Here is a 57,671-nt window from a genome sequence, read left to right on the forward strand (position 1 = left end):
CGCCGATTCCCGCGCCGCCGCCACCGCCGCCGCCGCCGCCGTAAAGGGTGTTCCCCTGGCCGCCTCTGCCACCGCTGATGATTGAGCCGGCCGGATTGGTGAAGGCGACAGGCTGGTTGACATTGCCGCCCGGGCTTCCCGTTGACTGAAATGCCGCGCTGCTGCCGCCGCCGCCACCGGTGAAGCCAGAGCCGCCGCCGCCACCTCCGCCGCCGCCGAAGGTGCCACCGGCAGGCAGACCGCCGGTATCATCAGCGCCAGCGCCACCACCAGCGGATGTGCCGCCCGTACCGCCAAAGCCGGTATTGGTGCCCGCTGTGCCACCGGCGGCCATTGCGACAGATCCAACTATTGCATCTGTCGCACCGGTCAGGATCACGAGAGCGAGTGCTGTGGTTTCGAGCAACAGCGCGCGGCGCAGGCGGGCCTTAGCCATGATGACGGGGGACGAGAGGCTCACCTCCGCAAGCGTCGGGCTCGCGTGCGGCAGCTGGCCGACACGCCGGCGACGGGACATCGCTCGCGTCACCGGCAAGACTTCGCGAGAATCAGATCGACCCCGCGAATCAGAACGAAACAGATCGGATCGAAGCCTCATGGCATCGGCCTCAGCCACTACGGAGCCCCTCCGTGAAGCCTCGCAATTCCTACATTGGTGAACGCTCGCTGCTAGTGCAAACTTGCCACAATACAAGCTTTTCGCGAACTCAAAATCACGGCCGGATTGAATTCAAAATTTACACGTGGCTATCTGAAGTGCGTCTGTAATTGAGAGATATGTCTGGATGAGGCGTTGACTCAAGAACCCCTGCAGCGCCGTTTTCACTTCATTTCCGGCCTTCCACGGTCCGGCTCGACATTGCTGTCTGCCATTTTGAGCCAGAACCCGCGGTTTCATGCCAGCATGAGCGGCCCGCTGGCAGGCATGTTTGATGCCATGCTGAGCGACTTGAGCGATCGCAACGAATATTCCGTGTTTATCAGCAATGACCAGCGTCGCCGGATTCTAAGAGGTCTGTTTGACGGTTATTACGGCCCGGAATTCACTGCCGATGTGATTTTTGACACCAACCGTCTCTGGTGCGTCAGGCTGGAACTGCTCAGGCAGTTATTCCCCCAGAGCAAGATCATCGCCTGCGTGCGGCACGTATCATGGGTGATCGACAGTATCGAGCGGTTGGTTCGTCGGAATATCTTTCAGCCTTCAGGAATCTTTAACTACAAGCCCGAGGGCACAGTATATTCGCGCGCCGAGGGGTTGGCCAAAGGAGACGGCATGGTCGGCTTTGCGCATAATGCGGTGAAGCAGGCGTTTTACAGCCAGGATCCGTCCAACCTGATGCTTCTGCGCTTTGAAACGCTGACAAGTGAACCGGCGCGCGCCATCGCTGCTGTGTACGCCTTCATCGGCGAGCCGGCGTACAACCATGATTTCAAAAATATTCAATACGAGGCGGATGAGTTCGACCGGCGCATCGGCACGCCGGGGCTGCACACCGTGCGCCCGCAAGTTGAGCCGATCGCACGTGCCAGCGTACTGCCGCCGGATTTGTTCCGCCGGTATGAACATGAGGCCTTCTGGCTCGACCCCGCCTTGAACCTGCACAACGTAGAGGTGGTGTAGCGCGTGACTGCCGCTAGCTGAAGCCCCTGGAAAAGGACAAACGCTGGGGGCCTCGAAAATGGAGCACAGTTCCGGACTATCCGGCCTCTTCGTCCACATCGGTTTGCTCGACCGGAAAGTAGTCGAAGAATCTCGGCGATCGCAGCCCGCGAATCTGGCATCCACCGAAACGCAGCTCAGGGGCTCATCTGCACGAAGCGGTACTTCCTGGGAACAGAGACATATTCTTCCTGGCCGCAGGGATACATATGGTTCATGTGGCTCATGGCTGGTGCATGTGGCGCATGGTCGCAAATGGCAAGCGAGAATACCCTCTCACGAGGGGCAGATAGTGACACGGGAGTGCAGCTATCGTTACGGGCAAAGCTCGATGCAATTAATTAATATGAGAACGATTCAATCAGAGAGAGCTGCAGCGGTGCGGCCCGCCGGGTCATGACTCAAAAGCGAGTTGCACAGCGCTCGTCACTGCCGCGACAGGGTTCGCGCCTTGAGGCGTCGGTGCCCGGGGGACGGACGGATCATCGCCACCCAGCAAACCCGTCGCTCGCCTAGACTAGACGATGAAATGAAATTCCTGCCAGGCGCTCCACATCATGCCGTCGCTGGCGCGGACCCAGAGGTCGTCGGTGATGGTGCCGCCCTGGAAGCTGGTGCTGGCGAGCTGGCCTGCGCTGACATTGATGGCGGTGTTGGCGGGCTGCGCGTTGCCGCCGATGCTCCAGTGGCCGCTGCCGGCCGACGATGTCGAATCCCAGAATTGATACTGGGCGATGCTGTCTCCGTCGGAATCGGTCACCGAAAACAGGTTCGTTGCGGCCACGCTCTGGTTGGCGGTGGCGTGGAAGTCGGACGCGGAGACGATCGGAGCGTGGTCGATCGGTGCGGTGACGTGAAATTCCTTCCACGGCCCCCAGGCAACGCCGTCGTAAGCCCGCGCCCACAGATCGTCCGAACCGGAGCCGCTCTGAAAGCTTGTGCTCGAGAGCTGGGCAGCAGTGACATCGATCGCGACGTTGCTGCCCTGAGCTGCTCCGCCGACCACCCAGTGCCCGCTGCTGGGATCGGACGTCGAATCCCACAGCTGATAATTCGTGATGGTGTCTCCATCCGAGTCGGTGGCGGAGAACAGCGCGGAGGCCGCGATGTCCTGGCCGTGGCTCGCCGCAGTGTCGGCGGCCGTCACGATCGGAAGATTGTCGATCGGCGCGTTGACGTGGAATTCCTTCCAGTTGCTCCAGATCATGCCATCGAAGGCGCGCACCCAGAGATCGTCGGAGCCTGAACCGCTCTGGAATGATGTATTGGCGAGCTGTGCCGCGCTGACATCGATGGCCTGGCTCGCCGGCTCTACGGCTCCGGCCACGACAAAGTGCCCGCTGGCGGGATCGGTCGTTGAGTCCCAGAACTGATAGTTGGTGATCGTATCGTTGTCGGGATCGCTGGCCGCGAACAGGTTTGACGCGGCGATGTCCTGACCATGTGTGGCGGTCACGTCCGACGCGCTGACCACCGGAGCATGGTCGACCGGCGCGTTGACGTGGAATTCTTTCCAGGCTCCCCATGTGATGCCGTCATTGGCTCGCGCCCACAGGTCATCCGAACCGGAGCCCGACTGGAACGAGGTGCTCGTCAGCTGAGCGGGTGAAACATCGATCGCGATGTTGGCCGCCTGCGCCACGCCGCCGACCACCCAATGACCGCTGGCGGGATCGCTCGTTGAATCCCAGACCTGATAGGCGGTGATCGTGTCGCCGTCGCTGTCGGTCGCGCTGAAGAGACTGGATGCGGCGATATCCTGGCCGTGGGTCGCGGAAAAGTCGGTCGCGCTGACCACCGGCGCATGATCCGGACCCGGCGTGACCGTGAACGGGACCCATGCGCCCCACAGCGTTCCATCGTACGCTCTGGCCCAAAGCTGGTCCGGAGCCGAGCCGAACTGGTAGCTGGTCTGGGCAAGCTGCGCCGCAGTGATGTCGATTTCCGCATTGGTGGCCTGAACGGTGCCGTTCACCACCCATGCGCCGTTGCCGTTGCTGTCCCAGAGTGCGTACTGGGTGATCGGATCGCTATCCGGGTCGCTGGCGCTGAACAGGCTCGAAGCCGCGATCGAAGTTTGCCCGTGTGCTGCCGTGAAGCTGGAAGCCGAAACAACGGGTGGATGATCCACGCTTGGCGTCGCCGTGAACGGGACCCAGGCTCCCCAGAGATATCCATCATAGGCGCGGACCCAGAGCGTGTCCGGGGCAGTTCCGAACACATAGCTCACTTGCGAGAGGTTGGCGGCCGGGACGTCAATCTCGGCGTTGGTGGCTTGCGCGACACCGCCGATCGCCCAGTAGCCATGGCCCTGCGTGTCCCAGAATGCGTATTGAGTGATCGTGTCGCCGTCCGCGTCGCTGGCCGTGAACAGGGCCGATTCACTTGCCGACAGCTGCGCGTGCCCAGCGGTCACGTTTGTTGCGGTGACCACGGGTGCGTGATCGGCCGGCGAGAGCACGAAGGATTTCCAGTCGCTCCACAAATAGCCGTCGAAGGCTCTCACCCACAATGTATCCGAGCCGGGTCCGGCCTGGTAACTCGCCTGAGCCAGCTGCGACGCGGTGATGTCGATCTCGGTGTTGGTGCCCTGGGTTACTCCTCCCACCGTCCAGTAACCGTGGCCGTTGCTGTCCCAGAAGGAATATTCGGTGATGGAATCGCCGGTGGCCATGTTCACGGAGAACAGCGACGAGGCCGCGAAAATCTGATTTCGGCCCGCGGCCTGATCGCTCGCCGTGACGACGGGCGTCGTCCGGATGCTGTATCCGAGATCCTTCAGAACTCCGATGTCCAGGTTGGAGATCGCGTACTGGTAATTGGGGTAGAAAACGATCCCGTTCATCAAGTCCAGCGTGAGCGGGTCCTTGACGGTCGACGGGGTGGCGTAGAGGTCGGATTGCTGGTTCCCGAAATGATAGTAGTTCTGGGTGGTGCTGTTTGTAGTCAGGGGCACCGGGCCGCCATAGGCCGCCTCGGCATTCGCGCCGACAAAGTACGCGCCCATGGCGGTCTTTTGAATCAGGTTGTCGAACGTCGATTCGTAGGCACCGGCCAACTGGCCGCTCTGGTTGTACCAGCCCGTCATGCCGAAGCCGTGCATCAGCTCATGCAGAAACACGTCGATCGGATTGATCACGTTTCCAGGCACCTGACTGGCGTAGGTCAGGCCATAATCCATGTCGATGTACTGGAAGTAGCCGGGATCGACGTTGATGGTGATGTCGCTTGTCGTGCCGGCGACATGCTGCCCGGTGGTCAGCTCGTACTGGCTTGACGGCTCATACACCGCGAGCCCGCCGTTTGATCCGACATAGTAGCTCGAGGTCGGCCCGCCGTCGGCACGGCCGACGCTGGTGGGCAGGATGTTGAGTTGCACCACCAGGGTGCCAATGCCCAGGACATAACGCTGCCAGACATTGAGGGCCTGCTCGACATCGTAAACAAGAGAGGCGTCGGCAGACGCGCCGGCGTTCGATGAATCATTCAATGTTACGGAATAATTCCAAGGCATCTTGGTCGGACTTTCAATCTATGGTAGCGTACCAATAACAAGCACCATTCATGCTGACCAGTCACGGGCTAGTCAACCGAGGCCAAGGCGCCGGCCCCGGACAAGGCGGTGCGTGAGACTGTTCATTGATGTCCAGCGCCTCCGGCGGGATTGGCTTGGGGCATGGGATGGAGCCCGGCGCCGGTCTCGCATGCTGCAAGATCAGAATGGCATTTATGTGCCGTGAGGCCGATGCGATCGCCCTCGTGACCTCGCTGGCAGCCATGCCAAGGCCACGCCAAGCGCGCCGCGGTCCGTAAGACTACGGAGCGTGGGTCGGCTGCGAGCGGTTCCGACGAGGGACTCCGGGATCGGCATGATGTTGGTCGTGAATTCGGCTCGTTCACTTACAACGCCAATTGCATCCCGCCGAAGAGACATAGTACTCTGGGTGTCATATTCATCTGCTGCTCTATCGGTTCGTTGCGAATAGTCGGTTTGCGCTGACGAGGCCGAAGGAGCAGGGACGGGGGGGCGCGCTCACGACAGTGTCGGTTCGCGTTCGACGGCAGTCATTTTCAGCTACTGAGCAGATTAAATCGCGAGATGATTGAAACGCGGAGCGGTACGGCAGCAGACAGCGGGATAGTTGCGCTCGCGATGCTGCTGCGATTTCACGGCATCCCCGCCGATGTCGACCAGATTCGTCACCAGTTCGGCCATGGACCGTTCGGAACGCCAGAGATGCTGCGCTACGCGCGCTCGACCGGCGTCAAGGCCCGGGAGGTGACGACCAACTGGTTAAGGCTCGAGAAGGCCCCGCTTCCTGCCATCGCGCTGTTGCGCGACGGTGGCCATTTGATTCTTGCCAAGGTGGGCGCCGACAAGATCCTCGTTCAATCGCCGCTGTCAGAGCGCCCGGAGTTGATCACGCGGGCCGATCTGGAAGCGGTCTGGTCAGGCCGGATGATCCTGGTCAGCCGCCGGGCGGGACTGGTCAACCTTGCACGCCGCTTCGACCTGTCATGGTTTCTGGGGGCGATCCACAAGTATCGCTACCATTTCGTGGAGGTGTTGATCGCCTCCTTTTTCCTGCAGCTGTTCGCGCTGGTGTCGCCGCTGTTCTTTCAGGTGGTGATCGACAAGGTCCTGGTCAATCACACGCTCAGCACGCTCGATGTGCTCGTCGTCGGATTGATCGGCATCGCGGTGTTTGAGACGGCGCTTGCGATATTGCGGACCTATCTGTTCTCCCACGTGACGAACAGGATCGATGTCGAACTGGGAGCCCGCTTGTTTCGGCACCTCATCGGGCTGCCCATTGCCTACTTCCAGGCTCGCCGGGTCGGCGACTCGGTTGCGCGGGTCCGCGAGCTCGAGAACATCCGCAACTTCCTGACCGGCTCGGCCCTGACGGTCGTGATCGACCTGTTCTTCACCGTCGTTTTCATCGCGGTGATGTTCGTCTACTCGCCGATCCTGACCTGGATCGTGCTCGGATCCTTCCCGCTCTATGTCGGCATCTCGGCCGGCGCGACGCCGATGTTCCGGCAGCGGCTCGACACCAAATTCGAGCGCGGGGCCGAGAACCAGGCGTTTCTCGTCGAGAGCGTGACCGGGGTCGAGACCATCAAGGCGATGGCGCTCGAACCGCAGATGCAGCGCCGCTGGGAGGAGCAGCTTGCCGAATACGTTGCGGCCAGCTTCCGCGTGCTCAGCCTCGCCAATGTTGCGAGCCAATCGGTTCAGTTCGTGAGCAAGCTCGTCACCGCGGTGATCCTGTACGCCGGCGCCAAGCTGGTGATCGACGGCAGCCTCACGGTCGGCGAGCTGATCGCCTTCAACATGTTCTCGTCACGCGTCAGCGCGCCGGTCCTGAGGCTGGCCCAACTCTGGCAGGACTTCCATCAGGCCAGGCTCTCGGTCGCGCGGCTCGGCGACATCCTGAATACGCCGGCGGAACAGACCTTCAACCCCGGCCGCGCCGTGCCGCCGCCCATCAAGGGGCAGGTCACGCTTGAACACGTGTCCTTCCGATACCGGGTCGATGGACCCGAAGTGCTGCACGAGATCAACATCAACATTCCCGCCGGCCAGGTCGTCGGCATCGTCGGCCCGTCGGGGTCCGGCAAGAGCACCTTCACGAAGCTGGTTCAGCGGCTTTACGTCCCGGAGAAGGGCAGGGTCCTTGTCGACGGCGTCGACCTCGCGATGGTCGATCCGGCATGGCTGCGCCGCCAGGTCGGCGTCGTGCTGCAGGAAAACGTGCTGTTCAATCGCAGCGTACGGGAAAACATCGCGCTCGCCGATCCGGCCGCTCCGATGCAGCAGGTGATCGCCGCGGCTCAGCTTGCGGGAGCCCATGAATTCATTCTCGAGCTGCCGGAAGGCTACGACACCGTCGTGGGCGAGCGCGGCTCCAGTCTGTCGGGAGGCCAGCGGCAGCGCATCGCGATCGCGCGGGCCCTGATCACCGATCCGCGCATCCTGATCTTCGATGAAGCGACCAGTTCGCTGGACTACGAAAGCGAAAGGGTCATTCAGGACAATATGAGCCGGATCGTGAAGGGACGAACGGTCTTTGTCATTGCGCATCGGCTATCCGCCGTCCGGCGTACCGATCGAATCATCACCATCGATCGCGGCCGGCTGGTTGAGCAGGGGTCCCACGAGGAGCTGCTCAGCACGGGCGGAAGATACGCGTCGTTGTACCGGTTGCAGGCGGGGATCCATGAAGTCGGCTCGTGAAGCGCTCGCGACCGGGCGCAAAACGCGGGACGAACTGGCCTTCCTGCCGGCCGCCCTCGAAATCGTCGAGACGCCGCCATCTCCGACCGCCAGGCTGACGGCCGTGTTGCTTGCCGCCCTGTTCTGTTGCGCCGTGGCATGGGCCGGCCTCGGCAAGATCGATATCGTTGCCTCTGCCCCCGGAAAGATCGTGCCGGGCGACCGCGTGAAGCTGGTCCAGCCGCTCGAGATCGGGGTGGTGCGGGCCATTCACGTCCGCGACGGCCAGACCGTCAAGGCCGGCGAAATTCTGATCGAGCTGGATCCGACCAGCAATCAGGCGGAGCTTCAGCACCTGAAGAACGATCTGCTCGCGTCATTGCTGGACATTGCCCGCACGCGCTCGGCGCTCGACAGCAACATCAGCGCGCTCGACGGCGCGCCGGACGACACGCCGCCTGCCTTGATTCAGATGCATCTGGAGTACCTGCGCAGCCAGGACTCCGAGCAGCGCGCCAAATTGTCCGAGCTGGATCGGCAGCGGGTGCAGAAGGTGGCGGAGACCAAGACGATCGACGCCAGCATCGCCAAGATTGAAGCCTTACTGCCGGTGCTGCAGGAGCGCGTCAACGTTCGCAAGTACCTGGCGGACCGAGAGTACGGTTCAAAGCTGCAATATTTGCAGGAGCTTCAGGAGCTTGTCGGGATGCAGCAGGACATCCTGGTGCAACGGAGCAAGCTCCAGGAGGCCAATGCGGCCGTCGCCGCACTCGTTGAGACGCGCGCGAAGTTGATCTCGGAATACCGGCACCGCCTGTACGATGATCTGGCCAAGGCGACGCAGAAGGCCGGCAGCCTCAAGGACGAGGTGTCCAAAGCCGAGCACAAGACCAACCTTCAAAAACTTGCGGCACCGATCGACGGCGTGGTGCAGCAATTGGCCGTGCACACCGTCGGCGGTGTCGTCACGCCCGCCCAGACGCTCGCGGTGGTCGTGCCCAGCGACAGTCTGATCGAAATCGAAGCGATGGTTTCAAATCGCGACATCGGCTTCGTGCACCCGGGGCAGGATGCCGAAATCAAGGTCGATACCTTCAACTTCACGCGCTACGGCCTGCTGCACGGCAAGATCGTCAGCGTCTCGCCCGATTCTGTCTCCCGCGACCGGCCGCGGGATTCCGCCCGCGAGCCCAATGCGGCAGCGACGGAGGAGAGCAGCGAGCCGAAGGGGCAGGGGCCGGTGTATATCGCGCACGTCTCGATCGACCGGACCAAGATGGTCGTCGACGACAAGGAGATCAGTCTTTCGCCGGGAATGACCGTCACCGTCGAAATCAGGACCGGCGCCCGCAGCATCATGAGCTACTTGCTGTCGCCGATCGTGCGCTACCGGCAGGATGCCCTCCGCGAGCGGTGACGAAGCCCGTCAGGCCGTCATGACGTGGTTCGGGATTCCACGTGGCTCAGGCTTGGATCGGATCCATGGATCGCAAGGCAGTTTTGCCCGGCGTCGTATGTCCGGTAGCCATGATCGTTCAGCTTGCGAACGAGTGCGGCCTTGTCGGTCTTGATGAATTCCGCATGAATGATCGGGTGATGCTGCCGGATCGTGGCGCTGGCGCCCTCCAGCACCTTCAACTCCATCCCCTCGACGTCGATCTTGATCAGGTCGCAGCGGCCCAGATTCAGCGAGTCCAGCGTGACCATTGTCGTCTCAGTCCCGCTGGCCTCTGAATAGTCGATCTTCTGGCCGATCTGCTCCGTGGCCGAGCGTTGCGTCACCTCCAGGCTGCCGAAACTGGCGGGCTCCTGATGACTGAGGGTCGGCACCCAGGCTTTCCCGGTTTCCGACGAAATGACCGCGTGCATCGCCCTCGCGTTGAAGCAGTTGTTGATGGCGATGTTGCCGGCAAGCGCGTAGTAGACCCGTTCCTGCGCCTCGATGGCAATGACGGAACCCCAGCCGTCCATGTGCTTGGACCATTCGATGGTGTGAACGCCGATGTTCGCCCCGCAGTCGATCGCGACCACGCCATCGCCCCGGTAGGTCCTTCGCAGCGCAAGAAGCCCCTTCGTCAGCTCGATTTCAGTGGTGTCGAACGCGCCGTGCTCGAGAATCTGAATCCCGACTCCAAAAGTGTGGCCGCCCGCCGTGTGGTAGTCCAGCCGGTTGACGATCAGCGGACCGTGGGTCGACGCTGCGATCACAAACGGGATCTTGCTGGGATTGCGACTCATCGTTGTGTGTTTCTTTGTGTCTGCCGTTCAGGAACGGCTGGAAGGGGTACCCGCTAAGGTTTTCGTCCGTTGACGCGGTTGTCAATCTCGCTTACCTTCCCTGCACTTTTTAAGCGGCTGTTTATTTCAGGGCAGGGGATATTTCGTGAATGCCATTGCCGTTGCGCCGGCGATTGGGCTGAAGCGCTCGATCGACGATGTCACCGATCAACCCAAAATAATCGTTGATCGTTCGACCGATGTCACACCAGTCAAGTCGGAGGTTGTAGCGTCGAATGCCGACGCTCCGAAGCCCGCCTATCCTGCGGCCGCCGAACTGCCGACAGAGCTGGGTCCGAAGGGGCTGCGCTTCGACTTCAACGACGGTGCGCGAATTGTTTGCCCGCATGGCGAGCAACCCTGGAAGGTAAGGATTCGCGATCTCGACACCGGCAACGTGCTGTTCGAAACGGAATTCGCCGGCGGCTATGTCAACAGCAGTAAGCGCTATTACGTTCGTTTCGGAATCGAGGTTTCCCAGCAGGGCGAAACCATCCTTGACCATGAATACTCGGCGAAAGATCGCGAAGTACTGATCCAGTTTCCGGTCGGGACGCTCGGCGATACGATGGGATGGTTCCCCTATGCCGTGAAGTTCAAGGACAAGCACGGCTGCAAGCTGAGCTGCGCCATGGGGGCGCCGCTGATCGAGCTGTTCCGCGACGCGTATCCTGACATCGAATTCATCACCCACGAAGAGGTGAAGCCCAAGCGATATTACGCGACCTACAGAATTGGACTGTTCTTCGACGACAAGGATTGCGTCTATCAGCCGACCGATTTCCGCCATGTCGGGCTACATCGGACCGCGGGCTATATTCTGGGTGTCGATCCGACCGAGCAGCCTCCGCGCATTGTCATCAAGGACGATCAGAGGCCGATTGCCGAACCTTATGTCTGCATCGCGGTTCAGAGCACCACGCAAAGCAAATACTGGAACAACCCGCACGGTTGGCGCGAGATCGTCAATTTCCTGAAGGCGGCCGGCTACAGAGTGGTCTGCATCGATCAGAAGGCCACTCACGGCACCCAGCTGATCTGGAACCACATTCCGAATGGTGCCGAAGATCAGACGGGCGATAAGCCGCTTGCCGAGCGATTTCGTTACCTGAAGCACGCGGACTTTTTCATCGGTCTGTCGAGCGGCCTGTCGTGGCTTGCGTGGGCCTCGGGGACGCCGGTCGTCATGATCAGCGGGTTCACCCATCCGACCAACGAGTTCGAAACGCCCTACCGCATCGTCAATTTTCACGCGTGCAACAGTTGCTGGAACGATCCGCGGGTGCGTTTCGACCACAAGGATTTTCTGTGGTGCCCGCGGCATGCCAATTCGCCCCGGCAATTCGAATGCACGCGGCTGATTACGGCCGATCACGTCAAGCAGATTATTCAGCGCATACCGGGATTTCCGGTCGGCGCCCAAGTGTAGCGCGTAGACGACGTCGATGCCCGACTAGGCGGCATCGACGACCGAACCCGACAAATGAATTTTATTCTGGCCCAGGGGCAGAGCCATGCAGACGATTTCTGGCGGCGTGACCGTTACCGTATCTTCTGGCACTGAAACCGGCGATACCGTCCTGAATGGCGGCACGCTGATCGTCGATCCCGGCGCCAGCGCCGTTGGCACGCAATTGAGCGGCGGCTTCATATTCGACTCCGGGACCACGACCGGTACGACGGTCTACAATGGTGGCCAGGAGCAGGTGGACTCCGGCGGCGTTGCTTCCGGCACGACGATTTCCGCAGGCGGTGCCGAGACCGTCCTGAGCGGCGGTACGCTCGTCAGCGGCGTGGTCGACGCCGGCGGCTACCTGGCGCTGGGATTTAACCCCGGCAACGGCTCGGCCAGTCTCGCCGGCGGGACCGCAAGCGCCACGGTCGTGTCGGGTGGCGGTGTCAGCATCCAGTCAGGGGGGCTGGCGGTCTCGACGACCGTCACCGGCGGCGCAGGCTCCTTTGGCAACGTCTCGATTTCCGCGGGCGGCTCGGCGACGAACACGACGGTCGGGATTTCCGGCGGCCTGAACATTTCGAGTGGCGGCAGCGCCACCGGAACGACGTTGTCCGGCGGCTACGAGGTGATTTCGAGCGGTGGTGTCGACAGCGGCGCCACGATTCTGTCCGGCGGCAGCCAGAACATCTCGAGCGGCGGTCTCAGCGTTTCAGCCACAATCTCTGGCGCCAACAGTTCCGGGTTCTTTGCCGCCCAATTCGTGTCGAACGGCGGCATCGCGAGCGGCACGACCGTCGGCAGCAATGGCTTGCTCGACATCGCGGGTGGCGGCACGGTGATCGGCGAGACCGTGCTGAGCGGCGGTCGCGTTACGCTCGAAAGCGGCGCGTTGTTCACTGTTTCAGCGGGCCAGACGCTGCACGATGTCTTCGTCAAGTCGGGTGCTGTCGAAACCATCGCCTCCGGCGGTGTCGAGACCGCGCTCGGCAGCAGCAGCAACAACGTTGACAACGGCATGGTCAACGTGCTGTCGGGCGGCACGCTCGACCATATGGCCGTCAACAGCGGCGCGGTCCTCGGCGTCGCCGGCACCGTCACGAGCAATCTCTTCGTTGCCAGTGGCGGCGTGGTCAACGTCTTGTCGGGCGGCCTCATCACCGGAAGCGGCGGCGGCAGCGGCGGCCTTTTCACCGGCGACAACGGTACCATCAACGTGATGTCCGGCGGCCAGGCCGACCATGTCGTCGTCAAGTCGGGCGGTATGCTGAACGTCTATGGCACGACGCTGAGCAATGTCGGCATTTCGGCCGGCGCGGTTGAGACCGTCTACTCGGGTGGCCTCATCAGCGGCACGTCCGGTTCCGGCACGGGCGTGTCGGCCGGCGCCACCTTGAACATCCTTGCCGGCGGCTCGGCCGCCTTCTTCGCCGTTTCGAGCGGCGGCACCGCGAATATCGCCGGCACCGTGCTCCGCAATCAGGCGGTCTATACCGGCGGCGTCGAGAATGTCTTTTCGGGTGGCGTCGTCACCGGCTCCAGCGGCAGCGGCACTAACATTGCCGGCGGCACCATCAACGTGGCATCGGGCGCAGAGCTCGATCACGCTGCGCTGGTCTCCGGTGGCGTACTCAACATCAATTCCGGAGCGACGGCGCACAATCTGACGTTCTCCGGATTGGGAACGCTCAATGTGGCGGGCACCATCACATCCAGCGCCACCGTCGTTTCAGGCGGCATCGAGAATGTGCTGTCAGGCGGCATCGACATCGGTACCACGGTGTCCAGCGGCGGCCAGCAGAACGTCTACGTCCATGGCACGACGTCGAACACGCAGATCCTGTCCGGCGGCGTCGTCACGATTTCCGGCGCGGGCACGGTTGACCTGAACGGCGGAGCGACCGAGTCGGGGTCGGTGATTTTTGCCGGCGCGGGCGGCAAGCTCGAAATCGACGGCACGGCTATGCCCGGCACCGTCATCTCCGGATTCGGCATCGGGGATACGATCAATCTCACCGGTGAGAGTGCGGCAAACATCACCGGCATCACCCTCAGTGCGGGCAACGTTCTGGCAGTCGCGACCAGCGACAATGGAACGCTTAACCTGCAGCTTTCGCCGGGAGACACGTTCTCCGGCACGTTCAGCAGCGCCGCCGACGGCACGGGAACCGACATCACCTTCATCGATAGCTCGGCGATCAAGGTAAGTGCCGGCCAGACCTCGACCGGTCTCGTGATCAGCGCCGGACAAACGCTTGACGTGCTCTCGGGCGGCGCGGCGATCGGCACTGTGCTCAGCGGCGGCACGGAGAACGTGTTCGGCACCGAGCAGGGCACGACGGTCAGCAGTGGCGGCCAGCTCAATATCGACATCGGCGGCGTCGCGCATGACTTGACCGTGTCGAGCGGTGGCACGCTCAACGTTGCGGGATCGATCACCAGCAACACGTTCCTGCTCTCCGGCGGCACCGAGAACGTCCTTGCCGGCGGCAATGCCAACGGCGTCACCGGTTCGGGCACCAGGGTTTCCGGCGGCACGCTCAACGTTCTGGTCGGCGCTACGCTCGAGCATTCCACGGTCTACGCAGGCGGCACGCTCAACGTGTCCTCGGGCGGTGCAGCGTCCTTCCTTGCCGTGTCCTCGGGCGGCACGATGAACGTCGCCGGAACGGTGACAAGCCAGGTCGCGGTCTATTCCAGCGGCCTCATCGAGATCTCCTCGGGCGGCATCGAGACCGGCGCACCCGGCAGCGGGACGAGTGTCTCGGGCGGCACGGTCAGCGTGACCGCAGGCGGTCAGTTCTCCTTCTTCACAATCAACAGTGGCGGCCTGGTCGCGGTCGACAATGGCGCGACGATCCACGACCTCGGCGTCAGCAGTGGCGGTGTCCTCAATCTCGCGGGGTCTCAGACCAGCAACGCGACGATCTACTCCGGTGGCACGGAGAACGTATCTTCGGGCGGCAGCGTGCAGAGCTTCGCGGTGTCGGGAGGCGCGCTGAACGTACTTTCAGGCGGCAACGCCCAGTCCTTCACGCTGTCGGGAGGCTCGCTCAACGTTTCCTCCGGAGGCCAGTCCGAGTTCTTTACCTTGTCGTCCGGAGCCTCGGCCGCTATCGCAGCCGGCGCCACTGTTCACGATCTGACTGTATCGAGCGGGGCGACGCTCAACCTTCTAGGCACGGCTACGAGCAACGTGTTCGTTACGGGCGGCGGCGCGCTGAACGTCTCTGCCGGCGGCGCCGTCAGCGGATCGATCAATCCGTCCGGTTTCCCCACGGTCAACGTCAACGGCACCGTGAATGCATCCTCGGGCGGCACGGTCAGCGAAGCTGCCGTCAACAGCGGTGGCATCCTGAACTTGCAGGCCGGCGCGTCCGCGCATGATGTCAACGTGAACAACGGTGGCCGGCTCAATCTCGCGGGAAGCACGACCAGTAACATCAACATCTTCTACAGCGGCCTGGAAACCGTTTCGTCCGGAGGCGTGGCGAACGGCACCAATATCAACGGCGGCGGTGAACTCGATGTTCTCTCCGGTGGTGCGGCAACCGCCACGGGGGTCAATGGCGGTCTGCTGAAGTTGTTTGCGGGCGGGACGCTCAGTGGGGTCTCGGTCACCAATTTCGGCGCCGTTGAACTCGTCAGCGGAGCGTCCGTTTCGCAGCTTTCCAACACGACGTTCGGTGGCGGCACCAACCTCGAGGTGGGGCCGGGCGCTGTCGTGAGCGGCTATCCGGTGAGTACCGGCCTGATCCTCGACGTGCTGTCGGGCGGCCTGACCTCCGCCATCACCCTTACGGCCAATGGGATGGAGAGCGTGCTGTCGGGCGGCACGGCCTTGGGCACCATTGTTGGCAATGCCGGCTTCATGCAACTCGGCGTTCCGCCGTACCAGGGGCAGGGTGGTGCGGCCGGCGGAACGGCGAGCAACACGACGGTGTCGGGCGGTCAGCTCAGCGTGAACTCCGGTGGCCTCGCGGTGTCCACCACGATTGCCGGCGGCGGCGCGCAAGTTACCTCGGGCGGTGTAGCATCCGCAACGACGATCTCCAACTCCGGCGGCATGACCGTGCTGAGCGGCGGCACGGCGGCCAACACGACGGTGCTGAGCGGCGGCTTCTTCCAGATCGGCCAGGGACCGTTCAACGGCATTCCTGGATCGGCCGGTGGCAGCGCGACGGGCACGATCTTGTCCGGCGGATTCGAGGCTGTCTCCAGAGGTGGCGTCGATTCCGGCGCCACGATTCTGTCTGGCGGCAACCAGAATGTCTCGGCGGGCGGCCTCAGCATTGGCGCCAAGGTCTCCAGCGGTGGCTTGCTGTTCGCCATGAACCTCGGCGCGACATCGAACACGCAGGTCTCGTCGGGCGGCGTGGTCATGATCTCGGCCGGTGGCATCGTCGATCTGAACGGCGGATCGACCGAGAGCGGCACGGTGATCTTCTCCGGCGCCGGCGGCAAGCTCGAGATCGACGGGATTTCGATGCCGACGACGGTCGTCAACGGCCTGGTCATCGGCGACACCATCGATCTGACCGGCGTCAACATGTCGGAGATCACTAGCGTCGGCCTCGGCGCCGGCAACGTGCTGAAGATTGCGACCAACGATCACGGTACGCTCAGCATTCAGCTCGACCCGACCCAGAGCTTTGCCAACCAATTCGGCCGCAGCGCGGACGGCAGCGGCACCGACATCTACCTTGTCAGCAACGGTGGCGGCAATATCACCGTGAGCAACGGGCAGACCAGCACGGGCCTGGTGATCAGCAATGGTCAGACGCTGACGGTGCAGGCCGGCGGCACGGTGAACAACACCGTCATCGACGGTGGCGTCGAGAACGACAGTGGCACGGCGATAAACACCATCGTTTCCGCTGGATCCGAGGTTGTCTTTTTCGGCGGCGTGACGTCGAGCGCGACCGTGGAGACCGGCGGTAGTGTATATTTATCTGGCGGCAGCGCCATCGGCGCAACCGTCGCTTCTGCCGGCTACATGGAGATCGATGGCGGCAGCGCAACCAGCACCACGATTCTGTCCGGCGGCTTCGAAGCCGTGAAGAGCGGCGGCGTCGAGTCCGGCGCCGCGATCCTGGCCGGCAACGAGTCCGTTTCGGCAGGCGGCGTCACCATTTCCGCGCAGATCGCAGGATCCAACAACAGCAGCTACGGCGTACTGACGGTTTCCTCCGGCGGAGCGGCTTCGCAAACCCAGGTTGGCAGCTTCGGCGGCCTCACCGTGCTCAGCGGCGGCACGGCGACGGGTACTGTCGTGTCCAGCCAGGGGTTCCTCGATCTCGGTCTGACGCCCTTTGGCAGCAATGCCGGCTCGGCCGGCGGCAGCGCCACGGGAACGATTCTGTCCGGCGGTTACGAGTCCATCATAAGCGGCGGTGTGGATACCGGCGCCCAGATTCTGTCCGGCTCCGACCAGAACGTTCTCGCCGGGGGCGAAAGCATCTCGGCAACCGTTTCGGGCGCAAACTCTCCTGGACTGTTGGCGATATTGACGGTTTCGGGCGGCGTTGCCCTCGATCCGACGATCGGAAGCGGCGGGCAATTGGCGATTTTCGCCGGTGGTACCGTTTCGGGCGAAAACATTCTCAGCGGCGGGGCCATCTTCGTCGGCAGCGGCGGCACCTACACCGTGTCCTCCAGCGCCCTTCCGGGGCACGACATATCTGTTTCAAGCGGCGGTTCGCTGATCGTGGACGGCACGACGCTCAGCCATGTCTTCATCGGTTCCGGCGGGACCGAGACCGTTTCCTCTGGCGGTTATGCAACAGGCAACGCCAGCAATTTCACCGGCGACAACGGCACGATCACTGTTTTGTCTGGTGGCAAGGCCGACCATATTCTAGTCAGCAGCGGCGGTGTCCTGAACGTCATGTCGGGCGCGCTGATCAGCGGCGGCACGGGTAACGGGACAGGTGTGTCCGCTGGCGGCGTGGTGAATATCTCGGCCGGCGGCTCGGCTACCAATATCGGCGTATCGAGCGGGGCGATCGTCAACATTGCCGGCACGATGCTCCACAACATGGCCGTCTATGGCGGCGGTACCGCGAACGTCTTGTCCGGCGGCGTCGTCACCGGCATCCCCGGCAGCGGTACGGGTATTTCTGGCGGCACGGTGAATGTCAGTTCGGGTGCCGAGTTCGACCATGCCGCGCTGCTTTCCGGTGGCGTGCTCAACATTTCTGCCGGGGCTTCGGCACACAACCTGACCTTCTCCGGATCCGGTACGCTCAATGTGGCTGGTACGACCACATCCAACGTCACGGTTGTATCTGGCGGCATTGAGAATGTGCTGTCCGGCGGTGTTGACATCGGTACGACCGTCTCCAGCGGCGGCACCGAGATCGTGTTGTCCCACGGCACCACGTCGAACACGCAAATCATGGCGGGTGGTGTGCTCACGATTTCCGGCGGCACGGCCGATCTCGGCGGCGGCGCCGCGGAGGCCGGATCGGTGGTGTTTGTCGGCCCCAACGGCAAGCTCGAAATCGATGGCACGGCGATGCCGACCACGGTCATCTCCGGGTTCTCAGTCACGGATACGATCAACCTGACCGGCGTGGGCATGTCGGAGATCACGAGCATCGGTCTCGGCGCCGGCAATGTTCTGGATATCGCAACCAACGACCACGGCACGCTGGCGATCCAGCTGAATCCAAGCCAGACCTTCAGCACGCAATTCGGCAGCGCCGCTGACGGCGCCGGCACCGATATCTACCTGGTCGCCAGCAGTGGCGGGACCAGTGGCAACATCGTGGTCAGCAATGGCCAGGTCAGCGCCGGTCTGGTGATCAGCGGTGGCCAGACCTTGACCGTGCAGTCGGGCGGCACCGCTCTGAACACTGTTCTTCAAGGCGGTATCGAGTTCGACAGCGGAGTGACGATCGGCATGGTCGTGTCGAGTGGCGGTCAGTTGCTGGTCTCGTCCGGTGGCGATGCGACCAGCACGACGGTGTCGAATGGCGGCACAGCGACAGTGCTTTCGGGCGGTCTGGCCGACAACATGTTCATCTCCGGCGGCGGCACGCTCAATGTGCTTGGCACTGTCCAAAGCCAGACGACAGTGTTCGCGGGCGGCACTGAAAACGTCTCTTCGGGTGGTCTGATCACCGGCGCGACCAGCTCGGGAACCTTTATCTCCGGCGGCACCGTGAATCTGCTCGCAGGCGGTACGGCGGCGCATCTCATCGTCTCCAGCGGCGGCACGTTCAATGTCCGCGGGACAGTGCTCAGCAGCGTCGCCGTTTCCAGCGGTGGTGTGGAGAACGTCTATTCGGGCGGCACGATCAGCGGCGTGAGTGGATCAGGAACCGGCGTCTATGCTGGTGGCATCCTGAACATCCTCTCCGGCGGTTACGCGGCGGTTGAGGCGGTCTTCAGCGGTGGCGTCGAGAACGTCTCGTCCGGAGGTGTGATCAGCGGTTCTCCGCAATCGGGGACCGGGGTTTCAGGTGGGACGCTCAATCTGCTGGCCGGCGGAACGGCAACCTTCGTTGGCGTGACCAGCAGTGGTGTCTTCAACATTTACGGCACCGAGCTTGGTCAGTCCTACGTCGCGAGCGGCGGCGTCGAGAATGTCTACGCCGGAGGCATCGTCAGCGGTGCGTCCGGATCGGGGACCGGCATTTCCGCGGGCGGCACGATGAACGTCTCGTCGGGCGGCGCGATCTCCTTCGTCGGAGTTTCGGCTGGCGGCGTGGTGAATGTGTCGGCCGGTGGTTCGGCTGCGACGGGAGTTTCAAGCGGGGGTGTCGAGAATGTTTCTGCCGGCGGCCTGACGTTCAACACCGTGGTCTTCGGCGGCGGTTCCTTGAATGTTTCTGCCGGCGCGACGGCGCATGACATCACGCTGTCGGGTGGCACGCTGAACCTTGGCGGCACCGTCACCAGCAACGTCGTCATTTCGAGCGGCGGCATAGAAAATGTGCTGGCGGGAGGATTGGTCTCTGCATCCTCCAATGGTGTCGGGACGACCGTCTCCGCGGGCGGCACGCTCAACGTGATGGGGACCACGTCCAATACGATCCTGGTGTCCAATGGTGGTATCGAGAACGTCTCGTCCGGTGGCGTCATCCAGGGCACCATCAGCGGCACGGCCGGTACCGGTACGTTCATCGCATCCGGCGGGACGCTCAACGTGCTGGCCGGCGGTTCGGCCAGCATGATCAACGTGTCCGGCACGCTCAACGTGCAGGGCAAGATCACCAGCAATGTCAGTATTCAAAGCGGCGGCCACGAAATCGTCTCGGCGGGTGGCTCGGTCACCGGCGTCCCCGGTTCGGGCACCGCAATTTCCGGCTTGGTCGACGTTCTCTCCGGAGCGTCTTTCGAATATGCGACCGTCTTCAGCGGCGGCGACCTGAATGTCTCGTCCGGCGCGACGGTAGACCATATCTCTGTCTCAAGCGGCGGCATCTTCAATGTCGGCGGCACGGTTCTGAGCAACGTCGCGGTGTTTGCCGGCGGCGTCGAGAACGTGTTCTCCGGCGGTGTGGTCACCGGCGTGACGAGCTCGGGAACAGGGATTTCGGGCGGCACGGTGAACGTGTCGTCGGGAGGCGCGATCGACCACACGACCGTCAGCAGTGGCGGCATGCTGAATGTTCTGTCCGGGGCGACTGCCCACAATGTCGCCGTCTCCAGCGGCGGCACGTTCAACGTGGCCGGGGCGGCCACCAGCAACGTGACGGTGTTTGCCGGCGGCACGGAACTGGTTTCTTCCGGCGGGTCGACCGGTCCGTTGACGATTTCGGGCGGCAAGGTCGAACTGCAGGCCGGTAGCGTCGCGAGCGGCGGCATCACCTTCAGCGGCTCCGGCGGTCAGCTCAAGATCGATGGCACTTCGTTGGCCGGCACGACCATCAGCAGTCTGGTGCTGGGCGACAGCATCGATCTTGCTGGCCTCAATTTCGTATCCGGCGGATCGGCGACCTTGCTGGCTGGCAACGTCCTGCATGTAACCGAGGGGGCTTCCTCCTTCGATCTGCAGCTTGATGCGACACCTGGCGTGCGGTTCGGCGTTGGCGCGGATTCCGGCACCGGCACTCTGGTCACGACGCGTGCAGATAACCCGCCGGTCACGACGGCGGCCAACGTGACGGCAGTCCTCGGTGAGACCTCTGTACTGGCCTCCGCTCTCTTCAACTTTACGGACGCCGATGGCGATGCCATCACCCAATTTGCGTTCTGGGACACGCAAGGCAACGGACACTGGGCTATCAACGGCGTCACCCAGCCCACCAACGCAGAGATCGATGTTTCCGCGGCGAACCTGTCGCAGGTGAGCTACGTGTTCGGTCCAAGCGGTTCGACCGATACGCTGTTCGTGCGGGCCAATGACGGCACGGCCTGGGGCAGCTGGACTCAATTCACGGCAAAGGCGTTTGTTGATACCCCGCCGACCGTGATCGCCAACAACAGCAACGTCACTGCGTTGCACGGCCAAACGTCGATTGCGGCAACAGGCCTGTTCTCGGTGTCCGATCCGGATGTTGGGCAATCGATGACCCAGTTCGCGTTCTGGGACACCGGCGGCAGCGGCCACTGGGTGGTGAATGGCATTACCGAGCTCCCCAACACCGAGATCGATGTGTCGGCGGCGAACCTGTCGCAGGTGAGCTATGTCTTCGGCCCGACAGGGTCGATGCCCGATACGCTTTACATAAGAGCGAACGACGGAATGCTGTGGGGCGCTTGGACGGCGTTCACCGCAACACCGGGGCCTGACCAGGCGCCGGTTGTGACCGCGCAGAACGTGACGGCAACCCATGGAGAGGCATCGGCACTCGCCTCGAGCCTGTTCACGCCCTCGGATGCCGACAACGACACGCTGACCCAGTACGCGTTCTGGGACACCGGCGGCAACGGCCATTGGACGGTGAATGGTGTCACCCAGCAGGCCAACACCGAGATCGACGTGTCGGCGGCGAACCTGTCGCAGGTGAGCTACGTGTTCGGGCCGACAGGGTCGATGCCCGATACGCTGTATGTCAGGGCCAACGACGGCTACGTGTGGGGCGCCTGGACGGCGTTCACGGCCACACCGGGACCTGACCAGGCTCCGGTGGTGACGGCGCAGAACGTGACAGCAAACCATGGAGAGACGTCAGCGCTCGCAACGACCCTGTTCTCGGTGACGGACGGCGACCACGACACCATGACCCAGTATGCGTTCTGGGACACCGGCGGCAACGGGCACTGGGTCGTCAACGGCGTGCCGCAGCAGGCCGGCGTCGAGATCGATGTGTCGGCGGCGAACCTGTCCCAGGTGAGCTACGTGTTCGGACCAACGGGGTCGGCACCCGATACTCTGTATGTCAGGGCCAACGATGGCTACGTGTGGGGCGGCTGGACGGCGTTCACGGCAACACCGGGGCCTGACCGCGCGCCGATTGTGACGGCGCCGAACGTGACAGTCGTCGTAGGAGAGACGTCAGCGCCCGCCACGACCCTGTTCTCGGCCACGGACCCCGATGGCGACGCCATCACCCAGTACGCGTTCTGGGACACCGGTGGCAGCGGCCACTGGGTGGTGAATGGTGTCGCGCAGGCGGCCAACACCGAGATCGATGTGTCGGCGGCGAACCTGTCGCAGGTGAGCTACGTGTTCGGGCCGCCCGGCTCGACGCCCGATACGCTGTACATCAGGGCCAACGATGGCTTCCTGTGGGGCGGCTGGACGGCGTTCACGGCCCCGCCGGGAGCCGACCAAGCGCCGGTTGTGACGGCGCAGAACGTGACAGCAACCCATGGCGAGACATCGGCGCTCGCCTCGAGCCTGTTCTCGGCCACGGATGCCGACCACGACGCCATCACCCAGTACGCGTTCTGGGACACCGGCGGCAGCGGCCACTGGGTGGTGAATGGTGTCGCGCAGGCAGCCAACACCGAGATCGATGTGTCGGCGGCGAACCTGTCGCAGGTGAGCTACGTGTTCGGTCCCGGCGGTTCGCCGGCGGATACGCTCTACGTGCGAGCCAATGACGGCATGTTGTGGGGCGCCTGGACGGCGTTCACGGCCACACCGGGGCCCGACCACGCGCCGGTTGTGATCGCGCCGAACGTGACCGTCACCCCAGGAGAGACGACAACACTCGCCTCGAGCCTGTTCACGACCACGGACGCCGACAACGACAGCATGACCCAGTTCGCGTTCTGGGACACCGGTGGCAACGGCCACTGGGTGGTGAACGGTGTCGCGCAGGCGGCCAACACCGAGATCGACGTGTCGGCGGCGAACCTGTCGCAGGTGAGCTACGTGTTCGGGCCGTCAGGGGCGCCGTCCGATACGCTGTACGTCAGGGCCAACGATGGCTTCATGTGGGGCGGCTGGACGGCGTTCACGGCTCCATCGGGGGCCGACCATACGCCGGTTGTGACCGCGCAGAACGTCGCAGCGACCCATGGCGAGACATCGGCGCTCGCCTCGAGCCTGTTCTCGGCCACCGACGCCGACAACAACGCCATCACCCAGTACGCGTTCTGGGACACCGGCGGCAATGGCCACTGGGTGGTCAACGGCGTAGTGCAGCAGGCCGGCGTCGAGATCGATGTGTCGGCGGCGAACCTGTCGCAGGTCAGCTACGTGTTCGGGCCAACCGGCACCCCGCCCGACACACTCTACGTCAGGGCCAACGATGGCCTCTTGTGGGGCACCTGGACGGCGTTCACGGCAACGCCGGGGCCCGACCACGCTCCGGTCGTGACGGCGTCGAGCGCGACCGGGATTCACGACCATTCGGTCGCGGCCTCGAGCCTGTTCACGGCGGCGGACGCCGACCACGACGCGATCACCCAGTATGCGTTCTGGGACACCGGCGGCAATGGCCACTGGGTGGTGAATGGCGTAGTGCAGCAGGCGGGCGTCGAGATCGACGTGTCGGCGGCGAACCTGTCGCAGGTGAGCTACGTGTTCGGCCCCGGCGGTTCGCCGGCGGATCTGCTCTACGTGCGGGCCAATGACGGCATGATGTGGGGGAGTTGGACGGCGTTCTCGGCGACCGCAACCAACCAGGCGCCGACGGTGTCGGCCGCGAACGTGGTGACGGTCTCCGGCCAGACCTTTGCCGCATCGAGCCTGTTCAGCGCGACGGACGCGGATGGCGATACCATAACGAAATACGCGTTGTGGGATTCCAACACGAACGGGGCCTGGATCGTCAACAACGCAACGCAGAAGGCAAATACCGAGATCGACGTCACCGCGGCACAGCTTGCCACGACGACCTATCAGGCCGGCTCGGGCACTGATCAGCTCTGGATCCGGGCCAATGACGGCATCGCGTGGGGGGCCTGGCAGCCTTTCAACGTGACGGGAGAGAGCCCGAGCGGCGCCAGCATCGCAACGGGCGCTACCTTGGAATTGCCGGGGGCTTCGAGCGCCGCCGTGTCGTTCCAGGGCTCGACGGGAACGCTGAAGCTCGACAATTCCGCGAGCTTTAGCGGCACCGTCGCCGGGATGACGGGTTCGGACGCGATCGATTTCGCGAACATCAGTTTCGCGAACGTTCACACGCCGACCTTCAGCGGAACCAGCACGAACGGAACGCTCACGGTGACGGACGGCACCGTCACGGCGAGTATTGCGCTGCTGGGCAACTACATGGCCTCGACATTCACGGCATCGAGCGATGGCCATGGCGGTACCCTGGTTGTCGATCCGCCGGCGACGCAGGTCAGCCAGCTGGCGCAGCCGCAGCACGCGTGAGGACTTGAAGGTGAGACATGCGGGGCCGCCACCAAGGTAGGTGGCTCCGCCTGTCGGCAGAGACGGAAAAGGCCCGCCTCTCGGCGGGCCTTTTCCGTGTCATGCCGTGCTTCCGGAGTCCGCACCGTGTGCCGCGGTTCGCGGCTCACTGTTCGATCACAGCGGCGAGCTCGTCGCCTCCGCCGCCACGTCGTCGGCATTCGGGTCGGCTGCGGCCGTCGCCCAGGCGAGCTCGACGAGGGTCACGCTGCGCCGGCCGGCGCCGTCGAGCTGGCAGACGATCAGGCCCTGCTCCTCGATATAGGTCAGAAGATGCCGCGCCCGGCGCAGCGAATGCGTGCCATAGGCGCGGGCGATCGCGGCATCGCTCGGGCAGGGCCAGCCTTCCTTCGCGGCGCGGGCGATCATCATGAAGACGCCTTGCATATCCTCCGGCAGGATCGCAGCGCGCAGCTGCACATCCTGCCAGGCGTCGTCTTCCGCGATCTCGGTGCCGAGCCCGGCGCGGGCGCGCGTCAGCATGCGGCGGAAGTCGGTCAGCTCCGGTACCACGGCGCCGAGTCCCTCGATCCGGCAGCGCACCACGAACTCCTGATAGAGCACGCTGATGGCGCGAAAGCCGGCGTCGGGCTCGGCGAGAATCGCGCGCAGGATGCGATCCAGCCGCTCACGCCGCTCGGCCAGTTGCTCGGCGCTCGGCGGTGGTTCCGCAGTCTCGGGATCGATCTCAGGCGCCGTCGGCTTGGCGGCCATCAACTGGCTGAGCAGGTCGGGTGCCGGCGCCCGGCGCGGCGGCCTGGCCGCTGTTTCTGGCGGCGGGGCTGCGAGGATGATGGCGCGTGCGTCTTCGAGTGCAGCTTCCGGCAGCGGCATCAAGCGCGGCGCCGCGTTGCGCGGCTGCGTGTCGGTTGGACCGATGCGAAGGCCCAGCGGACGGCGCGAGAGCGCAGGGCCCAGCGCCATGAACTGTCCGCGTTCGAGGTCGCGGAAGGCTTCCGCCTGCCGCCGCTCCATGCCGAGCAGGTCGGCGGCGCGCGCCATGTCGATATCGAGGAAGGTGCGGCCCATCAGGAAATTCGACGCCTCGGCCGCAACGTTCTTGGCGAGCTTCGCCAGTCGCTGGGTCGCGATGATCCCGGCAAGCCCGCGCTTGCGGCCGCGGCACATCAAATTGGTCATCGCGCCGAGCGACAGCTTGCGCGCCTCGTCGGACACTTCGCCTGCGACCGCCGGCGCGAACAGTTGCGCTTCGTCCACCACCACCAGCATCGGATACCAATGATCGCGGGGAACCTCGAACATTCCGCCGAGGAAGGCCGCAGCGCGCCGCATCTGGTTCTCGGCGTCGAGCCCCTCGAGATTGAGCACGGTGGAGACGCGATGAATGCGCACGCGTTCGCCGGCGACCTGCAAACTGCGCTCGGTGTGGTCCTCGGCGTCGATGACGAGGTGGCCGAACCGCTCGGCCAGGGTCACGAAGTCGCCCTCGGGGTCGATGATGGTCTGCTGCACCCACGGCGCGCTCTGTTCCAGCAGCCGGCGCAGCAGATGGGATTTGCCGGAACCCGAATTGCCCTGCACCAGCAGGCGCGTCGCCAATAGCTCCTCGAGGTCGATGGCCGCCGAAGCGCCGGCCGTCGTCTGTCCCATCTCGATCGCTACGGTCATGTCCCCGACTCAAATCGTCCTTGCGGAGACGCGGCTTAACAAGCCGATCGCGCCCCGTCGAGCGAACCGAACAACATCATCCCCAGGCACGGCCGGGCCGTGGATGGCGTAAGGATTGCTTGGTGCAAGACTTGCCGGAGCCGCTCAGACCGCGACCTTGATCCTGCGGTTCTGGCGGCCCTTGTTGTCGATCTTGACGATACGCGCAGGGCGGGACTGCCCGGTCGAGGCCAGATGGGTGCCGCCGCAGGCCTGCCGGTCGAGACCGAGGATCTCGACGATCCGGACCAGCCCGTCCGGCCCAACCGGTGGCGCGACAGCCTTGCTGCGAAACAATCCGGGGATGGCTTGCGCCTCGGTATGCGCCATGAAGGCGGCGCTGACGGGGAGGTCCTGCCGGATGATGTCGTTCAGCGGCGCCTCGAGCGCCCGCAGCGCTTCGTTGTCGGCGCCGGGCAGATCGAAATCGACGCGGAAGGTGCCGTCGTCATTGAGTTGTGCCCCGGTCAGAAGCGCGCCGCCGAACCGCGTATAGACCAGCGCGTTGACGACATGGGCGAGCGTGTGCAGCTCGCACATCAGTGCGCGAAACGCCGGCTCGACTTCGAGCATGACCTTGCCGGAGATCTCGCTGTCGCCCGGCACCAAATGCCAGAGGCCGCGCTCGTCACGCGCGAGCCCGGTCACCGGCGGCTCGCCGCCGGACCATCGCAGAATCCCGCGGTCGGCCAGCTGTCCGCCGCCGCCGGGAAAGAACGGCGAACGTTCGACCAGAATGGCGCCGGGTCGCGCGTCGAGCACGTCGGCTTCGAGTTGCAGGATGTCGGGATGGTCATGGGTGAAGGCAGCGGACATGCCGTCACTCTAGCGCATGCGCAGCGGCGCTGACCACCCGCGTCGCCCTCGACAGGCCTGCCGACTATTCCGCCGGCTTCGCGGCCATCGGCGCCTGCGCTGCCGCGGTTCTTGGCGGCGCCTTGTCGACCTTCTTTGACCAGGAGCGGTAATAGGCGAGCAGCGTCATCAGCACGATGCCGATAAAGCTCACCACGATCTGCATCCAGAGGCTGCCGGAGACCTCGACCAGCACCACGTGCGCGATGACCGCGAGGAAGACGCCGGTGCAGAACACCTCCAGCGACTGCTGGCCGCATTTGATGATGGGCTGGAACACCGGCCATTCATATCCGGGCCATTCGCGCGGCAGGAAGCGCGTGACGAAGAAGGCGAGCACGACGAAGTGCAGAACGCGATACGGCGCGAGGTTGGTCTTGTCGTTCGGATTGAACGCGTCATACAGCCAGGCCGGCATCGCCTGGCCCAGCTCCGGGAAGCGGCCCGCCAGGGTCATGACCAGCGCGAACAACAGATAGGCGCCGCCGAGCCACAGGAAGGCGCGCGAGCGGATGAAGGTGATCGATTCGCTTGCGCCGCCGAGCGCGAACCAGCCGCCGAACACGAACAGGAACTGCCAGCAGAACGGATTGAAATACCATGAGCCGCCCGGATAGGCCGGCAGGTTCCAGCCGAAATGGCGTGCGGCGAGATAGAGCAGGAACGAGGCCAGCAGCGTCAGATTTAGCTTCCGCAGCATCGCCCACAGCACCACCGGATACACCAGCATCAGCGCGATGTAGAGCGGCAGCACGTCCATGTTGACCGGCTTGAACGCCAGGATCAGGCCCTGATAGAGCGTCTCCGCCGGGTTGTGCATGAAGCCGGCGACGTTGAACTCGTTCTGCAGATTGGGGTCGTGATAGCGCTGGGCGAGATAGCCGATCTCGGCGATGTAGATCACGAACAGCAGGACATGCGCGACATAGATCTGCCAGGCCCGCTTGATCAGGCGGGTGGCGCCGATCACGGTCCCGCGCTCCAGCATCATCCGCGCATAGACAAAGGACGCGGTGTAGCCGGAGATGAAGACGAACAGATCGGCGGCATCGCTGAAGCCGAAATTCTTCTGCGTGATCCAGTTCACCGCGTTGTTCGGGATGTGATCGAGATAGATCGCCCAGTTGGCGAAGCCGCGCAGCAGATCGAGCCGGTAGTCGCGGCCACGAGGCGGCAGAACAGCCTTGACGTCCATCGGTTCGCTCCCATCCCAAGTGCCCGCGCGTCCGGTCGCGGGTCGCCCACCGCGTGATACTAGAACATGGTTTCGACGGCTGTGTATTGGTTTTGCGGAAGGGGCTGCGTCGACAACCGGCCAACGCGATGTATTTGGATCAAACCGTTCCGGCCGCCGAAGTTAAGACGTGGATGCCCCGGACGCTACACGTCAGTGCGTAGGATGGGTAGAGCGAAGCGAAACCCATCACTCTGTGCCAGAGTAGCGATGATGGGTATCGCTTCGCTCCACCCATCCTACGAGAGCCGAGTCATCAGCTAATGCTGGACGAACCCGTTGTGCAGCGTGGTGAACAGCGTCCTGCCCTTCTTCACCAGGTCGTATTTGCGGCCGTAGAGCAGCCAGACCGCGGTGAGGTGGCACATCCCGCCCATCATCAGCGACATCGCCGTGTAGGGATCGAGATTGCGGCGATAGGTGCCGGCGCGGATCGCCTGCTTGATCAGCTGCACATAGCGCAGAGCGTATTTGTCGACCGCTTTCTTCACTCGCGGTTCGGCGGCCAGCACGCTCGGCCATATCTCCAGGAAGAACACGCGGCCCCAGCTCGGGTTGTCCTTGATGTACTGGAAGTTGGTCAGGAAGATGATGCGAAGCTGCTCGACCGGGTCGCCGCCCTTCACCAGCAGCGGCTCGGTCTTCTGATACAGCGCTTCGAAATTGCCCGCGGGCACGTCGAGCACCAGCGCTCGCTTGTCCTCGAAATAGTCGTAGATACTGGAGAGCGGTATTTTCGCCACCGCGGCGACATCGGTGAGCGAGGTGCCGTCGATGCCCCGCTGGCCGAACAGCTTGGTCGCTGCCGAGAGGATCTGCTCGCGCCGTTCGCGGCTGCGTTGTTGCTTGAGCTTGAGCGTCGTCCCCGAAGCCACGGTCGTCTCCTCGCGTCCCGCAAAAACAGTAAGGCAGCGCGATCGGAACACAAGCGCTATTGCGACGGGATACAGCGTAAGATTGCCGGTCAGATCGGGGTGTTCCGCCGCTCATGGCTGCGGAACGCGTTGCGGGCGATGATCTGTCGCATGATCTCCGATGTGCCATCGAGAATGCGGACCACTCGCGTCTCCCGCCAGATGCGCTCGATCGGCAGGTCCCTGGAATAACCGGCACCACCGAACAGCTGCATGGTCATGTCGGCCACGCGCTGCACCATGTCGGCGCCGGTATATTTGGACAGCGCGGCTGCGGCGGTGCGGGCGGCGGCATCGCCCTGGTCGTAGCGCCAGGCCGCCTCATAGGCGACCAGGCGCGCGGCATGCAGCGCGCTCGCCATGTCGGCGATCTGCCATTCGATGCCTTGATGGTCGCGCAGCCTGCGTCCGAATGTCTCGCGCACCGAGACGTGATCCAGCGCATAGTCCAGGAGCTGGCTGGCCGCACCGACGCAATAGGCGCCCCAATGCGTGCGCCCGGCATCCAGGCACCGCATCGCGATCGCGAATCCGTCGCCTTCCTGGCCCAGCAGGTTCTCGCGCGGAATGCGACAGCCCGCGAACATCACCTCGGCATGTTCAGAACCGCGCCCGGCAGCCATCTCGACCGCGCGGCCGATGGAGAGGCCCGGCGTTGTCGCATCGACGACAAAGGCCGCAATGCCCTTCGCGCCCTTGGACGGATCGAGCGTGGCGAACACCGTGAAGACGCCGGCGACCGGTGCGTTGGTGATGTAGGTCTTGCGGCCGTCGAGCACGTAATGATCGCCGTCCCGCCGTGCCCGGGTCCGGATGCGGGCCGCATCCGATCCCGCGTCCGGCTCGGTCAGCGCGAAGGCGGCGATCACACGCCCGCCGGCGAGCTCCGGCAGCCATCGGTCGCGCACCGCTGATTGCGCGAAGAACTCGATCGCCTTCGATCCGATATGAACGTTCACCCCGCTCAGATAGTAGAAGGCGATGTGCGCCTTCGCGAGCTCCTCGATCGCGATGCAGCTGCCGAGCATCGAGAGGCCGAGCCCGCCGAACTGCGTCGGCGTGTTGGTGCCGAACAATCCCATCCGGCGCAGGCCGGCCATCGCGCGGTCCGGCACCATGCCGGTTGCCTCGATCGCGGCATCGTGGGGCTGAAGCTCACTGCGTACGAACTCGCGCATCCGGCTTTGCAGGACGCGAAGATCGTCGGGAAGCTCGAAGTGCATGGGAGTACCAAAATTCGAAGAATATTCGAAAATCTGCGCCGTCATCCCGGCGATGTCAAGAATTTGGGCACGCGCCGAAGAACAAGGCGGCGGGTCGGACGACGCGACGCACGCGAGATCGGCAGGGAGACCTTGCCGGCGGCGTTTCCGCCGCAAGTTTGTCCATTTCTTGCGCGACAAAACCACCAGTTGTGAGTAGTTCATTTGTCACTGGGGAAGAAATGATGCTGCACCCGCTTCGATCGACCCGTTCCGCACTTACGATCCTCGGGCTCGCCGCAGCCCTTATGATCGGGCTTGCTTCGCCGGTATCGGCACAACAGGCCTCCGGAACCGCACTGGCCAAGGTGCTGGTGCTCGGCACCGGCGGCACGATCGCAGGGCAAGCCAATGCACGCGCCGGCAATGCCTATGATTCGGGCAAGGTAAGTGCCGCAAATCTGATCGCGGCCATTCCGGGCATCGACAAGCTCGCCGAGATCTCGGCCGAGCAGATCTCCTCGATCGGCTCGCAGGACATGAACGACAAGGTCTGGTTCGACCTCGTCAAGCGCATCCGCGCGGCCATCGACGACAAGGAGGTCGACGGCGTCGTCATCACGCACGGCACCGACACGATGGAGGAGACCGCCTTCTTCCTGCAAAACGTGCTGGATACCGATATGCCAATCGTGCTGGTCGGATCGATGCGGCCGTCGACCGCGATCGGCGCCGACGGGCCGGCCAATCTCTACGATGCGATGCGGGTCGCCTCGGCGCCGGAATCCCGCGGCCGCGGCGTGTTGGTCGTGCTCAACGACACCATCCATGGCGCGCGTTGGGTGCAGAAGACCAATACCACCAGCGTCCAGACGTTCCGCTCGCCCGATGCCGGGCCGGTCGGCTATGTCGACACCGGCTCGCTGCGCTTCCTGCAGCCGGCCGCGCTCGTCAAAGGTGCGAAGCTGAAGCTGCCGGATGCGGCGCCACTGCCGCGGGTCGACATCATCTATTCGCACGCCAACATGGATGCCGCTGAGGTCGAGGATGCGGTCAAGCGCGGCGCCAAGGGCATCGTGCTGGCCGGCGTCGGTGACGGCAACTCGTCGAAAGGCGCGATCGATGCGCTGGCGGCGGCAGCGAAGCAGGGCGTCGTGGTGGTGCGCTCGAGCCGGGTCGGCTCGGGTTATGTCAACCGCAACGTCGAGGTCGAGGACGACAAGCTCGGCTTTGCAGCCTCGCTCGACCTCAACCCGCAGAAGGCGCGCGTCCTGCTTGAACTCCTGATCGCCAACGGCATCACCGACCCCAGCGCTGTGCAGCAGGCGTTCGCGCAGCCTTGATCGGCGATGTGAAGTGAGCACATTTGTCGGGCTCCCTCTCCCGCTTGCGGGCAGGGCTATCGCATATGGAAATCCCGAGTCTCTTCTGCGGCTTATTCAGCGGTGTGCTTGCGCGGCGCAGCCAAGCCGCGGAATCGGATCGAGAACAAAACGGAATCGAACCGCGAAGACTGAGCAGCGCTTCTCGAAAGCGTTTTTCACAAGTATCGATCGCGCCTCGCGTTTTTCCATATGCGATAGCCCTGCGCTTGCGGGGGGAGGGTTGGGGTGGGGGCTCTCCGCGAGTCACAACGTGGAGAGAGCCCCCACCCGGATTGCATCTGCGATGCGACATAGCCGAAGCTTGGCTTCGGCGTCTCTTAGAGACGGCCGCCAAAGGCGGCCTACGCTCCCCCGCTTGCGGGAGAGGCGCAGCGGGTTTGCTGCGAGATCGTTTCAATCTGACCTCATATCCCATAGACACGAGGCACCATGTATCTCGGGATCGATCTCGGCACCTCGGCGGTCAAGACCGTTCTCGTCGACGAAGCGCAGCGCGTGGTGGCGAGCCGCAGCCAGCCGCTGACGGTGGCCTCACCACGTCCGGGCCATAGCGAGCAGGATCCGGCGCAATGGATCGATGCCACCTTCGCGACGCTGGACGCGTTGAAGGCGGATCATCCGGCCGAATTGGCTGCTGTCGAGGGCATCGGCCTGTCCGGCCAGATGCACGGCGCGACGCTGCTCGATGCCGATAGGAAGCCGTTGCGGCCGTGCATTCTCTGGAACGACGGGCGCTCGGCCAAAGAATGCGGCGAGCTGGAGCAGCGCTGGCCGGCCTTGCGGGCGACGACCGGCAACAAGGCGATGCCGGGCTTCACGGCGCCCAAGCTGCTGTGGGTCGCCAGGCACGAGCCTGAGGTTTTCGCGGCCACCAGGCTTGTATTGCTGCCGAAAGCCTATCTGCGCCTGGTGCTGACGGGCGAAGCGATCGAGGACATCTCGGACGCCTCGGGAACGTTGTGGCTTGATGCGGCGCGACGGGACTGGTCCGACGCCGCGCTCGACGCGACCGGCCTGTCGCGCCGCCAGATGCCACGTCTCGTCGAGGGCTGCGCACCGGCCGCGCGGCTCTCGCGTGAACTGGCGCAGCGCTGGGGCATGCACAAGCCGCCGATGATCGCAGGCGGCGCCGGCGACAATCCGGCGGGCGCGGTCGGCATCGGCGCGATCGGGAGCGATGCTGCCTTTGTCTCGCTCGGAACTTCCGGTGCGCTGCTGGTGCCGACCCGTGCGATCGCCGCCAACCCCGAGCGCGCCGTGCACACCTTCTGTCATGCCGTTCCGGGGATGTGGATCCAGGCCGGCGCGATCCTCTCGGCGGCGTCGTGCCTCGCCTGGATCGCGCAGCCGTTGCAGGCCTCCGAGGCCGAATTGCTGGCGCCGCTCGGAGAACGTCCGACAGCGCCGTCGCCTGTCAGCTTTCTGCCCTATCTGTCCGGCGAGCGCACGCCGCACGACGATCCCGATGTGCGCGGCATGCTCGATGGTCTCAGCCACGGCACCGATCGCGACGCGATCGTGCAGGCCGTGCTCGAAGGCGTCGCGTTCGCGCTGGCGGATTGCCGCGACGTGCTCGCCGATAGCGGCATGGCGATCACTGCGGTGGATGCCATCGGCGGCGGCTCGCGGTCGCGGTTCTGGCTTTCGGTGCTGGCCAATGTGCTCGACATTCCGGTGCATCGCTTTGCCGATGGCGAAACCGGGGCCGCGTTCGGCGCCGCGCGGCTCGGGCGCCTCGCGGTCAGCGGCGAGCCGGTCGAGGCCGTCTGCACGGCGCCGCAGCGAGTCGAGACGTTTGAACCCGACCGCTCGCTCGCGGAGGCTTACGCCGAGCGGCTGCCGAAATGGCGCAGCCTGTACCGGCCACGGCGCTGACGAAGTCAGTGCGTCCTTGATATTCACCGCCCGAAGGTTATGCCGGAACGGGTCCCTCGATCCGGTGAACTTCACGCACGGCGTCGCGATTGGCGATCCGGGCGTAATGCGCAGCCAGGTTCGGGTAGGCGCCGATATCGAAGCCGACGCGTGGCGTCCAGCCCGTCATCGCATAGAGGCCGATGTCGGCAATGGAGTAGCTCTCGCCCAGCAGATAGGCGCGGGTGGAGAGGTGCTGGTCGAGAAAGGCGAAGCGCGCCGTCAGCCGCTGGCGGAAAACGTCCTTCGCCCGTTCGTCCAGCGCGGTGTAAAACAACGGGCCGAGACCTCCCTTGTGCAACTCGCTGGAGAGGAAGTTCAGCCAGGCCTGCAACCTCGCCCGCTCGACGGTTCCGTGCGATGGCGCGAGCCTTCTGGCCGGGTCGCGGTCCGCAATGTATTGGACGATCGCGGCTGCCTCGAGCAGGACGCTACCATCATCGAGCACCAAAGCCGGTATGTATCCCAGCGGGTTTATGGTTCGATAGTCTCCGCCATCCGCCATCGTCTTGCTTGCTTCATCGACTCTGACGCCGACAAAGGAAAGACCACTCTCGAGCAGGGCGACATGGGGCATCAGCGAGATCGTGCCCGGCGCGTAGTACAGCTTCATGCCACTATCTTTCCTGCCTCCGGCGCCGGCGCATCGGGGGAGCTGCGCGCCAACAAGGAGAATGGGCGAACGTTCGGCCGGGACGCAATCGCGAAATTCGCTTTACCTTGCCGCTCCGGTTCCCAGCTCGCATATCGCCCGAACCTATTGCCCTGCGCTGCGGCCTTTTGTTTAATGCGCCGACGCGCGCGAGGAACTGAAAGCAACTTTCGGGTGCGACGCAACGCCGTCGGCGCGGTGGGGGAGGCAAGATGATCGACCCGATCCTCGAGATGCGCCGGGTCTCCAAGTCCTTCTTCAGCATCAAGGCATTGCGCGGCGTCGACCTTACGGTCTATCCCGGCGAAATCCACGCGCTGATGGGCGAGAACGGCGCCGGCAAATCGACGCTGATGAAGATCCTGTCCGGCGCTTACCGGCCGGATCCGGGCGGCGAAATCCGCATCGAGGGCAAGCCCGTGCATTTCAACGGCCCGCACGCCGGCCGCGCCGCGGGCATCTCGATCATCTATCAGGAGCTGTCGCTCGCGCCCAATCTCAGCGTTGCGCAGAACATCTATCTCGGCCGCGAAGTCTCGCGCTTCGGGATGCTGGCGCGCGAGGCGATGGAGGCCGGCGTCGGCCCGATCCTCGAACGGCTCGGCGCGGACTTCGCGCCGTCGACGCTGGTCGCAGGTCTGTCGATGGGCCAGCGCCAGCTGGTCGAGATCGCCCGTGCGCTGCACGCCCGCTCGAAGATCCTGATCATGGACGAGCCGACCACCGCGCTGTCGGCGGGCGAGAGCGAGCGGTTGTTCGGCCTGATCCGCCGGCTCCGCGCCGAAGGCCTCGCCATCATCTACATCTCGCATCGCATGGACGAGGTCTACGCGCTCGGCGACCGCGTCACGGTGTTGCGTGACGGCACGCTGGTCGGTTCGCTCGACAAGCCCGAGATCCGCGCCGACACCATCGTCCGCCTGATGGTGGGGCGCGACGTCTCGTCCTTCTACAAGAAGGAGCACGATCCGCTCGCACTGCACGGCGCGCCGGTGCTCGCGGCCGTCGACATCGCCGACGGACGGCGGGTCAAGGGTTGCTCGCTGACCGTGCATGCCGGCGAGGTCGTCGGCCTCGCCGGGCTGGTCGGCGCCGGCCGCACCGAGCTGGCGCACCTGATCATCGGCGCCGCGGCAAAGACTGGCGGCCATGTCGAGATCGAAGGACGCACCGTCGACATAAGCACGCCGGGCGAAGCGCTGGAGGCGGGCATTGCTTATCTCACCGAGGACAGGAAGGCGCTCGGCCTGTTCCTCGACATGTCCTGCCTCGACAACATCAATCTCGCGGTGCTGGGCCGCGATGCGCGGCTTGGCGGAATCCTCGACCGCGACAAGGCGCGCGACCGGGCACGGAAGGCATTCGCGGCGTTGGGCATCCGTGCCGCCGACATTCGCGTTGCGGCAGGTAGCCTCTCCGGCGGCAACCAGCAAAAGGTGCTGCTGTCGCGTCTGCTTGCGACCACGCCCAAGGTGCTGATCCTCGACGAGCCGACGCGCGGCGTCGATGTCGGCGCCAAGTCCGAGATCTATTCGATCATCGACAATCTCGCGAAGTCGGGCACGGCGGTGCTGGTGATCTCGTCCGACCTGCCCGAGATCATCGGCATCTGCGACCGCGTCATCGTGATGCGCGCCGGATCGATTGCCGGTGAGATCAAGCGAACGGCGACGGCGCCGCTCGACCAGGAGCAGATCATGGCGCTCGCAACCGGAATGGAGCAACTCGATGCCTGATGACGGGGCTTCCGCGAAGGCCGCCGCCGCGCCCGGCCTCGTCGCCGCGCAGGAGACGAGGCGCCAGCGCACCCGGCTCTTGATCCGCTCGGCCGGCATGCTGCCGGTGCTGGTGCTGCTGTGTATCGGCTTTCACCTGCTGTCGGACGGCCGCTTCTTCACCGCGCAGAATCTCGGCATCGTGGTGCAGCAGGCCGCCGTCAACACTGTGCTGGCGGCCGGCATGACCTTCGTGATCCTCACCGGCGGCATCGATCTTTCGGTCGGCTCGATCCTGGCGGCCTCGGCCATGGCCGGGCTGATCATCTCAAAATTTCCCGATTTCGGCGCGTTGTGGTTGCCGGCCGCGGTGCTCACGGGCGCTGTCTTCGGCATCCTCAATGGCGGCTTCATCGCGCTGCTGCGCCTGCCGCCCTTCATCGTGACGCTGGGATCGCTCACCGCCGTGCGCGGCGTGGCGCGCCTCCTGGGTGCCGACACCACGGTGTTCAATTCGGAGATTCCCTATGCCTTCATCGGCAACGGTTCGCTGACGCTCATTCCGGGTGTGCTGTCGATCCCCTGGCTCTGGGTGATCGCCTTGCTCGTGATCGTGGTCTCCTGGCTGGGGCTGCGGCGCACCGTGCTCGGCGTGCACATCTACGCGGTCGGCGGCAATGAAAGCGCCGCGCGGCTCGCCGGCATCAAGGTCTGGGCCGTGCTGTTGTTCGTCTATGGCGTGTCGGGCTTGCTCGCAGGTCTCGGCGGCGCCATGCAGGCGGCGCGGCTCTACGCCGCCAATGGCCTGCAGCTCGGCCAGTCCTATGAGCTCGATGCGATCACCGCCGTGATCCTCGGCGGCACCTCCTTTGTCGGCGGAATCGGCTCGATCTGGGGCACGCTGGTCGGCGCGCTGATCATCGCCGTGCTGTCGAACGGCCTGATCCTCACCGGCGTGTCTGACGTCTGGCAGTACGTGATCAAGGGCCTCGTGATCATCGGCGCGGTGGCGCTCGACCGCTACCGGTTGCAGGGCTCGGCGCGCACCTGAGCCACAACAATCTGGCGCGGTCACTGGTCGCCGTGCCGGAGCTTCAAACAGACCAGGGAGGAAGCCAATGAAGACGATCTCATTCGCCGGTGCTGCCATCGCGGTCGCGCTGAGCTGCGCCCCGGGCTTCGCCAAGGAGCTGAAGTCGATCGGCATCTCGCTGGGGTCGCTGGGCAACCCGTTCTTCGTGGCCCTGTCGAAGGGCGCCGAGTTCGAGGCGAAGAAAACCAACCCCAACGTCAAGATCACGACGGTCGGCTTTGAATACGACCTCGGCAAGCAGGTGACCCAGATCGACAATTTCATCGCCGCCGGCGTCGATCTGATCCTGCTCAATCCCGGCGATCCCAAGGCCGTTGGCCCCGCGATCAAGAAGGCGCAGGCCGCCGGCATCATCGTGGTCGCGGTCGACACCACGGCCGAAGGCGCCGATGCCACGGTCACCACCAACAACGTCCAGGCCGGTGAGATCTCCTGCCAGTACATCGTCGACAAATTGGGCGGCAAGGGCGATGTGATCATCGAGAACGGGCCGCAGGTTTCCGCAGTGATCGATCGCGTGGTCGGCTGCAAGCACGTGCTCGGCAAAAGTCCCGGCATCAAGGTGCTGTCCAGCGACCAGGACGGCAAGGGTTCGCGCGAAGGCGGCCTCACCGTGGCGCAGGGTTATCTAACCCGCTTCGCCAAGATCGACGCCATCTTCGCCATCAACGACCCGCAGGCGATCGGCACCGATCTCGCCGCGCGCCAGCAGAACCGCAACGGCATCGTCATCACCGCGGTCGATGGCGCGCCCGACATCGAGGCCGCGCTCAAGGATCCAGCTTCGCCGCAAATCCAGGCTTCGTCCTCGCAGGATCCGTTCTTCATGGCGCGCCGCGCCGTGCAGATCGGCGTCGGCCTGCTCAACGGCCAGAAGCCTACCTCGACCGTCGAGCTGTTGCCGTCAAAGCTCGTGACGCGCGACAACATCGCTGAATACAAGGGCTGGACCTCGAACCGTTCGCAATAGCACGCACGGCATGGGCGCGTCGGCGGTTCATCAGGCGTTCGCGCGGTGGACCGTCAGTTTTGACGCGCCGCCGGTGAGGCATGGAGCGCTTGTCCTGCTCGCCGCGCCGCGAGCAGCAGGCCGCGGGCCTCCGCGATCCGTGACATCACGGTGGTGACGGGAACGCCGGTGACCTCGGCGATCTCCTTGTAGGTGAGATCGATCACTTCGCGCAGGGCGATGACCTCGCCGAGCGGCGCGGGCAGGTCATCGACGAGTTGCCGGATTGTCGGCATGGCACGCCGGCCGGACTTTTCCTTGTTGCCGACATCGTCCGTCGGGCGGCCGAGCGCTTCGCCAAGTTTTTCCTGGCAGACGGTTTTGAGGATCGCGAGCAGCCACGGCCTGACGGCCGGACCGCGAAGGCCGTCGAACAGGCGCAGTGCACGCTGGTAGCACTCCTGCACGGCCTGTTCGGCATCCGCCTCGGTCCGCATCAGGACCTGGGCGAACGCATAGGCATCGTCGAGCCAGGGCAGTGCGGCGTCACGAAACTGCTGCGCCGTTTTATTCCCGGCTTTCGCGCTTCGCATCATAGGGTTGCATCTCGTGAATAGCTTTACCGTCAATCGGCGGAGTGGTATCAGGCTCCCTGCCGGAGTCGTGGACCGTCGCGCCAAGCGTAGGGACAGGAACGACATGCCAACGCCGGGCAGCAAGCGATCGATCGCGTCTGTGTCGTGGTCGATCGGGCGTTCGGAGCACGGATCATGTCCGAGACACAGGTGCCCAACCGCTTCTCGATCTTCCATCACGGGCTGGCGAAAGGGCCGGCCTATGAGGCGTGGCGCGAGGGCATTTGCCGCGGCTTCTGCCGGCTCGACGTCGGTCCGACCGACGATAACCGCATCGATTGCCACAACGAGTTCACGCTGCTGCATACGGTTGCCATCGCGACCCCGCGCGGCGGCTCGGCCCGCTTCGCGCGGACCCGCGCGCTTCTGGACGATGGCTGTGACGACCTTGTGCTGATCTTCGCAACCCGCGGCACGGTGCAGGTCACACAAGCAAGCAAGTCGATCGAGATCAAACGCGGCCAGATGTGCCTCACCGAGATGAACATCGTCGGCACCGCCGATCTCACCCAGTCCGGCAGTTTTACAACCACGCGGTTTCCGCGGCGCCTCCTGCTCCAGGTCGCCCCGTCAGCGGAGACGCAGCTGGCGCGCCGGCTCGGGCGCGATCCTGCCATGAGTGCGATGATCGAGCGCTATTCCGCGCTATGCACCGAACTCGCCGGCGATCTCGACGTGCCGGGCCAGCAAGCGGCGGCGCATCATCTGGCTGATCTCGTCGGTCTGGTGCTCGGCAGCAGCGCCGAGCAGAAGGAACTGGCGGCACGCGATGGCGTGGCGAAGGCACGGTTCGATCTGATGAAGGCCGATGTCCTGAAGAATCTCGACAATGGCAAGCTCACGATCGAGGCCGTCGCAAAGGCAAACGCGCTCAGCACGCGGCAGGCGCAACGCCTGTTCGCGTCGGAAGGAACCACCTTCTCGGAATTCGTGCTCGAGCAGCGCCTGCTGCTGGCGCGCCGGCTGTTGCTGCACGAACAGGGCGCCGGCCGCAAGGTCAGCGACATCGCCTACACGGTCGGCTTCAACGACCTGTCCTATTTCCACCGTTCGTTCCGCAGGAAGTTCGGCGTGGCTCCGGCGGAGATGCAGATGGAGCTGGGGCGCCGGCATTGAACGTCTTCCGCTGCTGACGTAGAGCAGGGATCTGGCTTCACCCCAACGCGTGCGATCCAAATGTCTCTTTGGTCCTGCGAACAATGCGGCGCTCAATTTCCCGACACCGCGGCGCCGCCGCCGTGCTGCCCGATCTGCGAGGACGAGCGGCAATATGTGAACTGGAACGGGCAGGCGTGGCTGACCCGCGAGCAGCTCGCAGAGCGGCACAAGCTGGTCTGGCGCGACGATCTCGGCCTCGTCGGATTGGCGCTCGAGCCGTCGTTCGCGATCGGGCAGCGCGCGCTGCTGGTGCCGGATCGCGGCGGCTGCGTGATGTGGGACTGCGTGCCGCTGGCGACCGCCGAGGCGATCGCGTATGTCAGATCGCTCGGCGGGCTGAAGGCGATCGCGATCTCGCATCCGCATTACTATGGCGCGGTTGCCGACTGGAGCGCGGCGTTCGACGACGCACCGGTCTATCTGCACGGCGATGACACGCAATGGGTGACGCGGCCCTATCGGTCGATCGTGCCTTGGCAGGGCGACAGCCATCGCATCTCCGACGACATCCTGCTGGTGCGCGGCGGCGGACATTTCGCCGGTGCCACCATGCTGCACTGGGGCAAGGGCGCCGACGGGCGCGGTGCGCTGTTGACCGGCGACATCGCGATGGTGGCGATGGATCGCCGCTCGGTCAGCTTCATGTACTCCTATCCGAACTACATTCCGCTCAATGCATCAGCGGTCCGCCGCATCGCGCGCGCGGTCGCGCCGCTGGCGTATGATCGGATCTACGGCGCCTGGTGGGGCAAGAACATCCCCTCCGATGCCAAGGCGGCGTTCGACCGTTCCGTCGAGCGCTATATCGCCGCGATCTCGGACTGACGGTTCCCCGCGCTTGGCTTGCCAGCCGGCGCGATCGCGCTATATCAGGGCTTTCCCGCCACTTCAGATTTGTCCGAGTTTTCCGCATGACCACAACTGCCGCCGCCGAATCCCAGCCGTTCCAGGCCGAGGTTACCGAATTGCTGCACCTGATGGTGCATTCGGTCTATTCCGAGACCGATATTTTCCTGCGCGAATTGATCTCGAACGCGTCTGATGCCTGCGACAAGCTGCGCTATGAGGCGATCGCCAATCCCGGCCTGATCACCGACGGCACGCCGCCTGAAATCAGGATCGTGCCGAACAAGGCGGCCGACACGCTGTCCGTGGTCGATACCGGCATCGGCATGGAACGTGCAGAGCTGATCGACAATCTCGGCACCATCGCGCGCTCCGGCACCAGGTCGTTCCTGTCGAAGCTGACCGAGGCCAAGGACGGCGCCAATCTGATCGGCCAGTTCGGCGTCGGCTTCTATGCCGCCTTCATGGTTGCCGACAAGATCGTCGTCACCAGCCGCCGCGCCGGCTCGGACGAGGTGTGGGTGTGGTCGTCGGAGGGCGGCAGCGGTTTCGAGATCGCCCCCGCAAGCGAGGAGGCCGCTAGCCGCGTCGCGCGCGGCACCGAGATCGTGCTGCATCTGAAGAAGGACGCCGCCAAATATCTCGAGGCCTACGAGATCGAGCGCATCGTCCGCGAATATTCCGACAACATCCAGTTTCCGATCCTGCTGGTGCCGGAGGAGGCCGAGCCGCGCCAGATCAACTCGGCGAGCGCGCTGTGGCAGCGCTCGAAATCCGAGCTCAAGCCGGAAGACTATGCGCAGGCCTACAAGCAGATCGCAGGTGCGTTCGACGAGCCGGCGATGACGCTGCATTACCGCGCCGAGGGCCGGCAGTCTTACGCCGTGCTGCTGTTCGCGCCGTCGCAAAAGCCGTTCGACCTGTTCCAGGTCGAGCGCAAGGGCAAGGTCAAGCTCTATGTCCGCCGCGTCTTCATCGCCGACGATGCCGAGCTGTTGCCGGCCTATTTGCGCTTCATCCGCGGTGTGATCGACAGCGAGGATCTGCCGCTGAACATCTCGCGCGAGATGCTGCAGAACAATCCGCAGCTCGCGCAGATCCGCAAAGCCGTCACCAGCCGCGTCGTCAGCGAGCTCGAGACGCTGGGTGAGAAGGAGCCGGAGACCTTCGCGAAGATCTGGGACGCGTTCGGCCCGGTCATCAAGGAAGGCCTGTGGGAGGATTTCGAGCGCCGCGAGAAGCTGCTGGCGCTGGCGCGTTTCACCACGACATCGGGCGAGAATCGCTTGCTGAAGCAATATGTCGACGACTTCAAGCCGAACCAGACCGAAATCTATTACCTGGTCGGCGACAGCGTCGAGCGGCTGAAATCGAACCCGAAGCTGGAATCGGCGCGCGCCCGCGGCATCGAGGTGCTGCTGCTCACCGATCCGGTCGATGCGTTCTGGACCTCGGCGCCGATCGATTTTGGCGGCAAGCCGCTGAAGTCGCTGAGCCAGGGCGATGTCGATTTCGGCCTGATTCCGCTCGTCGACGACAAGCAAGACAAGAAGGACGAGCCCGCAGCCGATGCCGCGACCACGATCGCCGTGATCAAGGATGCGCTGGGCGAGCGTGTCTCGGACGTCCGCGCCTCGCAGCGGCTGACCTCGAGCGCGTCGTGCCTGGTCGCCGGGGGTGATGCGCGCGACCGTGCGCTGGAGCGGTTGCTCGCGCAACAGAACCGCGGCGAGATCACGAAACCGATCCTCGAGATCAATCTCCGCCACCCGCTGGTCGCAGCGCTCGCGACCGACACGGCGCAGGCCAAGGATCTCTCGCTCCTGCTGTTCGAGCAGGCGCAGATCCTCGACGGCGAGATGCCCGCCGACCCCGCCGCCTTCGCCAGCCGCATGAACCAGCTCGTGCTGCGCGGATTGGTGAAGGCCTAGTGTGTAGCTCTCTCAACCCGTCATCCTGAGGAGCGCGTAGCGCGTCTCGAAGGATGTACGGCTGCGCTGTTGCAGCGGGGCCGTCGTGCTTCGAGACGGCCGCTACGCGGCCTCCTCAGCATGACGGGGCTAAGAGCATTGCCAGTTGCCAGCAGATGCCCAGGATTTCGCTTCGCTCCATCCGCGCCCGGCTGCTGCTCAGCCGATCGTGGTCGCGTCGGGCTGCGGATTGCCGAGATCGTCGGTCGGCACCAGCTGCTGGGTGAAGGCCGAGACGTAGGCCGCCCATTCCGGCTCGCCGAGATCGACCATGACGGCGCCGTCCTGCCAGATGTCGTTGTGGTCGTTGGAATCATCGCCCGGGCGATGGATGAAGCCCTTGCTCGAGCCCTGGTTGAGATGGACGTCGTGCAGGCCGTCGCCCTGCGCGTAGAAGCGGCCGAAGATATAGACGTCGCGGCTCTCCTGAAGCGCGCGCGACAGCAGCCGCTTCAGCGTCGCCGCCGGCTCGGTGTCCTCGGAGCCGTCCATCACGTCGCTGTCGCGCCATTTGCCGGTATTGTCGAGCAGATCGCTGCGCAGGAAGTCGAGCGCCGGCAATTTCTTCTGCCCGGTCAGATCCTGCGAGCCGGCGGCTGCGGCCGCAAGCGTCTGGATGACCGGATGGCGGAAGTCGAACACCAGCTTGTATTTCAGCAAGTCGTCCGCGTCATTGGTGCCGACATTGATGGCAACGTCCCATTGCTCGCCGTCGACGTCGAGATTGCAGTGCAGGTGATACTGCGTCTCGTGCCCGTGATGCGACGGCTTCAGCTTGGGCTCGGAGGTTACCTTGGTCTTGACGAATCCGTAGGCGAGGGTCACGGCGCGATCCTTTCCGGTTCAAGCGAGCATTTTTTCCAACCTACAACCTGAGATCAGACGCGCGCGTGAAGCGACCCACATTTGTGCGGCGCCTTTTCGTGACGGCGCCGGCGCGCGCGTGCGGGAAGCCGCCGTCTCGGCTGAAGACAGCTCCGATCTTGACAAAGCTCTTGGCTATTGATGTTATGTTATAACATTACATACACGCGAATGCCCATGTCCCGCCGTCGCCTATCCCTTCAGCAACTGTTTGATCTCGATGCAAAAACTCCCCGTCACCATCTTGTCCGGCTTCCTCGGGGCTGGAAAGACCACTTTGCTGAACCACGTCCTGAACAACCGCCACGGCCTAAAGGTTGCGGTGATTGTGAACGACATGAGCGAGGTGAACATCGACGCCGACCTCGTTCGCGATGGCGGTGCGAACCTGTCCCGGACTGACGAAAAACTGGTCGAGATGAGCAATGGCTGCATCTGCTGCACCCTGCGCGACGATCTGCTGAAGGAGGTGCGCGCGCTCGCCGTGAGCGGCCGGTTCGATTATCTCCTGATTGAATCGACCGGCATCTCCGAGCCGCTGCCGGTCGCCGCGACGTTCGAGTTTCGCGATGAAGATGGCGCGAGCCTGTCCGACGTGGCGCGGCTCGACACCATGGTCACGGTGGTCGACGCCGCCAATCTGTTGAAGGATTATGCCTCGACCGATTTCCTCAGCGCGCGCGGCGAGGCGCTCGATGGCGACAAGCGCACGCTGGTCGATCTCCTGGTCGAGCAGATCGAGTTCGCCGACGTCGTCGTGCTCAACAAGGTCGATGCGGCGACGCCGGCTGAGCGCGAAGCGGCCCGCACCATCGTGCGCGCGCTCAATCCCGACGCCGACCTCGTCGAGGCGAGCTTTGCACAGGTCCCGTTCGATCGCGTGCTGGACACCGGCCGTTTCGACCATGAGCGGGCGCAGCAGCATCCGCTCTGGCACAGGCTCTACGGTTTTGCCGAGCACGTGCCGGAGACCGAGGAATACGGCATCACGAGCTTCGTCTATCGCGCACGGCGCCCGTTCGATCCGGTGCGGTTTCATGGCTTCCTGCGGGAGAGCTGGCAGGGCGTGATCCGCGCCAAAGGCCATTTCTGGATCGCGACGCGCCCGGACTGGTGCGGCGAGATGAGCCAGGCCGGCGCGATCGTCCGCACCGAAGGCCTCGGCTCATGGTGGGCCGCGATCCCGCGCGAGCGCTGGCCGGATCATCCGGATTGGCAGCTGATGATGCAGCGGAGCTGGAACGATCTCTACGGTGACCGCCGCCAGGAGCTGGTCTTCATCGGCTCCGGCATGAACGAGGACGACATTCGCCGCCGGCTCGATGCCTGCCTCGTCACCGGCAAGCCCGGCATGGACCCGAAGGCCTGGGCAGCGCTGCGCGATCCGTTTCCGCCCTGGCGACGGGCGGGCGAGGCGGCGTGAGAGGATAGAGACACGCCCATTGTCCCCGTCATCCTGAGGTGCGAGCTCTTGCGAGCCTCGAAGGATGAATCGGCCCCGGGATGTCTTTACGAGGCACCATCCGTTCGTGGTGCCAGTCGGGCCGTCGACCCTTCGAGACGCGCGCCAAGGCGCGCTCCTCAGGTGACGGAAGGTTCAGGCTCCGAGCGGGAAACCCCGTCACAATCCACGGCGTATCTGCTAGAGAATCCTGCAGCAGGCGGAAACAACACGGCGTTGCGATGGCTGGCGGCAGCGAGATATTCTACGGCGGCATTCCGGTGTTTCGCGGCTTCGCGCGCCTGATGGATCCGGCGCTGTATGTGCCGCTGCCCGATGACTGGACGGTCGGCGTCGCCGACATCGTCGAGTCGACCAAGGCGATCGCGGCGCAGCGCTACAAGGCGGTCAACATGGCCGGCGCCGCGGTGGTCGCCTCGGTCACCAATGCGCTCGATGGCCGCGAATTTCCCTTCGTGTTCGGCGGCGACGGCGCGAGCTTCGCGGTCGCGCCCGCCGATCTCGAGCGAGCGCGCGAGGCGCTGGCTGCGACCGCGCGCTGGGTGCGCGACGATCTCGACCTGGTGCTGCGGGTGGCGCTGGTGCCGATCACAGCGATCCGCGCCGCGGGTGCCGATGTGCGCGTCGCGCGTTTCGGGCCGTCGGCCAATCTCTCCTACGCGATGTTCACCGGCGGCGGTCTTGCCTATGCCGACGCCGCAATGAAGCGCGGCGAATTCGCGGTCGATCCGGCACCGCCGGGCACGCAGCCCGATCTGTCCGGCCTGTCCTGCCGCTTCGAGGTGATGCCGTCAGCGCGCGGCGTCATCCTCTCGGTGCTGGTGTTGCCGGCGAAGGGTGCCGATCCGGCTTCCTTCCGCAAGGTGATCGAGGACATCGTCGTGCGCGTCGAGAAAAGTCCCGATGCGGGACGGCCGGTGCCGCCGGGCGGCCCGCCGCTGCGCTTTCCGCCGCAGGGAATCGAATACGAAGCGCGTGCCAAGAGGTTCGGGGGGCCGCTTGCGATGCGGCGCGCCGCGGTGCTCGGTTTTGCGTTCTGGGCCTTTGTCGTGTTTCGGCTCGGCCTCAAGGTCGGCAAGTTCGCGCCGAAGCTCTATTTGCAGCAGGTGGTCGAGAACTCCGACTTCCGCAAATTCGACGACGGCCTGCGCATGATTCTGGATTGCACGCCGGAGCTCGCCGCCGAGCTCGAGCAGCGCCTCGTTGCCGCAGCTGCGCAGGGCATCGTGCGCTATGGCCTGCATGAGCAGGATGCCGCGATGATGACCTGCTTCACGCCGTCGGTGATGCGCGCCGACCACGTTCACTTCATCGACGGCGCCCGCGGCGGTTACGCCTCCGCCGCCACCGTGCTCAAGGCACGCGCGGCGTAGCGCTGTTCTTCACCTCGCCCCGCTTGCGGGGAGAGGTCGTCATTCAAGCGAAGCTTGAATGACGGGTGAGGGGGAGCCTCCGCGAGTGTCACTGCTACCGTTGACGCGGCAACAGCCCCTCACCCCAACCCTTTCCCCGCGAAAGGGCGGGAAGGGGAGCGGCGGCCATTCAGCTGTCAGATTACTTCCCCACCCGCGTCCAGGTCTCGCCGCCGCATAGCGCGCCGACGCAGCCTTCGACGCGCAGCGTGCTCTCGCCGGTGACCGAGACGCTGCTCGCATAGGTGCCGCCATCGTCGGCATTGTAGATCTGGCCCGACCATTTGCCTGCCGCAACCGGCTGCATGGCGGAGAACAACGGCAGCCCGATGATCGGCCGGTTGGCCAGCGACGGATTGGGGTTCTTGTTGTCGACCTGGGGCTTGCCGGTCATCGGATCGATCGGGTCGCGCAGGCTCACCACCACGCCGCAGATGCCGCCGCTGCATTTGCTGATCTTGACGTGGGCATCGCCGGCCTGGGTCTGCCAGACGCCGAAAGGCTCAGGCGCGCTCTGTGCACGCGCGGCAGGCACGGCAAGTGCCGCCGCAATGATTGCGATCACGAATCCCAGTCTGCAGGCCATGGCTTGTTCCCCAAAAGGTCGGCCTGCATAACAATTCGAAAGATTTCTGCAATGTCATATTCGCGCGATCAGGCGCGTATGATCCAAAAAATTCTGTAGATTATTTCCGTGGACGTCTTGCTCAGGCAAGGCGACGCTATCCCCAGCGGGTCAGCCGGATCGAGATGATGGTGGCGAGGCCAAATGCCACCATCGCCGCTCCGACCAGCGCAAACAGTGTCCACGCCGGCGCGCTCACGGTGGCGAGCCACCAGCCGCCGATGCCGACCAGCAGCAGGCGGATGGTCCCGGCCAGCACCGGCCCGCCGACCTTGGCGGCGCCTTGCGACGAAAAGTACAGGCAGACGCCGACGCCGAAGAAGCCGAATCCAGGGCCGGCCAGTGCGAAATAGGACGAAGCCGCGGCTGTTACGCCGGGATCGCTGGTGAACAGTGCGATCCACAGCGTCGGCTCGACTGCGACCACAAGTCCGACCAGTCCGACCACGAGGCCCGCGACCGTGCCGGCGGTCCACGCCACCTTGCGCGCCCGCGTGACAAATCCTGCGCCGATCGCCATGCCGACCATCGGCACCGAGGCGACGCCGACCGCGAAGGCGATCGGGATCAGCAGGAATTCCAGCCGCGAGCCCATGCCGTATCCGGCCAGCGTCTCGGTGCCGAAGCCGGCCAGGATCTTGGTGAAGATCAGGATGGTCAGCACGCTCTGCAGCGGCGACAGGCAGGAGATCGCGCCGACCTTGAGAATGTCGAGAAACATCACGCGCTGGAATCTGAAGGCGGCGAAGTCGAGCTTCAGCCGACTGCGGCCGGAGGCGAGATACCAGGCGAGGAAGATTGCACCGCACGTGAAGGCCGTGAGCTAGCCGGAGGCGACGCCGCGCATGCCTAGGCTTGGCAAGCCGAACAGCCCGAGCCCCAGCACGCCGCCGACCGCGATCTGGATCATCGAAACCGTGATCAGCGTCATCGAAGGAATCCGCATGTCGCCGGTGCCGCGCACCACGGAGGCGAGCGTGTTGACCAGCCAGATCGAGATCGCGCCGGAGAACAGCACCTGCGAATAGTGCAAGGACTGTTCGAGCACGCCGCCGCGTCCGCCCAGCAGAGCATAGAAGCTGCTGTCGAAGCCCAGCATCATCACAGTGAAGAACAGCCCGAGGCCGACCCCGATGATCGCCGCATGCAGCGCGAGGTCGGCGGCACGCGCTCGATCTCCGGCGCCGAGCGCGCGGCTGATCGCCGACGAGACGCCGCCGCCCATCGCGCCCGCCGACATCATCTGGTTCAGCATCGCGAACGGAAACACCAGTGCGATGCCAGCCAGCGGCTCGGTGCCGAGCCGGCCGATATAAGAGGTCTCGGCAACCGCGACCAGCGTCGAGCCGAACATCGCGATGGTGTTGGGGACCGCGAGCTTGAGCAGCGTCGGCAGGATCGGTGCCGTCAGCAAATGATCGACCGGCACCGCAGGCGCGGCCGCGGCGGGGCTGACGTCGTCGATCGAGGCTTCAATGGTCATGCGCTTGCTTCGCCTCTCCCGCTTGCGGGGGAGGCCGACGCGCGCGCAGCGCGTGGCGGGTGGGGGCTCTCTCCACGGAATAACTCGTGGATAGAGCCCCCACCCCAACACACCCCCGCAAGCGGGAGAGGGGGCCTGCTGCCGATGTGGCCACGACGGGACATCAACTGATCATCTCGGAATCAATAAATGATGATCGACATGCTAAAGTGCGTGGCTTATTCAGGCCACCCGCACCTGCGCAGGGGTCACCACGGCAGGCCGCATAGGTCGATCTTGCCCTGGCGCGGCGCGCGCACGATGTCGTTGACGAATGGCGCCATCGCCTCGAAGCGGATCTTCCCCGCGGGCTGTTCACACGTAACTTCGCCGGTGAAGGGATGCCAGCCGCGTGCCTGGTAGAACGCGAAATTGTGCGGCTCGCAGAATAAGATTGCAAATTTCACCGCATCGTTGGCACGAATGGTGTGCACGGCGGCGTCGAGCGCGAGTGACGCGTAGCCGCGCCCCCGGCAGTCCTCGCGGGTCGAGACCCCGCCGATGCCGCCGACATGCACCTTGTGGCCATTCCAGGTGATTGTCCGGAAATAGATACCGACATGGCAGGCCAGCCCGCCGTCATCGGGCGCGTCGAGCAGCACGCGCAAATCCGCGTGAGCCCATTTGATGTCGGCCCACGGTTTGTTCTGCATGACCTCCGGGCTCCAGACCATTCGGAGCAGGGGCTCGGCGCGCGGCCATGACGCATCTCCGTTGAGAATGTCGATTTCGATGCTCATCGTCTGGGTCCTTGGTCTTGGCTTTGGTCTTGGCTTTGGACTTGGCTTTCGGCTGTGCCGATCTGTCATAGCCGATCAGAAAATGCGGTGTTTCTCCGCCGTGGAACCTTCTATAAGGGGGACCCGTTAAGTGTAGTCTCCCACCCTCTGTTGGACATTACCCCATGACCTTCACGCTACCCGATCTGCCCTACGCCCACGACGCCCTTGCGCCCTATATGTCCAAGGAAACGCTGGAGTTTCACCACGACAAGCATCACCAAGCCTACGTCACCAACGGCAACAACGCGATCAAGGGGACCGAATTCGAAGGCAAGTCCCTCGAGGAGATCGTGAAGGGTTCGTTCGGCAAGAACGCGGCCGTCTTCAACAATGCCGGTCAGCACTACAACCACATCCACTTCTGGAAGTGGATGAAGCCGAACGGCGGCGGCAGCAAGCTGCCCGGCCGGCTCGAGAAGAAGATCAACGAAGACCTCGGTGGCTTCGAGAAGTTCAAGACCGACTTCGCGGCCGCCGGCGCCGGCCAGTTCGGCTCCGGTTGGGCCTGGCTGCAGGTCAAGGGCGGCAAGCTCGAGGTCGCCAAGACCCCGAACGGCGAGAACCCGCTGGTCCACGGCGCAGTGCCGATCCTCGGCGTCGACGTCTGGGAGCATTCCTACTACATCGACTACCGCAACCGCCGTCCGGACTATCTGAAGGCGTTCGTCGAAAATCTCGTCAATTGGGACTACGTCGACGAGCTGTTCGGCAAGGCCGGCTAAGCGTTCTGATCGCACTTTCACGAACGGTCCTTCACCCACCCCTGGAGGGGGAGGTGAAGCGAATGAAATGAGCGGCGGGGTGGGGTGACGGTCTATCCGGGCGCGATACTGTCCGTGCCCGGGAGATCACCCCACCCCGTTTCGCATTCCGCTTCGCTTCATGCGAACCGACCCTCCCCTTCCAGGGGAGGGTGAATTTTGAGCAAGGCTGCTCAAGCTTCTTCACACACCAGCGGGGGCATTGGTGGGTAACGCGGCAAGCTATCTTCTGGTGTTCTTCGGCGGCGGTCTTGGCGCGATGCTGCGGCACCTGATCAACGTCACCTGCGCGCGCTGCATCGGCACCGCATTTCCTTACGGCACTTTCATCATCAACATCACGGGCTCGACCGTGATGGGCCTGATCGCCGGCTATCTCGCCTTCAAGGGCGAGGCCTCGCAGCCCTGGCGGCTGTTCCTGATGACCGGCATCCTCGGCGGCTACACCACCTTCTCCGCGTTCTCGCTCGACGCCGCGCTGCTCTATGAGCGCGGCGAACTCGGGCTTGCAGTGCTGTATGTCGCGGGCTCTGTGGCGTTGTCGATCATGGGGCTGTTCGCCGGATTGGCGATCGTGCGGCATTTGACCTGAGCCGACGTTAGCGGCGATCACTCTCCGTCGTCATTCCGGGGCTCGCGAAGCGAGAGCCCGCAATCCATCAGGCGGCGCATCGGATGGATGAATGGATTCCGGGACACCGGTGGTGTGGCAGCGGGATCGCGACCATCCACCACCGTCGTCCTGACGAAGGCCAGGACCCATTACCCCAAATCTCAATTGATGCGCGACGCCGAGGCCACGATCCGGTTCGTTACCGAAAGCGGTGGTTATGGGTCCTGGCCTTCGCCAGGACGATGGGGGAGGAGCCCACAACCCCTCCACCCGGCGGCAATCCGTTCATCCCGGGAACCCGCCAACCGGCTCGGCCGGCGGCATTTCCCGCCTCCAAATTTCCCTTTGGTAACCTCGCCTTAACCATGATTAGCGTTTGGTTAGGGTCGGAATGCCGCGTGAAAAGCCCTCGTTTTGACATGTTGGCAGGGGAAGCAGGGCCCGGCTTTGGACGGGCCCCCCATGCGACAGATGTAAGAGGCTCTCGCGCAGTTTTGCCGCGCCGGGCACGCGGCCGTGGAAGGGGTGCCGATTGGCGGCCCGCCGAATTGGGACACTTGCGTTGAGAGGATATTGCCGATGAATCCCGCCGATGTGGCTCAGTCGACTCTGCCACTGGCATCGAGCGATGTATCGCTGATCGCATTGTTTTGGCAGGCTCATTGGGTCGTCAAATGCGTGATGCTGGGACTTCTGTCCTGCTCGGTGTGGGTCTGGGCGATCGCAATCGACAAGATCCTGCTCTACGCCCGTACCAAGCGGGCAATGGACAAGTTCGAGCAGGCTTTCTGGTCCGGCCAGTCGATTGAGGAACTCTACCGGGCGCTCTCTGCCAAGCCGACACAGTCGATGGCGGCCTGTTTCGTGGCCGCAATGCGGGAGTGGAAGCGCTCCTTCGAGAGCCAGTCGCGGTCGTTTGCCGGCCTGCAGGCCAGAATCGAGAAGGTCATGAACGTCTCGATCGCCCGCGAGGTGGAGCGGCTGGAACGCCGCCTCCTGGTGCTCGCCACCGTGGGCTCCGCGGGCCCGTTTGTCGGCCTGTTCGGCACCGTCTGGGGCATCATGTCGAGCTTCCAGTCGATCGCGGCCTCGAAAAACACCTCTTTGGCGGTGGTGGCGCCCGGTATCGCGGAAGCGCTGTTTGCGACCGCAATCGGCCTGATTGCCGCAATTCCGGCGACTATTTTCTACAATAAGTTCACCTCGGAGGTGAACCGGCAGGCCGCGCGCTTGGAGGGGTTCGCCGACGAGTTCTCCGCCATCCTGTCGCGTCAGATCGACGAGCGGGGCTAGAGCATGATCCGGAAAAGTGGGTACCGGTTTTCCGAAAAGATCATGCTCAAACAAAGAGATGTGATGGTCACTCTTGTGAGCGCACGATCATGGCGATGAGCATGGCAGGGTCCGGCGGTGGTGGCAGACGCCGCCGCGGGCGCAAGCCGGTCATGGCCGAGATCAACGTCACGCCGATGGTCGACGTGATGCTGGTGCTGCTCATCATCTTCATGGTGGCGGCGCCGCTGATGACGTCGAACATCGATATCGATCTGCCGGTCGCGAGCGGTGGCAAGTCGATCTCGTCGAACCAGCCGCCGCTGACGTTGTCGGTCAAGCGCACCGGTGGTGGCTGCAACTCGAATGTCGAGCTCTACCTCGGCGACGCGCCGATCACGGCCGCCGATTTTCCGGCCAAGATCAAGGCGATCGGAGACGCCCGGTCGGAAGCCGAAAAAGTGGTCTATCTGCGTGGCGACAAGGACGTCTGTTACACGGATATGATGAAATTGCTCGGGGAAGTCCGGGCCGCGGGATTCAAGGCGAATATCGTCATCATCCCGGAAGGCGGATAACCACCATGCCAAGGCACGGGGAAGCCTGATTTGAAGGTCAAGGTCGACAAGACTCTGGCGGCATCGATTGTCCTGCACGTCCTCGTGATCGGGTGGGGCCTCGTGTCGTTTTCGACCAGGGCATACGTGATGCCTGAAGAGGATACTGTTGCCGTCGACGTAATCTCGCCCGACCAGCTCTCTCATGTCATGGCGGGCCTGAAGGACGGCAAGAAGGAAAATCCCAAGCCGCTGGTCGAGAAGGTCGCCGAGGCCAAGCCGATGGACGATGCCGTCGGCAAGATCGATGACAAGAAGCCGCCTGTCGTGACCGATACCGCGCCGGCGCCGACGCCGAAGGTGGAGAAGCCGGAAGACAAGAAGCCGGATCCGCCGAAGAAGGTCGAGAACAAGCCGGAGAATAAGCCAAAGGAAGAGCCGAAGCCGATCGAGAAGAAGCCCGATCCGGTGAAGCCCGACCCGATCGCGGAAGCGATCAAGAAGGAAGAGAAGAAGCCGCCGCCGAAGCCTGTCGCACAGGCCGCCAAGCCGCCGCCGGAGCAGAAGCCGAAGGATCGCGTGTTCGACCAGAGCAAGATCGCAGCGCTGCTCGACAAACGCGATCCGACGCGTGCCTCGGCGACCGGCGACACGCTCAACGCCAATGCTTCGCTCGGCACGGCAAAGGGCAAGGCCGCCGATAACTCCGCGACCTGGGGCGCGATGTTCAAGCAGCAGGTCGAGCGTTGCTGGAAGAAGCCCTATGGCGGCATCGAGGCACAGCAGACCGAGGCCGTTTTCGAGATCAAGCTGAACCGTGAGGGCAAGCTCGAAGCGCCGCCGGTGCCGGAAGGTACGCCGGGAACGCCCTATTTGCGCGTCTATCAGGAGAGCGCGCTGCGGGCGATCATCGAATGCCAGCCGTATAAACTGCCGGCCGCCTTCTTCGAGGAATGGAAGTATTTCGCGCCGGTGTTCACGGAACGGAAGACCTGAGGACAATCGCGTCGCCTGGCCAACGGCAAGCAAAGTTACCGACAATGACCAACACGAATGATTTGCGGACCATGAAATTTCGCCTCGACCGTCGACAGATGATCTCCGGAATTGCGGCCCTCGGCGCGCTTGCCGGAACCCGGAGCGCTTTCGGGCAGGCTGGCCCGAAACGAATTCCGATTCCGGAAGGCGAGTTCGCGCCGGTGCCGATTGCGATCCCGAATTTTGCGGCGGGTACGCCCGGCGACGCCGAGGTCGGCGTCGGCGTCACGCAGGTGATCACCAACAACCTGAAGCGCAGCGGCTTGTTCGCGCCGATCGATCAGGCCGCCTATCTCGAGAAATCGATCAACATCGACGCGGCGCCGAACTTCAACAACTGGAAGAGCATCAACGCGCAGGCGCTGGTGACCGGCCGCATGACGCGCCAGGGCAACGGGCGCGTGAAAGCGGAGTTCCGGCTCTGGGACGTCAACACCGGCCAGCAACTCGCCGGTCAGCAGTACGACACGTCGGCGGAATACTGGCGGCGTATCGCCCACATCATCTCCGACCAGATCTACGAACGCATGACCGGCGAGAAGGGCTATTTCGATACTCGTATCGTGTTCGTCGACGAGAGCGGCTCGGCGGATCGCCGCGTCAAGCGGCTCGCGCTGATGGACCAGGACGGCGCCAATGTGCGCTATCTGACCCGCGGCTCGGATCTCGTGCTGACGCCGCGCTTCTCGCCGTCGACCCAGGAAATCACCTACATGGAATTCGGGCAGGGCGACCCGCGCGTCTATCTGCTCAACATCGAGACCGGCCAGCGCGAGATCGTCGGCAACTTCCCCGGCATGTCGTTCTCGCCGCGCTTCTCCCCCGACGGCCAGCGCGTCATCATGAGCCTGCAGCAGGGCGGCAACTCCAACCTGTTCGTGATGGATCTGCGTTCGAAGTCGATGACGCGGCTGACCGACACGCCGGCGATCGACACCTCGCCATCCTACGCGCCCGATGGCACGCGGCTCTGCTTCGAATCCGATCGCGGCGGCAAGCCGCAGATCTATGTGATGCCGGCAACCGGCGGCGCCGCGCAGCGCATCTCGTTTGGCGACGGCACCTATTCGACGCCGGTGTGGTCGCCGCGCGGCGATTACATCGCGTTCACCAAGCAGGGCGGCGGGCAGTTCGCGATCGGCATCATGAAACCGGATGGCTCCGGCGAGCGCATCCTGACCTCGGGCTTCCACAATGAGGGTCCGACGTTTGCGCCGAACGGGCGCGTCGTGATGTTCTTCCGCGATCCCGGCGGCAACAGCGGACCGTCGCTGTTCACCATCGACGTCTCCGGGCGCAACGAGCTGCGGGTCCCGACCCCCGGTTTTGCCTCCGATCCGGCCTGGTCGCCGCTGTTGTCCTGAGCTCGCGCAAGGCTGCTCCGGGGAACCCCGGAGCCGGTCGGCACTTCTTACCTAGCGCACTGAATTTTATGCCAAATTTCGATTATCAATCGTTCGCGGCAAGGACTCGCTAACGATATTCCCTCAGAAAGACTTCACCTGCGACCGCTAAAACTACGCAGCCGGAAAGGGATGCGTACGTCTACAGATGCAGTTGGTAGATCAGAAACGACGAGGCAACCAGGACGAGCTGGAGCCGGTGCTCTACGCTGCTCTCGTCGATTCGATGCGCCAGAACTTCTGGGCGATGTTCCTCGGCAGCGTCGCCACCGCCTCCGCCGCGGTGATGACCGCGCTCAAGACCGGCAATGTGCTGCTGTGGCCGTTCGCTTTCCTGATCGTCGCCATCGGCACCGCGCGCGCGGTCTGGATGCGCAAGTATGACGAGGGACAGGGCGGCGGGCTGACCTACGAGGAAGCCAAGGTCTGGGCGCCGCGCTACTCGATCGGTGCGATCGTCTACGCCATGGTGCTGGGCGCCTGGTGCTTCGTCACCATCCTCGGCAGCGATGATGCCATCGCCCACATGCTCTGCGTCGCGGTGACGGTCGGCTATACCGCCGGCGGCGCGGCCCGCAATTACGGGCGGCCACGGCTGCTCCAGCTCCATGTGCTGGTCGCCTGCGGCCCGATGTCGCTCGCCTTGGCGCTGCATGGCGACTTCTACTATGTCGGCCTTGCGACCCTGCTGGTGCTGTTCTTCCTCGGCCTCAAGGGCATCAACCTCAGCCTCCATGCGATCTTCGTCAAGGCGCTGACCGCGAGCTTCCGCGAGGCGGCACTGGCGCACCAATTTGATACCGCGCTCAACAACATGCCGCACGGCCTGTGCATGTTCCGCGCCGACGGACGCCTTGCGGTGATGAATCACCGCTTCATCGAGATGATGGAGCTGTCGGACGATTTCGTGCAGCGCGGCGCCAGCGCGGCCGATATCTGCAATGCCTGCGTGCTGTCCGGCGCGATCTCGGCCGCGGCCGCGCAGCAGATCCTTTACGAGATCGAGAGCTCGCAGCGCGGCGACATCGTCACCAGCGACCCCGATCCGGCGCAGAACCGTTCGCTCGACTGGACGTTCCAGCCGATGGCCGGCGGCGGCACGGTCCTGCTGGTCGAGGACATCACCGAACGCAAGGACGCCGAGGCAAGGATCAGCCACCTCGCACGCTACGACGAGCTGACCGCGCTGCCCAACCGCGTCAATTTCCGCGACGAGATCGGCCGGCTGCTCGCCATGCAGAACGGCGACCATCGCTCCGCATTGCTGTTCGTCGATCTCGATCAGTTCAAGCAGGTCAACGATACGCTCGGCCATCCCTGCGGCGACCAGCTGCTTTGCGCGGTCGCCGAGCGGCTGCGCGAGATGCTGCGTCCGGAGGATTTCGTGGCCCGGTTCGGCGGCGACGAATTCGTCGTGTTCCAGCAGAACATCCACTCGCATGAGGACGCCGCCGCGCTGGCGCGGCGCATCGTCGACCGCCTCAGCGAGCGCTACAAGATCGACAATCATCTGGTCGAGATCGGCGCCAGTGTCGGGATCGCGATGACCGCGCCCGGCGTCGGCGCCGACACGCTGCTGAAGAACGCCGACATGGCGCTCTACCGTGCCAAGGCCGACGGCCGCGGTACCTTCTGCTTCTTCCGCGATGAGATGGCGCAAACCGTCGAGGCCCGCCGCATCCTCGAGCTCGATCTGCGCAAGGCGCTCGCCAACGAGGAGTTCGAGCTGTTCTACCAGCCGCTGATCAACCTGAAGTCCGGCAAGGTCTCGACCTGCGAGGCGCTGCTGCGCTGGAACCACCCGGTGCGCGGCACGGTCTCTCCGGTCGACATCATTCCGGTCGCCGAGGACATGGGCCTGATCGTCGATCTCGGCCGCTGGATCCTGCGCAAGGCCTGCATGGAATGCATGAAGTGGCCCGAGGCGGTCAGCGTCGCGGTCAACTTCTCACCGCAGCAGTTCCATCAGCGCGACGTGCTGAGCGAGGTCCGCTATGCGCTCGAGGTCTCCGGTCTGCCCGCGCATCGCCTCGAGATCGAGATCACCGAATCCTCGTTGCTGCACAACACCGAGCTGACCCACGATGTGCTGTCGCAGCTGCGCTCGCTCGGCGTGCGGATCTCGCTGGACGATTTCGGCACCGGCTACTCGTCGCTCAGCTACCTGCACAATTTCCCGCTGCAGAAGGTCAAGATCGACCGCTCCTTCCTCGAAGGCATCGACTGCGATCGGCCGCTGACCTTGCTGCGCGGCGTGGCGCGGCTATCCGCGGACCTCGGCATGTCGGTCGTGGTCGAGGGCATCGAGACCAACGAGCAGCTCGAACTGATCAGTGCCGACGGTGCGGTGACCGAAGCCCAGGGGTATCTGTTCAGCCGGCCGGTTCCCGCCGTCCGCATCCGCCAGCTGCTCAATGCCTCGCACGGCCGCCGCGCCGACGAGCAGCTGCACGTGGTTCCCTCGCGCTCGATCGCGTGAGCCGGCCAAACATCTCAATCGATAGTTGCATGATCCTTCGGCTGCACTATTCGTAGTGTGCCCTTGGATACGAGGTTAACTGTATTGCCTCGATTGCTTTGACGAAAATTAAGAAGCTGTTAAGGTTTCGGGCAGCTCGCAAAAGTTGTCGTGAAAGTCCGGAGTAGCTCATGAGGTCCCCCGTCGTTGCGCCCCGCGCTTTTTCGCGGGGCCTCGAGCTGCTCGACCAGGTTGACTACCGCCTCGCCCAAACGCCCGCCGAAAAGGAAGAGCTCTACAATCTGCGTTATCGCGCCTATCTGCGTGAAGGCGCGGTGA

35 protein-coding genes and 2 pseudogenes (1 of these 37 running past the window's edge) are annotated in these 57,671 nt (G+C 64.2%); 23 read left to right on the top strand and 14 right to left on the bottom strand.

What is annotated here, in order from left to right; genetic code table 11:
* Positions 1-517 (bottom strand): annotated as a pseudogene (locus AC628_RS43000) (hypothetical protein); the annotation flags it as partial.
* Between the two features lie 276 nt (positions 518-793).
* On the opposite strand from AC628_RS43000, the gene AC628_RS19645 reads away from it, so the two are divergent.
* Positions 794-1,624, top strand: a complete 831-nt coding sequence (locus AC628_RS19645) for a sulfotransferase family protein (protein WP_245321232.1) — start codon at positions 794-796, stop codon at positions 1,622-1,624.
* A gap of 556 nt (positions 1,625-2,180) precedes the next feature.
* Here AC628_RS19645 and AC628_RS45365 read toward each other — a convergent pair.
* On the bottom strand, positions 2,181-5,153 hold the full coding sequence (locus tag AC628_RS45365; RefSeq protein ID WP_245321233.1) for a hypothetical protein: 2,973 nt from the start codon (positions 5,151-5,153) through the stop codon (positions 2,181-2,183).
* Between the two features lie 609 nt (positions 5,154-5,762).
* Here AC628_RS45365 and AC628_RS19655 point away from each other — a divergent pair.
* A complete protein-coding gene (locus AC628_RS19655; RefSeq protein ID WP_074128438.1) occupies positions 5,763-7,904 on the top strand; it encodes a type I secretion system permease/ATPase in 2,142 nt (713 codons plus the stop codon).
* Positions 7,888-9,300, top strand: a complete 1,413-nt coding sequence (locus AC628_RS19660; RefSeq protein ID WP_074128439.1) for an HlyD family type I secretion periplasmic adaptor subunit — start codon at positions 7,888-7,890, stop codon at positions 9,298-9,300. Before AC628_RS19655 ends, AC628_RS19660 begins: the two co-directional genes overlap by 17 nt.
* Before the next feature lie 17 nt (positions 9,301-9,317).
* Here AC628_RS19660 and AC628_RS19665 read toward each other — a convergent pair whose 3' ends face one another.
* Entirely contained in the window at positions 9,318-10,121 is an 804-nt protein-coding gene (locus AC628_RS19665) for an FkbM family methyltransferase (protein WP_074128440.1), read from the bottom strand.
* A gap of 145 nt (positions 10,122-10,266) precedes the next feature.
* Between AC628_RS19665 and AC628_RS19670 the strand changes: the two genes are divergently transcribed.
* Positions 10,267-11,589 carry an autotransporter strand-loop-strand O-heptosyltransferase gene (locus AC628_RS19670; protein ID WP_245321234.1) on the top strand — a complete coding sequence of 441 codons (1,323 nt, stop codon included), beginning with the start codon at positions 10,267-10,269 and terminating at the stop codon, positions 11,587-11,589.
* Between the two features lie 85 nt (positions 11,590-11,674).
* Positions 11,675-24,334 carry a beta strand repeat-containing protein gene (locus AC628_RS19675; RefSeq protein WP_074128441.1) on the top strand — a complete coding sequence of 4,220 codons (12,660 nt, stop codon included), beginning with the start codon at positions 11,675-11,677 and terminating at the stop codon, positions 24,332-24,334.
* Between the two features lie 156 nt (positions 24,335-24,490).
* Here the strand turns inward: AC628_RS19675 and AC628_RS19680 are convergent, their stop codons facing one another.
* The 5 genes from AC628_RS19680 to AC628_RS19700 form a co-directional block, all read right to left on the bottom strand.
* A complete protein-coding gene (locus AC628_RS19680; protein ID WP_074128442.1) occupies positions 24,491-26,002 on the bottom strand; it encodes an ATP-binding protein in 1,512 nt (503 codons plus the stop codon).
* Between the two features lie 144 nt (positions 26,003-26,146).
* Complete coding sequence (locus tag AC628_RS19685; protein ID WP_074128443.1) at positions 26,147-26,857, bottom strand: alanyl-tRNA editing protein; 711 nt, start codon at positions 26,855-26,857, stop codon at positions 26,147-26,149.
* A gap of 64 nt (positions 26,858-26,921) precedes the next feature.
* Positions 26,922-28,091: an OpgC domain-containing protein gene (locus tag AC628_RS19690; RefSeq protein ID WP_074128444.1), complete on the bottom strand. Its 1,170-nt coding sequence runs from the start codon at positions 28,089-28,091 to the stop codon at positions 26,922-26,924.
* A 299-nt stretch (positions 28,092-28,390) separates the two neighbouring features.
* Positions 28,391-29,005 carry a TetR/AcrR family transcriptional regulator gene (locus AC628_RS19695; protein ID WP_074128445.1) on the bottom strand — a complete coding sequence of 205 codons (615 nt, stop codon included), beginning with the start codon at positions 29,003-29,005 and terminating at the stop codon, positions 28,391-28,393.
* An 89-nt stretch (positions 29,006-29,094) separates the two neighbouring features.
* Positions 29,095-30,267 carry an acyl-CoA dehydrogenase family protein gene (locus AC628_RS19700; protein ID WP_074128476.1) on the bottom strand — a complete coding sequence of 391 codons (1,173 nt, stop codon included), beginning with the start codon at positions 30,265-30,267 and terminating at the stop codon, positions 29,095-29,097.
* Between the two features lie 224 nt (positions 30,268-30,491).
* Between AC628_RS19700 and AC628_RS19705 the strand changes: the two genes are divergently transcribed.
* Together AC628_RS19705 and xylB are read left to right on the top strand one after the other, a co-directional pair.
* The gene (locus tag AC628_RS19705) at positions 30,492-31,589 is read left to right on the top strand and encodes an asparaginase (RefSeq protein WP_210190234.1); all 1,098 of its coding nucleotides are present in this window, start codon (positions 30,492-30,494) and stop codon (positions 31,587-31,589) included.
* Between the two features lie 471 nt (positions 31,590-32,060).
* Complete coding sequence (xylB, locus tag AC628_RS19710; RefSeq protein WP_074128447.1) at positions 32,061-33,506, top strand: xylulokinase; 1,446 nt, start codon at positions 32,061-32,063, stop codon at positions 33,504-33,506.
* 37 nt (positions 33,507-33,543) lie between these two features.
* Here xylB and AC628_RS19715 read toward each other — a convergent pair whose 3' ends face one another.
* A complete protein-coding gene (locus AC628_RS19715; RefSeq protein WP_074128448.1) occupies positions 33,544-34,158 on the bottom strand; it encodes a glutathione binding-like protein in 615 nt (204 codons plus the stop codon).
* A 251-nt stretch (positions 34,159-34,409) separates the two neighbouring features.
* Here AC628_RS19715 and AC628_RS19720 point away from each other — a divergent pair, with 251 nt between their 5' ends.
* The 3 genes from AC628_RS19720 (at position 34,410) to AC628_RS19730 (ending at position 37,975) form a co-directional block, all read left to right on the top strand.
* Positions 34,410-35,933, top strand: coding sequence for a sugar ABC transporter ATP-binding protein (locus AC628_RS19720; protein ID WP_074128449.1), 1,524 nt, complete (start codon positions 34,410-34,412; stop codon positions 35,931-35,933).
* Positions 35,926-36,963 (top strand): ABC transporter permease subunit, encoded by a 1,038-nt coding sequence (locus AC628_RS19725; protein WP_074128450.1) that lies wholly within the window; start codon positions 35,926-35,928, stop codon positions 36,961-36,963. The genes AC628_RS19720 and AC628_RS19725 overlap by 8 nt, the downstream gene beginning before the upstream one ends.
* 67 nt (positions 36,964-37,030) lie before the next feature.
* A complete protein-coding gene (locus AC628_RS19730; protein ID WP_074128451.1) occupies positions 37,031-37,975 on the top strand; it encodes an ABC transporter substrate-binding protein in 945 nt (314 codons plus the stop codon).
* Between the two features lie 53 nt (positions 37,976-38,028).
* Here the strand turns inward: AC628_RS19730 and AC628_RS19735 are convergent, their stop codons facing one another.
* Positions 38,029-38,547: a sigma factor-like helix-turn-helix DNA-binding protein gene (locus AC628_RS19735; RefSeq protein ID WP_245321235.1), complete on the bottom strand. Its 519-nt coding sequence runs from the start codon at positions 38,545-38,547 to the stop codon at positions 38,029-38,031.
* A gap of 177 nt (positions 38,548-38,724) precedes the next feature.
* Between AC628_RS19735 and AC628_RS19740 the strand changes: the two genes are divergently transcribed.
* From AC628_RS19740 to htpG, 3 genes are all read left to right on the top strand, one after another.
* On the top strand, positions 38,725-39,705 hold the full coding sequence (locus tag AC628_RS19740) for a helix-turn-helix domain-containing protein (protein WP_074128477.1): 981 nt from the start codon (positions 38,725-38,727) through the stop codon (positions 39,703-39,705).
* A 60-nt stretch (positions 39,706-39,765) separates the two neighbouring features.
* Positions 39,766-40,572 carry an MBL fold metallo-hydrolase gene (locus AC628_RS19745; RefSeq protein WP_074128453.1) on the top strand — a complete coding sequence of 269 codons (807 nt, stop codon included), beginning with the start codon at positions 39,766-39,768 and terminating at the stop codon, positions 40,570-40,572.
* An 86-nt stretch (positions 40,573-40,658) separates the two neighbouring features.
* Positions 40,659-42,524, top strand: coding sequence for a molecular chaperone HtpG (gene htpG / locus AC628_RS19750; protein WP_074128454.1), 1,866 nt, complete (start codon positions 40,659-40,661; stop codon positions 42,522-42,524).
* 198 nt (positions 42,525-42,722) lie between these two features.
* Here the strand turns inward: htpG and AC628_RS19755 are convergent, their stop codons facing one another.
* Complete coding sequence (locus AC628_RS19755; RefSeq protein ID WP_074128455.1) at positions 42,723-43,388, bottom strand: DUF2278 family protein; 666 nt, start codon at positions 43,386-43,388, stop codon at positions 42,723-42,725.
* 259 nt (positions 43,389-43,647) lie between these two features.
* Here AC628_RS19755 and zigA point away from each other — a divergent pair, with 259 nt between their 5' ends.
* Both zigA and AC628_RS19765 read left to right on the top strand, forming a co-directional pair.
* Positions 43,648-44,850 carry a zinc metallochaperone GTPase ZigA gene (gene zigA, locus AC628_RS19760; protein WP_074128456.1) on the top strand — a complete coding sequence of 401 codons (1,203 nt, stop codon included), beginning with the start codon at positions 43,648-43,650 and terminating at the stop codon, positions 44,848-44,850.
* Between the two features lie 260 nt (positions 44,851-45,110).
* Positions 45,111-46,262 carry a DUF3095 domain-containing protein gene (locus AC628_RS19765; RefSeq protein WP_074128457.1) on the top strand — a complete coding sequence of 384 codons (1,152 nt, stop codon included), beginning with the start codon at positions 45,111-45,113 and terminating at the stop codon, positions 46,260-46,262.
* Between the two features lie 181 nt (positions 46,263-46,443).
* Here AC628_RS19765 and AC628_RS19770 read toward each other — a convergent pair whose 3' ends face one another.
* The 3 genes and pseudogenes from AC628_RS19770 to AC628_RS19780 form a co-directional block, all read right to left on the bottom strand.
* The gene (locus AC628_RS19770; protein ID WP_074128458.1) at positions 46,444-46,887 is read right to left on the bottom strand and encodes a DUF2147 domain-containing protein; all 444 of its coding nucleotides are present in this window, start codon (positions 46,885-46,887) and stop codon (positions 46,444-46,446) included.
* 136 nt (positions 46,888-47,023) lie between these two features.
* Positions 47,024-48,409 (bottom strand): annotated as a pseudogene (locus AC628_RS19775) (MATE family efflux transporter).
* Between the two features lie 248 nt (positions 48,410-48,657).
* Positions 48,658-49,188 carry a GNAT family N-acetyltransferase gene (locus tag AC628_RS19780; RefSeq protein ID WP_074128459.1) on the bottom strand — a complete coding sequence of 177 codons (531 nt, stop codon included), beginning with the start codon at positions 49,186-49,188 and terminating at the stop codon, positions 48,658-48,660.
* Positions 49,189-49,352: 164 nt separating this feature from the next.
* Here AC628_RS19780 and AC628_RS19785 point away from each other — a divergent pair, with 164 nt between their 5' ends.
* From AC628_RS19785 to AC628_RS19820, 8 genes are all read left to right on the top strand, one after another.
* Positions 49,353-49,952, top strand: coding sequence for a superoxide dismutase (locus tag AC628_RS19785; protein ID WP_074128460.1), 600 nt, complete (start codon positions 49,353-49,355; stop codon positions 49,950-49,952).
* 244 nt (positions 49,953-50,196) lie between these two features.
* Positions 50,197-50,583 carry a fluoride efflux transporter CrcB gene (crcB, locus tag AC628_RS19790; RefSeq protein ID WP_074128478.1) on the top strand — a complete coding sequence of 129 codons (387 nt, stop codon included), beginning with the start codon at positions 50,197-50,199 and terminating at the stop codon, positions 50,581-50,583.
* 600 nt (positions 50,584-51,183) lie between these two features.
* A complete protein-coding gene (gene tolQ / locus AC628_RS19795; protein WP_016846954.1) occupies positions 51,184-51,897 on the top strand; it encodes a protein TolQ in 714 nt (237 codons plus the stop codon).
* An 89-nt stretch (positions 51,898-51,986) separates the two neighbouring features.
* Entirely contained in the window at positions 51,987-52,454 is a 468-nt protein-coding gene (locus AC628_RS19800) for a biopolymer transporter ExbD (RefSeq protein WP_074128461.1), read from the top strand.
* 30 nt (positions 52,455-52,484) lie between these two features.
* Complete coding sequence (tolA, locus tag AC628_RS19805; protein WP_074128462.1) at positions 52,485-53,429, top strand: cell envelope integrity protein TolA; 945 nt, start codon at positions 52,485-52,487, stop codon at positions 53,427-53,429.
* Between the two features lie 71 nt (positions 53,430-53,500).
* Positions 53,501-54,835, top strand: a complete 1,335-nt coding sequence (gene tolB / locus AC628_RS19810) for a Tol-Pal system beta propeller repeat protein TolB (protein ID WP_074128479.1) — start codon at positions 53,501-53,503, stop codon at positions 54,833-54,835.
* Between the two features lie 187 nt (positions 54,836-55,022).
* Positions 55,023-57,353, top strand: a complete 2,331-nt coding sequence (locus tag AC628_RS19815; protein ID WP_074128463.1) for a putative bifunctional diguanylate cyclase/phosphodiesterase — start codon at positions 55,023-55,025, stop codon at positions 57,351-57,353.
* A gap of 170 nt (positions 57,354-57,523) precedes the next feature.
* Positions 57,524-57,671 carry the 5' end (the start) of an N-acyl amino acid synthase FeeM domain-containing protein gene (locus AC628_RS19820; RefSeq protein WP_074128464.1) on the top strand. Its footprint extends 584 nt past the window's final position, so only the first 148 of its 732 coding nucleotides appear in the window; it begins with the start codon at positions 57,524-57,526; the stop codon falls past the right edge of the window.

The organism is Bradyrhizobium sp. NAS96.2, assembly GCF_001908235.1.
In the GTDB taxonomy this organism is placed as follows: Bacteria; Pseudomonadota; Alphaproteobacteria; order Rhizobiales; family Xanthobacteraceae; genus Bradyrhizobium.

Bases quoted from the DNA above. Each gene is read 5' to 3' on its own strand.
- AC628_RS19655 (WP_074128438.1), top strand. From the start codon at position 5,763: ATGATTGAAACGCGGAGCGGTACGGCAGCAGACAGCGGGATAGTTGCG.
- AC628_RS19660 (WP_074128439.1), top strand. From the start codon at position 7,888: ATGAAGTCGGCTCGTGAAGCGCTCGCGACCGGGCGCAAAACGCGGGAC.
- AC628_RS19665 (WP_074128440.1), bottom strand. From the start codon at position 10,121: ATGAGTCGCAATCCCAGCAAGATCCCGTTTGTGATCGCAGCGTCGACC.
- AC628_RS19675 (WP_074128441.1), top strand. From the start codon at position 11,675: ATGCAGACGATTTCTGGCGGCGTGACCGTTACCGTATCTTCTGGCACT.
- AC628_RS19680 (WP_074128442.1), bottom strand. From the start codon at position 26,002: ATGACCGTAGCGATCGAGATGGGACAGACGACGGCCGGCGCTTCGGCG.
- AC628_RS19685 (WP_074128443.1), bottom strand. From the start codon at position 26,857: ATGTCCGCTGCCTTCACCCATGACCATCCCGACATCCTGCAACTCGAA.
- AC628_RS19690 (WP_074128444.1), bottom strand. From the start codon at position 28,091: ATGGACGTCAAGGCTGTTCTGCCGCCTCGTGGCCGCGACTACCGGCTC.
- AC628_RS19700 (WP_074128476.1), bottom strand. From the start codon at position 30,267: ATGCACTTCGAGCTTCCCGACGATCTTCGCGTCCTGCAAAGCCGGATG.
- AC628_RS19705 (WP_210190234.1), top strand. From the start codon at position 30,492: ATGCTGCACCCGCTTCGATCGACCCGTTCCGCACTTACGATCCTCGGG.
- xylB (WP_074128447.1), top strand. From the start codon at position 32,061: ATGTATCTCGGGATCGATCTCGGCACCTCGGCGGTCAAGACCGTTCTC.
- AC628_RS19715 (WP_074128448.1), bottom strand. From the start codon at position 34,158: ATGAAGCTGTACTACGCGCCGGGCACGATCTCGCTGATGCCCCATGTC.
- AC628_RS19720 (WP_074128449.1), top strand. From the start codon at position 34,410: ATGATCGACCCGATCCTCGAGATGCGCCGGGTCTCCAAGTCCTTCTTC.
- AC628_RS19725 (WP_074128450.1), top strand. From the start codon at position 35,926: ATGCCTGATGACGGGGCTTCCGCGAAGGCCGCCGCCGCGCCCGGCCTC.
- AC628_RS19730 (WP_074128451.1), top strand. From the start codon at position 37,031: ATGAAGACGATCTCATTCGCCGGTGCTGCCATCGCGGTCGCGCTGAGC.
- AC628_RS19735 (WP_245321235.1), bottom strand. From the start codon at position 38,547: ATGCGAAGCGCGAAAGCCGGGAATAAAACGGCGCAGCAGTTTCGTGAC.
- AC628_RS19740 (WP_074128477.1), top strand. From the start codon at position 38,725: ATGTCCGAGACACAGGTGCCCAACCGCTTCTCGATCTTCCATCACGGG.
- AC628_RS19745 (WP_074128453.1), top strand. From the start codon at position 39,766: ATGTCTCTTTGGTCCTGCGAACAATGCGGCGCTCAATTTCCCGACACC.
- htpG (WP_074128454.1), top strand. From the start codon at position 40,659: ATGACCACAACTGCCGCCGCCGAATCCCAGCCGTTCCAGGCCGAGGTT.
- zigA (WP_074128456.1), top strand. From the start codon at position 43,648: ATGCAAAAACTCCCCGTCACCATCTTGTCCGGCTTCCTCGGGGCTGGA.
- AC628_RS19765 (WP_074128457.1), top strand. From the start codon at position 45,111: ATGGCTGGCGGCAGCGAGATATTCTACGGCGGCATTCCGGTGTTTCGC.
- AC628_RS19770 (WP_074128458.1), bottom strand. From the start codon at position 46,887: ATGGCCTGCAGACTGGGATTCGTGATCGCAATCATTGCGGCGGCACTT.
- AC628_RS19780 (WP_074128459.1), bottom strand. From the start codon at position 49,188: ATGAGCATCGAAATCGACATTCTCAACGGAGATGCGTCATGGCCGCGC.
- AC628_RS19785 (WP_074128460.1), top strand. From the start codon at position 49,353: ATGACCTTCACGCTACCCGATCTGCCCTACGCCCACGACGCCCTTGCG.
- tolQ (WP_016846954.1), top strand. From the start codon at position 51,184: ATGAATCCCGCCGATGTGGCTCAGTCGACTCTGCCACTGGCATCGAGC.
- AC628_RS19800 (WP_074128461.1), top strand. From the start codon at position 51,987: ATGGCGATGAGCATGGCAGGGTCCGGCGGTGGTGGCAGACGCCGCCGC.
- tolB (WP_074128479.1), top strand. From the start codon at position 53,501: ATGAAATTTCGCCTCGACCGTCGACAGATGATCTCCGGAATTGCGGCC.
- AC628_RS19815 (WP_074128463.1), top strand. From the start codon at position 55,023: ATGCAGTTGGTAGATCAGAAACGACGAGGCAACCAGGACGAGCTGGAG.